This window comes from Saccharothrix sp. BKS2, assembly GCF_047689505.1.
Lineage (GTDB): Bacteria > Actinomycetota > Actinomycetes > Mycobacteriales > Pseudonocardiaceae > Actinosynnema > Actinosynnema lopnurensis.
Map to the genome: position 1 here is coordinate 57,273 of NZ_JAUQOL010000013.1, position 57,006 is coordinate 114,278.

General features: G+C 73.0%; 50 protein-coding genes and 4 pseudogenes (2 of these 54 running past the window's edge). 24 read left to right on the forward strand and 30 right to left on the reverse strand.

The genetic code is table 11. The features are described from left to right. The 5 genes from Q5530_RS26600 to Q5530_RS26620 form a co-directional block, all read right to left on the reverse strand. Window positions 1–657 carry the beginning of a glycoside hydrolase family 35 protein gene (locus Q5530_RS26600; RefSeq protein ID WP_415365502.1) on the reverse strand. Its footprint begins 1,173 nt before the window's first position, so 657 of the gene's 1,830 nt are visible here — the first part of the coding sequence; it begins with the start codon at window positions 655–657; its stop codon lies beyond the left edge, outside the window. A 71-nt stretch (window positions 658–728) separates the two neighbouring features. Continuing rightward, window positions 729–2,072: an ABC transporter substrate-binding protein gene (locus Q5530_RS26605; RefSeq protein WP_415365503.1), complete on the reverse strand. Its 1,344-nt coding sequence runs from the start codon at window positions 2,070–2,072 to the stop codon at window positions 729–731. Between the two features lie 31 nt (window positions 2,073–2,103). Further along, window positions 2,104–2,913, reverse strand: coding sequence for a carbohydrate ABC transporter permease (locus Q5530_RS26610; RefSeq protein ID WP_415365726.1), 810 nt, complete (start codon window positions 2,911–2,913; stop codon window positions 2,104–2,106). 63 nt (window positions 2,914–2,976) lie between these two features. Beyond that, complete coding sequence (locus Q5530_RS26615) at window positions 2,977–3,903, reverse strand: carbohydrate ABC transporter permease (protein WP_415365504.1); 927 nt, start codon at window positions 3,901–3,903, stop codon at window positions 2,977–2,979. 135 nt (window positions 3,904–4,038) lie between these two features. Continuing rightward, window positions 4,039–4,878: a PhzF family phenazine biosynthesis protein gene (locus Q5530_RS26620; RefSeq protein WP_415365505.1), complete on the reverse strand. Its 840-nt coding sequence runs from the start codon at window positions 4,876–4,878 to the stop codon at window positions 4,039–4,041. A 60-nt stretch (window positions 4,879–4,938) separates the two neighbouring features. Here Q5530_RS26620 and Q5530_RS26625 point away from each other — a divergent pair, with 60 nt between their 5' ends. The 4 genes from Q5530_RS26625 to Q5530_RS26640 all read left to right on the forward strand — a co-directional run bounded on the left by Q5530_RS26625 (window position 4,939) and on the right by Q5530_RS26640 (window position 9,318). After that, complete coding sequence (locus tag Q5530_RS26625) at window positions 4,939–5,484, forward strand: PadR family transcriptional regulator (protein ID WP_415365506.1); 546 nt, start codon at window positions 4,939–4,941, stop codon at window positions 5,482–5,484. Beyond that, complete coding sequence (locus Q5530_RS26630; RefSeq protein WP_415365507.1) at window positions 5,481–7,487, forward strand: FAD-dependent oxidoreductase; 2,007 nt, start codon at window positions 5,481–5,483, stop codon at window positions 7,485–7,487. The genes Q5530_RS26625 and Q5530_RS26630 overlap by 4 nt, the downstream gene beginning before the upstream one ends. A gap of 174 nt (window positions 7,488–7,661) precedes the next feature. Beyond that, window positions 7,662–8,681, forward strand: a complete 1,020-nt coding sequence (locus tag Q5530_RS26635) for an NAD(P)/FAD-dependent oxidoreductase (RefSeq protein ID WP_415365509.1) — start codon at window positions 7,662–7,664, stop codon at window positions 8,679–8,681. Between the two features lie 40 nt (window positions 8,682–8,721). Beyond that, a complete protein-coding gene (locus Q5530_RS26640) occupies window positions 8,722–9,318 on the forward strand; it encodes an HD domain-containing protein (protein WP_415365510.1) in 597 nt (198 codons plus the stop codon). 22 nt (window positions 9,319–9,340) lie between these two features. Here Q5530_RS26640 and Q5530_RS26645 read toward each other — a convergent pair whose 3' ends face one another. Together Q5530_RS26645 and Q5530_RS26650 are read right to left on the reverse strand one after the other, a co-directional pair. After that, a complete protein-coding gene (locus Q5530_RS26645) occupies window positions 9,341–10,201 on the reverse strand; it encodes an alpha/beta fold hydrolase (RefSeq protein ID WP_415365511.1) in 861 nt (286 codons plus the stop codon). A gap of 366 nt (window positions 10,202–10,567) precedes the next feature. Next, on the reverse strand, window positions 10,568–10,939 hold the full coding sequence (locus Q5530_RS26650; protein WP_415365512.1) for a hypothetical protein: 372 nt from the start codon (window positions 10,937–10,939) through the stop codon (window positions 10,568–10,570). 595 nt (window positions 10,940–11,534) lie between these two features. On the opposite strand from Q5530_RS26650, the gene Q5530_RS26655 reads away from it, so the two are divergent. Then, window positions 11,535–14,066, forward strand: a complete 2,532-nt coding sequence (locus tag Q5530_RS26655; protein ID WP_415365513.1) for a tetratricopeptide repeat protein — start codon at window positions 11,535–11,537, stop codon at window positions 14,064–14,066. 103 nt (window positions 14,067–14,169) lie between these two features. On the opposite strand, the gene Q5530_RS26660 is transcribed toward Q5530_RS26655, so the two are convergent. Next, a complete protein-coding gene (locus Q5530_RS26660) occupies window positions 14,170–14,430 on the reverse strand; it encodes a hypothetical protein (protein WP_415365514.1) in 261 nt (86 codons plus the stop codon). Further along, window positions 14,411–14,590: a hypothetical protein gene (locus tag Q5530_RS26665; RefSeq protein WP_415365515.1), complete on the reverse strand. Its 180-nt coding sequence runs from the start codon at window positions 14,588–14,590 to the stop codon at window positions 14,411–14,413. The genes Q5530_RS26660 and Q5530_RS26665 overlap by 20 nt, the downstream gene beginning before the upstream one ends. A gap of 336 nt (window positions 14,591–14,926) precedes the next feature. On the opposite strand from Q5530_RS26665, the pseudogene Q5530_RS26670 reads away from it, so the two are divergent. Beyond that, a pseudogene (locus tag Q5530_RS26670) lies at window positions 14,927–15,632 on the forward strand (transposase). A 77-nt stretch (window positions 15,633–15,709) separates the two neighbouring features. On the opposite strand, the gene Q5530_RS26675 reads toward Q5530_RS26670, so the two are convergent. Beyond that, on the reverse strand, window positions 15,710–16,585 hold the full coding sequence (locus Q5530_RS26675) for an SDR family oxidoreductase (RefSeq protein ID WP_415365516.1): 876 nt from the start codon (window positions 16,583–16,585) through the stop codon (window positions 15,710–15,712). Window positions 16,586–16,788: 203 nt separating this feature from the next. On the opposite strand from Q5530_RS26675, the gene Q5530_RS26680 reads away from it, so the two are divergent. The 6 genes and pseudogenes from Q5530_RS26680 to Q5530_RS26705 form a co-directional block, all read left to right on the forward strand. Next, a complete protein-coding gene (locus tag Q5530_RS26680) occupies window positions 16,789–16,995 on the forward strand; it encodes a transposase (protein ID WP_415365517.1) in 207 nt (68 codons plus the stop codon). A gap of 82 nt (window positions 16,996–17,077) precedes the next feature. After that, window positions 17,078–17,323 (forward strand): annotated as a pseudogene (locus Q5530_RS26685) (transposase domain-containing protein); the annotation flags it as partial. 178 nt (window positions 17,324–17,501) lie between these two features. Beyond that, window positions 17,502–18,278, forward strand: a pseudogene (locus Q5530_RS26690) (transposase); the annotation flags it as partial. A 62-nt stretch (window positions 18,279–18,340) separates the two neighbouring features. Further along, window positions 18,341–18,742: a helix-turn-helix domain-containing protein gene (locus Q5530_RS26695; protein ID WP_415365518.1), complete on the forward strand. Its 402-nt coding sequence runs from the start codon at window positions 18,341–18,343 to the stop codon at window positions 18,740–18,742. Then, window positions 18,666–19,052, forward strand: coding sequence for a transposase (locus Q5530_RS26700; RefSeq protein ID WP_415365727.1), 387 nt, complete (start codon window positions 18,666–18,668; stop codon window positions 19,050–19,052). Before Q5530_RS26695 ends, Q5530_RS26700 begins: the two co-directional genes overlap by 77 nt. Window positions 19,053–19,139: 87 nt before the next feature. Beyond that, window positions 19,140–19,526: pseudogene (locus Q5530_RS26705) on the forward strand (glycoside hydrolase family 76 protein); the annotation flags it as partial. 210 nt (window positions 19,527–19,736) lie between these two features. On the opposite strand, the gene Q5530_RS26710 reads toward Q5530_RS26705, so the two are convergent. Then, the gene (locus Q5530_RS26710; protein ID WP_415365519.1) at window positions 19,737–19,898 is read right to left on the reverse strand and encodes a hypothetical protein; all 162 of its coding nucleotides are present in this window, start codon (window positions 19,896–19,898) and stop codon (window positions 19,737–19,739) included. Window positions 19,899–20,000: 102 nt separating this feature from the next. Between Q5530_RS26710 and Q5530_RS26715 the strand changes: the two genes are divergently transcribed. Both Q5530_RS26715 and Q5530_RS26720 read left to right on the forward strand, forming a co-directional pair. Further along, window positions 20,001–21,128: a hypothetical protein gene (locus Q5530_RS26715; RefSeq protein WP_415365520.1), complete on the forward strand. Its 1,128-nt coding sequence runs from the start codon at window positions 20,001–20,003 to the stop codon at window positions 21,126–21,128. Window positions 21,129–21,207: 79 nt separating this feature from the next. Continuing rightward, complete coding sequence (locus Q5530_RS26720; RefSeq protein WP_415365521.1) at window positions 21,208–21,987, forward strand: zf-HC2 domain-containing protein; 780 nt, start codon at window positions 21,208–21,210, stop codon at window positions 21,985–21,987. Window positions 21,988–21,997: 10 nt separating this feature from the next. On the opposite strand, the gene Q5530_RS26725 is transcribed toward Q5530_RS26720, so the two are convergent. From Q5530_RS26725 to kdpF, 6 genes are read right to left on the reverse strand one after another with little or no spacing between them, the layout of a single operon-like run. Next, the gene (locus tag Q5530_RS26725; RefSeq protein WP_415365522.1) at window positions 21,998–22,669 is read right to left on the reverse strand and encodes a response regulator; all 672 of its coding nucleotides are present in this window, start codon (window positions 22,667–22,669) and stop codon (window positions 21,998–22,000) included. Next, window positions 22,666–25,227 (reverse strand): DUF4118 domain-containing protein, encoded by a 2,562-nt coding sequence (locus tag Q5530_RS26730; RefSeq protein ID WP_415365524.1) that lies wholly within the window; start codon window positions 25,225–25,227, stop codon window positions 22,666–22,668. The genes Q5530_RS26725 and Q5530_RS26730 overlap by 4 nt, the downstream gene beginning before the upstream one ends. A gap of 4 nt (window positions 25,228–25,231) precedes the next feature. Then, window positions 25,232–25,762: a potassium-transporting ATPase subunit C gene (locus Q5530_RS26735; RefSeq protein WP_415365525.1), complete on the reverse strand. Its 531-nt coding sequence runs from the start codon at window positions 25,760–25,762 to the stop codon at window positions 25,232–25,234. Between the two features lie 4 nt (window positions 25,763–25,766). Continuing rightward, entirely contained in the window at window positions 25,767–27,722 is a 1,956-nt protein-coding gene (gene kdpB, locus Q5530_RS26740) for a potassium-transporting ATPase subunit KdpB (protein WP_415365526.1), read from the reverse strand. After that, window positions 27,719–29,335 (reverse strand): potassium-transporting ATPase subunit KdpA, encoded by a 1,617-nt coding sequence (gene kdpA / locus Q5530_RS26745; protein WP_415365527.1) that lies wholly within the window; start codon window positions 29,333–29,335, stop codon window positions 27,719–27,721. The genes kdpB and kdpA overlap by 4 nt, the downstream gene beginning before the upstream one ends. Continuing rightward, window positions 29,335–29,436: a K(+)-transporting ATPase subunit F gene (kdpF, locus tag Q5530_RS26750; protein ID WP_380631693.1), complete on the reverse strand. Its 102-nt coding sequence runs from the start codon at window positions 29,434–29,436 to the stop codon at window positions 29,335–29,337. Before kdpF ends, kdpA begins: the two co-directional genes overlap by 1 nt. 543 nt (window positions 29,437–29,979) lie before the next feature. Here kdpF and Q5530_RS26755 point away from each other — a divergent pair. Further along, entirely contained in the window at window positions 29,980–30,372 is a 393-nt protein-coding gene (locus tag Q5530_RS26755) for a hypothetical protein (protein ID WP_415365528.1), read from the forward strand. Between the two features lie 4 nt (window positions 30,373–30,376). On the opposite strand, the gene Q5530_RS26760 is transcribed toward Q5530_RS26755, so the two are convergent. Beyond that, the gene (locus Q5530_RS26760) at window positions 30,377–30,820 is read right to left on the reverse strand and encodes a hypothetical protein (protein WP_415365529.1); all 444 of its coding nucleotides are present in this window, start codon (window positions 30,818–30,820) and stop codon (window positions 30,377–30,379) included. A gap of 723 nt (window positions 30,821–31,543) precedes the next feature. Further along, window positions 31,544–32,377 carry an alpha/beta fold hydrolase gene (locus tag Q5530_RS26765; protein ID WP_415365530.1) on the reverse strand — a complete coding sequence of 278 codons (834 nt, stop codon included), beginning with the start codon at window positions 32,375–32,377 and terminating at the stop codon, window positions 31,544–31,546. A gap of 310 nt (window positions 32,378–32,687) precedes the next feature. Between Q5530_RS26765 and Q5530_RS26770 the strand changes: the two genes are divergently transcribed. After that, window positions 32,688–33,218, forward strand: a complete 531-nt coding sequence (locus tag Q5530_RS26770; RefSeq protein ID WP_415365531.1) for a hypothetical protein — start codon at window positions 32,688–32,690, stop codon at window positions 33,216–33,218. Between the two features lie 129 nt (window positions 33,219–33,347). Here the strand turns inward: Q5530_RS26770 and Q5530_RS26775 are convergent, their stop codons facing one another. Beyond that, window positions 33,348–33,683, reverse strand: a complete 336-nt coding sequence (locus Q5530_RS26775; RefSeq protein ID WP_415365532.1) for an STAS domain-containing protein — start codon at window positions 33,681–33,683, stop codon at window positions 33,348–33,350. Next, window positions 33,683–37,840, reverse strand: coding sequence for a SpoIIE family protein phosphatase (locus Q5530_RS26780; protein ID WP_415365533.1), 4,158 nt, complete (start codon window positions 37,838–37,840; stop codon window positions 33,683–33,685). Before Q5530_RS26780 ends, Q5530_RS26775 begins: the two co-directional genes overlap by 1 nt. 180 nt (window positions 37,841–38,020) lie before the next feature. Between Q5530_RS26780 and Q5530_RS26785 the strand changes: the two genes are divergently transcribed. Further along, window positions 38,021–38,377, forward strand: a complete 357-nt coding sequence (locus Q5530_RS26785; RefSeq protein ID WP_415365534.1) for an STAS domain-containing protein — start codon at window positions 38,021–38,023, stop codon at window positions 38,375–38,377. A gap of 213 nt (window positions 38,378–38,590) precedes the next feature. Further along, window positions 38,591–39,106 (forward strand): hypothetical protein, encoded by a 516-nt coding sequence (locus Q5530_RS26790; RefSeq protein ID WP_415365535.1) that lies wholly within the window; start codon window positions 38,591–38,593, stop codon window positions 39,104–39,106. 122 nt (window positions 39,107–39,228) lie between these two features. Here Q5530_RS26790 and Q5530_RS26795 read toward each other — a convergent pair whose 3' ends face one another. After that, complete coding sequence (locus Q5530_RS26795; RefSeq protein ID WP_415365536.1) at window positions 39,229–39,375, reverse strand: hypothetical protein; 147 nt, start codon at window positions 39,373–39,375, stop codon at window positions 39,229–39,231. Beyond that, entirely contained in the window at window positions 39,356–40,804 is a 1,449-nt protein-coding gene (locus Q5530_RS26800; protein WP_415365537.1) for a PepSY-associated TM helix domain-containing protein, read from the reverse strand. Before Q5530_RS26800 ends, Q5530_RS26795 begins: the two co-directional genes overlap by 20 nt. Before the next feature lie 325 nt (window positions 40,805–41,129). On the opposite strand from Q5530_RS26800, the gene Q5530_RS26805 reads away from it, so the two are divergent. Beyond that, window positions 41,130–42,143, forward strand: coding sequence for a nuclease-related domain-containing protein (locus Q5530_RS26805; protein WP_415365538.1), 1,014 nt, complete (start codon window positions 41,130–41,132; stop codon window positions 42,141–42,143). A gap of 100 nt (window positions 42,144–42,243) precedes the next feature. Beyond that, window positions 42,244–42,927, forward strand: coding sequence for a DUF998 domain-containing protein (locus Q5530_RS26810; RefSeq protein WP_415365539.1), 684 nt, complete (start codon window positions 42,244–42,246; stop codon window positions 42,925–42,927). A 160-nt stretch (window positions 42,928–43,087) separates the two neighbouring features. Here Q5530_RS26810 and Q5530_RS26815 read toward each other — a convergent pair whose 3' ends face one another. Beyond that, a complete protein-coding gene (locus Q5530_RS26815) occupies window positions 43,088–43,780 on the reverse strand; it encodes a hypothetical protein (RefSeq protein WP_415365541.1) in 693 nt (230 codons plus the stop codon). A 386-nt stretch (window positions 43,781–44,166) separates the two neighbouring features. Between Q5530_RS26815 and Q5530_RS26820 the strand changes: the two genes are divergently transcribed. Further along, window positions 44,167–45,189 carry a LacI family DNA-binding transcriptional regulator gene (locus Q5530_RS26820; RefSeq protein WP_415365542.1) on the forward strand — a complete coding sequence of 341 codons (1,023 nt, stop codon included), beginning with the start codon at window positions 44,167–44,169 and terminating at the stop codon, window positions 45,187–45,189. Window positions 45,190–45,306: 117 nt separating this feature from the next. Here Q5530_RS26820 and Q5530_RS26825 read toward each other — a convergent pair whose 3' ends face one another. The 5 genes from Q5530_RS26825 to Q5530_RS26845 all read right to left on the reverse strand — a co-directional run bounded on the left by Q5530_RS26825 (window position 45,307) and on the right by Q5530_RS26845 (window position 53,944). Next, window positions 45,307–47,310 (reverse strand): glycoside hydrolase family 127 protein, encoded by a 2,004-nt coding sequence (locus Q5530_RS26825; RefSeq protein WP_415365544.1) that lies wholly within the window; start codon window positions 47,308–47,310, stop codon window positions 45,307–45,309. Between the two features lie 3 nt (window positions 47,311–47,313). Continuing rightward, window positions 47,314–48,192, reverse strand: coding sequence for a carbohydrate ABC transporter permease (locus Q5530_RS26830; protein ID WP_415365545.1), 879 nt, complete (start codon window positions 48,190–48,192; stop codon window positions 47,314–47,316). Further along, window positions 48,192–49,142 carry a carbohydrate ABC transporter permease gene (locus tag Q5530_RS26835; protein ID WP_415365546.1) on the reverse strand — a complete coding sequence of 317 codons (951 nt, stop codon included), beginning with the start codon at window positions 49,140–49,142 and terminating at the stop codon, window positions 48,192–48,194. Before Q5530_RS26835 ends, Q5530_RS26830 begins: the two co-directional genes overlap by 1 nt. Before the next feature lie 78 nt (window positions 49,143–49,220). Further along, window positions 49,221–50,534, reverse strand: a complete 1,314-nt coding sequence (locus tag Q5530_RS26840; protein WP_415365548.1) for an ABC transporter substrate-binding protein — start codon at window positions 50,532–50,534, stop codon at window positions 49,221–49,223. 50 nt (window positions 50,535–50,584) lie between these two features. Then, entirely contained in the window at window positions 50,585–53,944 is a 3,360-nt protein-coding gene (locus tag Q5530_RS26845; RefSeq protein ID WP_415365549.1) for a beta-L-arabinofuranosidase domain-containing protein, read from the reverse strand. Between the two features lie 499 nt (window positions 53,945–54,443). On the opposite strand from Q5530_RS26845, the gene Q5530_RS26850 reads away from it, so the two are divergent. Continuing rightward, a complete protein-coding gene (locus Q5530_RS26850) occupies window positions 54,444–55,253 on the forward strand; it encodes an NAD(P)H-dependent oxidoreductase (protein WP_415365550.1) in 810 nt (269 codons plus the stop codon). A 31-nt stretch (window positions 55,254–55,284) separates the two neighbouring features. On the opposite strand, the gene Q5530_RS26855 is transcribed toward Q5530_RS26850, so the two are convergent. Next, a complete protein-coding gene (locus Q5530_RS26855; RefSeq protein WP_415365551.1) occupies window positions 55,285–55,764 on the reverse strand; it encodes a CGNR zinc finger domain-containing protein in 480 nt (159 codons plus the stop codon). 110 nt (window positions 55,765–55,874) lie between these two features. On the opposite strand from Q5530_RS26855, the gene Q5530_RS26860 reads away from it, so the two are divergent. Together Q5530_RS26860 and Q5530_RS26865 are read left to right on the forward strand one after the other, a co-directional pair. Continuing rightward, entirely contained in the window at window positions 55,875–56,732 is an 858-nt protein-coding gene (locus Q5530_RS26860) for an alpha/beta fold hydrolase (RefSeq protein ID WP_415365552.1), read from the forward strand. 155 nt (window positions 56,733–56,887) lie between these two features. Beyond that, window positions 56,888–57,006: the 5' portion of a hypothetical protein gene (locus tag Q5530_RS26865; RefSeq protein ID WP_415365553.1), read on the forward strand. The gene runs 55 nt beyond the window's last position; the window shows 119 of its 174 coding nt (coding positions 1–119); its start codon is at window positions 56,888–56,890; its stop codon lies beyond the right edge, outside the window.

Sequence of the window (57,006 nt, forward strand, 5' to 3'; positions counted from 1 at the left end):
GGCCAGCCGGTCGGCGGCGCGCGAGCCGAACGACGCCGTCCGGTGCAGCCCGTCCAGGCCGCCCGCCGCCAGCATCTCGTCGCTGGCCTGGTCGACGGTGGTCAGCGGGACGGTGATCCCGGCGGCGCGGGCGTGCTCGGCCAGGGTCGCCAGGTAGGTCCGGTCCGAGCCGAACGCGCCGTACTCGTTCTCGACCTGCACCAGGATCACCGGTCCGCCGTGGCGCACCTGGAGCGGGACGACCACCTCGTAGACGCGGTCGAGGTAGTCGGTGACGGCGGCCAGGTAGCGGGGCTCCGCCCGGCGCACGCCCGTGGCCGGGTCGCGGAACAGCCACGCCGGCAGCCCGCCGTTGTCCCACTCCGCGCAGATGTAGGGGCCGGGCCGCACGACGGCGTGCATCCCCGCGTCGGCCACCAGCCGCAGGAACCGACCCAGGTCCAACCCACCGGTCAGGTCGAAGACACCCGGCGCCGGGGCGTGCGCGTTCCAGGCGACGTAGGTCTCCACGGTGTTCAGCCCCATGCGCCGGGCCTTGTCGATGCGGTCGGCCCACTGGTCGGGGTGCACGCGGAAGTAGTGCAGCGCGCCGGACAGGACCCGGAACGGGCGGCCGTCGAGCAGGAAGTCGTGCTCGCCGATGCTGAACTCTGGCACGGGGACGGGAATTCCTTCCTGGGGTTCCTCCCGGGTGGCGGGGCGACCGGTCCGGCCGCCCCGCCGCCGGGTCAGCCGGTGGTGACGGTGAAGCCCTGCTGGGTGCCGTAGTCGGCCAGCGCCCGCTGCCACGCGGCCAGCCCGCCGTCCAGACCGGAGCGGTCGGTGTAGGACCTGCCCACGGTGTCGCCGAAGATGGTGTTGGCGTAGAGCTGGTAGGGCAGGTAGCTCCAGCCCGGCACGACCTGGCCGGCGGCCTCGGTGAGCACCTGGTTGACCTTCTGCCCGCCGAAGTAGGGCGATTCCGCGTCCTTGAACGCCGAGGACCCCAGGTCGGCGGTGGTGGCCGGGAACCCGCCGCTCTCCAGGAACGGCTTGATGCCGTTGCCGTTGTTGAGCCACCGGACGAACGCCGCCGCCAGCGCCGGGTTGGCGCTCTGCTCGAGCACCGACTGCGTGCTGCCGCCGTTCTCGGCGGTGACCGGCGTGCCGTCGTGGGTGGGCACCGGCGCGACGGCCCACTTGCCCGCGCCGGCGGGCACCGACGCCTCCAGCACGCCCGGCATCCACGCGCCGACGACCAGCGTCGCGATGGTGCCGTCGCCCAGTCCCCGGTACCAGTCGTCCGTCCAGCCCCGGATGCTCGACACCAGCTCCTGCTCGACCAGCTCGTCCCACACCGAGGTCCACTTCCTGGCGCCCTCGTCCTGGAGGTCGATCGTCACCGACTGGCCCTCGGTGCGGAACGGCTTCCCGCCCGCCTGCCAGATCATGCTGGTGGCGAAGCCCGCGTCACCGGAGTCGGCGGTGATGTACTTGGTCGGGTCGGCGGCGTGGAGCGCCTTGGCCGCCTCCACGTACTCGGCCCAGGTCTTGGGCACGGCGATGCCGTGGAGGTCGAAGACCTCCCTGTTGTAGAACAGGGCCATGGGGCCGGAGTCCTGGGGCAGGCCGAACAGCCCGCCGCCGACCTTCACCGAGTTCCACGTGGACGGCGTGTAGTCGGACTCGAAGTCGGCGAAGCCGTACTGGCCGAGGTCGACCAGCGAGCCGGTGAGCGCGAACTGCGGCAGCGCCTGGTACTCGACCTGGGCGACGTCCGGCGCGCCGGAGCCGGCCTTGACGGCGTTCTGGAGCCTGGTGTAGTGGTCGTTGCCGGTGCCCGCGTTGACGTACTCGACCTTGACGTTGGGGAACTCGCGCTGGAACGCCTCCACCTGGGCCTCTGCCGAGGGCGTCCAGCTCCAGTAGGTGATGGTGCCGCCCTCGCGCAGCGCCGCGTCGACCGCGTCCTGGGTGCCGGTGGCGCCGCCCGGCGCGGCGCCCTCGGGGCCCGACGAGCAGCCCGCCAGGGCGGTGACCAACGCGGCGGCCAGGGCGACGGCCGCCTTCCGGCGTCGTCCGGTGGGGAACATGGCACGGTCCTCTCGCGACGGTGGGTGGGGACTACTGCTTGACGCCGCCCGCGCTCAGGCCCGACTGCCAGAAGCGCTGGAGCAGCAGGAACGCCACGACGAGCGGGACGATGGTGATGACCGAACCGGTGATCACCAGGTGGTAGATCGGCTGGGCGCCCACGCCGAACGCCTGCGCGCTCCACTGGTTGAGCCCCACGGTCAGCGGGTACCAGTCCGGGTCGCTGAGCATGATCAGCGGCAGGAAGTAGTTGTTCCAGGTGGACACCACCGCGAACAGGGCGACCGTGACGATGCCGGGCGCCAGCAGCCGCAGCGCGACGGTGAGGAAGATCCGCACCTCCCCCGCGCCGTCGAGGCGGGCGGCCTCCAGCAGCTCGTCCGGCACCGCCTCGGCGGCGTAGACCCACACCAGGTACAGGCCGAACGGGCTGACCAGCGACGGGATGATGATCGCCCACGGCGTGTTGGTCAGCCCGAGGTCGCTGAACAGCAGGAAGGTGGGCACGGCCAGCGCGGTGCCCGGGATGGCGATCGCGCCGAGCACCACCGCGAACACCGCGTTGCGGCCCCGGAACCGGTACTTGGCCAGGCCGTAGCCCGCGGCGGTGGCCAGGGCCGTCGCGCCGCCCGCGCCGAGCACGACGTAGAGCAGCGTGTTGCCCAGCCAGCGCAGGAAGATGCCGTTGTCGTAGGTGAAGGTCTGGACGATGTTGTCGAGCAGCGCGAACGGGCCGCCGAAGGACAGCCCGGGGGTGGAGAGGAGCGCCTGCTGGGTCTTGGTCGCGCTGATCAGCAGCCAGGCCAGCGGGACCAGGGTGTAGGCCAGGTAGACCGCCATGACGGCGGTGAGCACCGGGGACTTGCGGGGGCGGAGCGGGGATCCGGTCGTGGCCACGGTGCCTCACGCACCCTTCCGCGTGCCGCGCAGCTGCACGACGTAGGCGATGAGCGCGGTGATGACGCCCATGACGATCGCGACGGTGGCCGAGTAGTTGTACTGCTGGCCGCCGAAGGACAGGTTGTAGGCGTACATGTTGGGCGTGTAGTAGGTGCTGATCGCGTTGGGCACCAGCGTCCGGAGGATGTTGGGCTCGTTGAACAGCTGGAAGCTGCCGATGATCGAGAAGATCGTGGCGATCACCAGCGCGCCCCGGATCGCGGGCAGCTTGATGCTCAGGACCGTCCGGAACGCGCCCGCGCCGTCGATGGCCGCCGCCTCGTACAGCTCGCCCGGCACCACCTTCAGCGCCGAGTAGAGGATCAGCATGTTGTAGCCGACGAACTCCCAGGTGACGATGTTGCCGATGGACAGCAGGACCCAGTCGCCCGACAGCGGCCGGACGGCGTCGCGCCCGAGCAGGCCGTTGAGGTCGGCGGCCAGGCCGAAGGTGTCGCCGTAGACGAAGCCCCACATCAGCGTCGCCACCACGGCGGGCACCGCGTACGGCAGGAAGATCACGATCCGGAAGAAGCCGGCCGCGTGCAGCCGGGCGCTGTCGATGGCCAGCGCGGCGACCAGGGCCAGCAGGAGCATCACCGGCACCTGGACCACCAGGAACAGCGCCACCCTGCCGAAGGACTCCCAGAACTTCGGGTCGGTGAGCGCCAAGCGGTAGTTGTCCAGGCCGACGAAGGTCGTGCCGCCGAAGAACACCTGCTCGCGGAACAGGCTCAGCCCGATGGCGTAGGCGACCGGCACCAGGAAGACCAGGGCGAACACGACCAGGAACGGTGCGACGAACAGCCAACCCCGGCGGTCGACGCGCCGGCGGCGCACGCGTGGCCGCCTCGGGGTCGGGGTCGCGACCGGGACGGGGGTGGACGTCATCGTCTCTCCCTGCTGGCGCTCGGTGAAGCCGATGTTTACGCAAACATCGGCGGGGACGCTAGCCCTTCGCCCACGACATGTCCAGGGTCGACCGGAGGGTGCTGCGGCACTGTCCCGCGCGGGTGGCGGCCGGGCTCAGAGCTCGACCGCGCCGGTGATCCCCTCCCGCACCGCGCCGCCCACCCACAGCCCCTCGTCGTCGAGGTCCACGTGCAGGCGGGCGGCCCGGCCGATCGCGGTCCCCTGGGCGGCCACGTAGGCGCGCGGCGCGACCCCGTCCTCGATCAGCCACCGCGCGAAGCCCGCGTTGAGGCTGCCCGTCGCCGGGTCCTCGACCAGCGACCCCTCGGTGCCGATGAGGGCCCGGACCTCGAAGTCGGCGTCCCCGCCGGCCGGGTGCGCCCCGATCACGCCCACGTCGAGCCCCGCCAGCCCGGCCGGGTCCGGGGTCAGCGCCAGCACCCGCGCCGCGTCGGCCAGCCGCACGCCGAGCCACTCCGGCCCGTTGACCAGCCACGAGCACCCGAGGACCTCCGCGCGCGCCACGCCCAGCGCCGCCGCGACCCGGGCCACCAGGGGCTCGGCCACCGGCTCGAACCGGGTCAGCGGCGGCGCGGCGAAGGCGAACCGGCCGTCGCGCGCGCGGACCCGCACGAGGCCGGCGCCGCACTCCTGCACGACCACGCCGTCCCGCGCGGGCTCGCCGCCCCCGGCCAGCCACGCGTGCGCGGACCCCAGCGTGGGGTGACCGGCGAACGGCAGCTCGACCCCCGGGGTGAAGATGCGCACCCGGTAGTCGGCGCCGGCGGTGGTGGGCCGGAGCAGGAACGTGGTCTCCGACAGGTTCGTCCAGCGCGCGAAGCGCCGCATGTCCTCGTCGCCCACGTCGTCGGCCGCCGCCACGACCGCGAGCGGGTTGCCGGCGTAGGCCGCCGAGCCGAAGACGTCGACCTGCCGGAACGGGTGCGGGACCATGCCCACACCGTACTGTGCAACTAGTTGCACTGCACCCGGTTGCACAGTACGGTCACCGCCATGGCGTTGGAGCACGCGATCCTGGTGTCGCTCGACGAGCGCGCGGGCACCGGCTACGAGCTGGCCCGCCGGTTCGACCGGTCCATCGGGTTCTTCTGGGCGGCCACCCACCAGCAGATCTACCGCACCCTCAAGCGGATGGTCGACCTCGGCTGGGTGACCTGCCACGAGGAGGCCGGGACCGGCCGACCTGACCGGAAGGTCTACGAACCGGCCGACGCGGGCCGCGCGGAGCTGACCCGGTGGCTGGCCGAACCCGGCGAGCCGGAGACGATCCGGCACGAGTTGGCCGTCAAGGTGCGCGGCGCCTCGCTGGGCGACGTGGCCGCGGTGGTCGCCGAGGTCGCCCGGCACCGCGGGCTGCACGCCGAACGGCTCGACGCGTACCGCGCCCTGGAGGCCAGGGACTTCCCCGACCCGTCCGGGCTCACCGGCCGGCGGCTGCACCAGCACCTCGTGCTGCGCGGCGGCGTGCGCGCCGAGCAGGCCCTGGTCGAGTGGTGCGACGAGGTGCTGGCCGCACTGCGGGAGGACACCCGGCGATGACCGCGTACCCGAACCTGTTCCAGCCCCTGGACCTGGGCTTCACCACCCTGCCCAACCGCGTCCTGATGGGCTCCATGCACACCGGTGACGAGGACCGCGCCGGGAACTTCGACCGGCTCGCCGCCTACTTCGCCGAACGCGCCCGCGGCGGGGTCGGGCTCATGGTCACCGGCGGCTTCTCCCCCAACCTCGTCGGGTCGCTCTACCCGTTCGCCTCCAAGCTCACCACGCGCCGCGAGGCGCGCGCGCACACCGGGATCACCCAGGCCGTGCACGACAACGGCGGCCGGATCGCCCTGCAACTGCTGCACGCCGGCCGCTACGCCCACCACCCGCTGAGCGTGTCCGCGTCCGGGCTCAAGGCCCCGATCGGCAGGTTCAGGCCGCGCGCGCTGTCCGACCGGGGCGTCCGGGCCCAGGTCGACGCCTTCGCCCGCGCCACCGCCCTGGCCCGGGAGGCCGGCTACGACGGCGTCGAGGTCATGGGCTCCGAGGGCTACCTCATCAACCAGTTCCTCGCGCCCCGCACCAACCGGCGCACCGACCGCTGGGGCGGCATCCCGGGAAACCGCCGCCGCCTGGCCACCGAGGTCGTCCGCCGCTGCCGCGAGGCCGCCGGGCCCGACTTCATCATCATCTACCGGCTCTCGCTGCTCGACCTGGTCGAGGACGGGCAGACCTGGGACGAGGTCGTGCGGCTGGGCCAGGAGGTCGAGCAGGCGGGCGCGACCATCCTCAACACCGGGATCGGCTGGCACGAGGCGCGCGTGCCCACGATCGCCACCTCGGTGCCGCGCGCGGCGTTCGCCGGGGTCACCGCGCGGCTGCGCCCGCACGTGGGCGTGCCGGTGGTCGCCTCCAACCGGATCAACATGCCGCAGGTCGCCGAGGAGGTGCTGGCCCGCGGCGACGCCGACCTGGTCTCCCTGGCGCGGCCGTTCCTGGCCGACCCGGACTGGGTGCTCAAGGCCCGGACCGGCCGCGCGGACGAGATCAACACCTGCATCGCGTGCAACCAGGCGTGCCTGGACCACACGTTCTCGCTGAAGAAGGCCACCTGCGTGGTCAACCCGCGCGCGGGCAACGAGACCACGCTGGTCCTGCTGCCCACCCGCCGCGCCAAGCGGGTCGCGGTGGTCGGCGCCGGTCCGGCGGGGCTCGCGGCGGCGACCGCGCTGGCCGAGCGCGGGCACGCGGTCGAGCTGTTCGAGGCCGAGGACGACATCGGCGGCCAGTTCGCCATCGCCCGACGCATCCCAGGCAAGGAGGAGTTCGCCGAGACGATCCGCTACTACCGGCGGCGGATCGAGGTGACCGGGGTGCGGCTGCACCTCGGCCGGCGGGCGGGCGTCGACGACCTGGCCGGGTTCGACGAGGTGGTCATCGCCACCGGCGTGGTCCCGCGCGTGCCCGCGATCCCCGGCGTCGAACGCGCGCTGTCCTACGTGGACGTCGTGCGGCACGGCGCGCGGGTGGGCGAGCGGGTGGCCGTGATCGGCGCGGGCGGCATCGGCGTCGACGTCAGCGAGTTCCTCACCCACCGGCCGCTCGACCTCGACGGGTGGCGCGCCGAGTGGGGCGTCACCGATCCCGCGCGGGTGCGCGGCGGCGTCACCGATCCCGCCCCGGCCGCGCCCGCGCGGCAGGTGTACCTGTTGCAGCGCAAGACCTCCCGCATCGGCCGCGAGCTGGGCAAGACCACCGGGTGGGTGCACCGGGCGGCGCTGAGGGCCAAGGGCGTCGAGCAGCTGACCGGGGTCAACTACGAGCGCATCGACGAGGCGGGCCTGCACATCACCTTCGGCCCCCGGCACGAGCACCCGCGCCTGCTGGAGGTCGACGCGGTCGTGGTGTGCGCGGGTCAGGAGCCGGTGCGGGACCTGGTGGACGCGCTCGCCGGGCGCGGCGTCGTCGCGCACGTCATCGGCGGCGCGGACGTGGCGGCGGAGCTGGACGCCAAGCGCGCGATCGACCAGGGCACGCGCCTGGCCGCCACGATCTGACCCCACGACCCACGACCCCGCCCCACAACCCCGCCCCACAACCCCGCCTCCACCGCCCGACCGCACGCCCCGCTGCCGGACCCGGGCGGCCGGCGGCCACCTTGTTGCCGAATCGGCAAAAGGCTTTGCCGCATCCGGGGACCCGGATGCAGGGTTGTCGTGGAGGTGGTCACGATGACCGAGAAGATGGACGACAGCTGCGACGTGGTCGTGGTCGGCGGTGGCGCCGCCGGGTTGAACGGGGCGCTCATGCTGGCCCGCTCACGTCGCTCCGTGGTGGTGGTCGACGCGGGTGAACCGCGCAACGCCCCCGCCGACGGTGTGCACGGGCTGCTGGCCCGCGAGGGCATCCCGCCGCGCGAGCTGCTGGAGCGCGGCCGGGCCGAGGTGCGCGGCTACGGCGGTCGCGTGGAGACCGGGGAGGTCACCGCCGTGCGCCGCGACGGCGACGGGTTCGCCGTGGCGCTCGCCGACGACCGGGTGATCCGCGCCCGCCGGGTGCTGGTCACCACCGGTCTGGTCGACCGGCTGCCGGACATCCCCGGGCTGCGCGAGCGGTGGGGCCGGGACGTGCTGCACTGCCCGTACTGCCACGGCTGGGAGGTGCGCGACCAGGCCATCGGCGTGCTGCTCACCGGCCCCATGTCGGTGCACCAGGCGCTGATGTTCCGGCAGCTCAGCCCCGATGTCGCACTGCTGACCCACACCGCGCCGCCACCGGTCGGCGAACAGGCCGAGCAGCTGGCCGCCCGCGGCATCCGCGTGGTGCCCGGCGAGGTGGCGGCGCTGGAGGTCGTCGACGACCGCCTGGTGGGGGTGCGGCTGGCCGACGGCTCGGTGTTCGCCCGCGAGGCGCTGGCGGTCGGGCCCAGGATGGTGGCGCGCGCCGGCTTCCTGTCGGCGCTCGGGCTGCGGGCCGTGGAGCACCCGATGGGGATCGGCGAGCACGTCCCCGCCGACCCGACTGGCCGCACCGAGGTGCCCGGCGTGTGGGTCGCGGGCAACGTCACCGACCCGGGCGCCCAGGTCGGCGCGGCCGCGGCGGCGGGTGCGACGGCCGGGGCCCGGATCAACGGCGACCTGGTCGAGGAGGAGACCCGCCTGGCCGTCGCCGCCCTGCGCGACCCGTTCTCGCACCGGTCCGAGGCGCGGCTGGCCGAACTGGTGACGGGCGACCGCCGCCACGGCCTGTGAAGCGGGTCCTCCGGCGGTGACCTGATCTACGCTGCGGGGCGTGGACCACTTCACCGCACCCGATTCCCGGGCGGCCGCCGCGGCCCTGGAGGTGTGCCAGGAGTACGCCGAACCGTGGCTGCTGAACCACTCGCTGCGCGCCCACTCGTGGGCGAAGGCGTACGCGGCGAAGGCGGACATCGCCCACGACGGCGAACTGCTCTACGTCGCGGCGCTGCTGCACGACCTGGCCCTGACCCCGCCGTTCGACAGCCACGAGCTGCCGTTCGAGGAGGCCGGCGGGCACCTGGCGCGGGTGTTCGCCGCGGGCGCCGGGTGGGGTCGGGCGCGGCGCGACCGGCTGTGCGACGTCATCGTGCTGCACATGCGCGCCGACGTGCCCGCCGACGAGGACCCGGAGAGTCACCTATTGCAGGTCGCGGTGAGCGCGGACGTGTCCGGGACCCGGCTGGCGGAGTTCCCGCCGGAGCTGCGGACCCGGGTGGTCGACCGCTACCCGAGGCTGGGGTTCGTCGACGCGTTCCTGGACAGGTTCGCCGACCAGGCCGAGCGCAAGCCCGGCTGCGCGGCGGCGGAGCTGGTGGGGTCGGACTGGCCGGAGCGCGTGCGCGCCAACCCGCTGGACCTGCCCGGCTGACGCGCCGGGCAGGTCCAGCCGGTCACCCTCCCCCAGCGCGGTGGGCGTTCTCCACGACCGCGTCGACGATCGTCGGCCACGCGCCGGGCGGGAGGTCGTGCCCCAGACCCGGGACGAGCAGGAGCCGCGCACCGCCGATCGCGGCCGCGGTCGCCTCGCCACCGGAGTGGTGGCACACGCGGTCCACGGTCCCGTGGACGACGACCGTCGGAGCCGTGATCCGCGCGAGCTCGTCGGTTCGGTCGCCCGCCGCGCGCACCGCCCGGTGCTGCCGGCGCCGACCCGCGCGGTGGTCGGGGTCGCGGCGGAACGACAGCGCGGTGACCCGCCTGATCTCGGCGACGTCCTGCTCGAAGCCGGGGGACCCGACGGCGCCGAACAGCCGCACGCGCCGCTCCACGGCCTGCTCCTCGGTGCGGGCGGGCCGGGCGACCAGGTGGCGGAGCAGCCACGGGGACGTGCGCCCCCTGCCGCGTCGGCCGGTGGTGGACATGAGCGAGGCCAGGCTCAACACCCGCGACGGGTGGAGCGCGGCCATGACCTGGGCGATCATCCCGCCCATCGACGCTCCGACCACGTGGGCGCGACCGACACCGAGCGCGTCGAGGAGCCCGACGGCGTCGGCCGCCATGTCCGTCAACGCGTAGTCGGTCCCGGGCAGGTGCGTCGAGCGGCCGGCGTCGCGGTTGTCGAACCGGACGACGAAGAAGCCGCGCCCCGCGAGCCGCCGGCAGAACTCGTCGGGCCAGTGCACGAGCTGGAAGCCCAGGCCCATGATCAGCAGCAGTGCGGGCCGGTCCGGGTCGCCGAAGGTGTCGCAGCAGAGCTGGATGCCGTTGGCCGCGACGATCCGCTCCGCGGTGCCGGTCGGGTGGTCTCGCACGGGTCTCTCCGCCGTTTCGGGTGGGCGCGACAGCGGTGCCGGACAGCCGTCGACGAACCCGCCGGAGGTTATCCGGCCCGCTCCGGCCGGACCACCGCATTTCTCCCCGCGCGAGCGGGGGTGGTCCAAGGCCATGACGACCACCGCGCTCAGGCTGCACCCGTGGTGAACCTCCCGCGAGCATCGAGCACGACGACAACGGAACTCCTGGCAGAGCAGCGCTTCGACAGCCCCGATCCACCAGGAGTTCCCTCGTCCGCGCCAACGGTGCCTCTACTCGCTCAAGCCCGGAACGGCCGCTCGAGCAACGAACGGAGAGACCCGATCGTCAGGCGGCCGGTTGGCCACCTCTGGAGCTCCCGCGTTTCAGCAGCGCGCGTTGTTGGAACCGCTCGTGCTCCTCACGTTGCCGCTCCACACCCAACCGACGGTGTTGGAGGACGAGTCCCGCACGTAGTACCAGAGGTGGCCGTACGCGTTCACCTTCTGACACCAGATGTAGGCGAGACCACTGTGGCTGCCGACGCTGGCGCATTCCCCGGCAGGCCCACGCCGGTAGGGGGCGGCGCCGTCGGTGGTGAGGGTGCCCGGGTTCTTGTTGGTGCCGTACTGAGTGCAGTCGATCGCTTGCGCCGATGGCACCGTCGCCCCTGCCGAGGAAACACCGGCGCCCACAGCCGATGAAACCACCATGGCACCCACGGCCACCACTCGCGCAACAAGGATTCGTTTCGACATCTATTTCTCCCTTGACATCTAAGATATCGCTCTGAATTGGAGCCGCAGTGATCCGGGCAGCGGCCTGGGTGACCGTTCCCGGGTTTGCGCGGGCGGAGTCACGCCATCGCCGCTACGTCCGCGGCCACGAACGCCCGCATCACCACCACGAGGCCAGTCCTGCGCAGTACCGGCCACCCACGGCGCGGGTCTGCGACAACGAGGTCGACCCGGTGAAGTCGATCGGTGACGTACCAGCTTCCCGCCGGACGTGCCGCGGGCGATCGACCTCGACGCCGACGACGGTGCACTGCTGATCGCATTACCGGTCAACCAGGGGAAGAAGCTGCTCTGCACCCCGGTCACACCGTCCACCGCACCGCCTGCACCTATCGCGGGGACGACAGGAGCGATACCGAGGACACGTTCGCCACCGCCGACAAGACGCCTTCACCGCTCGACAATTCCATTGGGATTCCTTCCGTCGCCCGGTCGTGCGCAGGACGTCCATGCTGGCCGACCGGGTGGGGGCCGGACGGGTTTCCGATCAAAGTCGAACAACGACGGCCGGCCTACAATGAGGCGCCCGCTGGGTCGCGATGTCCGGAGGAGTCAGGTGAACGGTTCGGGGAACACCGGTTCGGAACTGCCCGACCCGCTGGATGCGCGGACCTTGGACGAGTTCGGCGATCGGTTGCACGCGCTGCGGGTGTGGAGCGGGATGACCTACCGCGAGCTGCACCGGCGCGTGGTCCGCAGCCGGCGCCGGCGCGGGCTGACCGACCTGCCGTCGTTCAACACGGTGTACCGGTGCCTCCAGCCCGGTCGCACCCGGCTCGACGCCGACCTGGTCGCGGACATCGTCCAGGAACTGCACCCCGAGCCGGGGGCCGCTCGCCGCTGGCGGGAGGCGTGCCAGGTCGTGGTCGGTCTCGCGGCGCAGGCAGCGGTCGTCGAGATCCGCACCGGGTTGCCCGCCGACGAGCCGCGCTTCGTCGGCAGGACCGGCACGATCGCCACCATGCTGGCCGCCGCCGCCGCGCCGGGCCCGACAGTGATCACCGTGGACGGTATGCCGGGTGTCGGCAAGACCGCCCTGGTGACCCGGGTCGCGCACCTGCTTCGGCAGCGGTACGGGCCTGCGGACCCCGTCCTGACCCTGGACCTGCGGGGCTTCGACATCCAGCGGGCACCGGTCGATCCGTCCGCAGCGCTGGACGGCCTGCTGCGGTTGCTCGGTTCACCCACCCGGCACGGCTCCGCCGACGAGATGGGCCGCCGGTACCACCGGCTGCTCTCGGGCCGGCGGGTGCTGCTGATCCTGGACGACGCGGCCGGCTCCGAACAGGTGCGGCCGTTGCTGCCGGGAACCGAGGGCTCGGTGGCGCTGGTGACCAGCCGGCAGCGATTACCCGACCTGCCCGGTGTGCGGATCGGGCTCGACGTGCTGGACACCGACGAGGCGGTGCAGCTCATCGCAGGTGCCGGCCGAGCGGACGGGGACGCTGCGGCAGGCACCGCCAGGGCGATCGCGGAGCTCGCCGGGCGCCTGCCGCTCGCGCTGGCGCTGATCGCCAGCCGGATGCGCGGCCGGCCCGACTGGTCACTGCCGGACCACCTGGCACGGCTCGCCGAGAACCAGGCCAAGCTGCGGCTCGACGACGGCATCGAGTTCGCCCTGCGCAGCTCCTACGACAACCTGCCGGCGCAGCACCGCCGGCTGCTGCGGCTGCTGTCCCAGCCGACCGGGCCGGACCTCGACACCTACGGTGCCGCAGCGTTGGCCGGGTGCGACCTCGTCACGGCCAGTGCGCTGATCGGCGACCTGCACGCCGCGAGCCTGCTCCTGCGGCGCGCCCCCGACCGGTACCGGATGCACGACCTGATGCGCGTGTTCGCCGCCAACCGCGCCGTCGACGAGGACCCCGTACAGGCGAGGCGGGCCGCGCTGGACCGGCTCTACGGCTACTACGCGGCCGCGTCGGCCCGCGCGATGGACCGCTGTGCGCCGCACGAGCGGTACCGGCGGCCGCCGGCCAGGACCACCGGTGCCGAGCTGCCGCCGATGCCCGACGAGGGCGCGGCGACGGCGTGGCTGGACGCGGAGCGAGCCAACCTGGTCGCATCGGTGATGCCCACCTCGGCGTACCCGCAGCCCGACCACGCGCCGTACCTCTCCCAGACCCTGGCCCGCTACCTGGCGATCGGCTCGTGGGACCACGAGGCGGAGATCCTGCACGGCGCGGCGGCCCGGCTCGCCGCCGGCACCTCACGCGCCGGCGCGCTGATCAGTCTCGGCGGGGTGTCCTGGCGGCTCGGCCGGTACCAGGAGGCGCGGGAGCGGTTCCACGCGGCGCTGGAGACAGGCCGTGAGCTGGGCGACCCGGCACTGGTGTGCCGCGCCTACCAGAACCTCAGCCTGGTGCACGGCGTGCTGGGGCAGTACGAGCGGGCGTTGCGCGAGCAGGAGCACGCGTACCGGAGCTGCCTGGACACGGGCGAGCGGTCCGTCGAGGCCCAGGTGCTCAACGACCTCGGCTACCTCTGCGAGCGGCTGAGCCGGTACCGGCAGGCCCTGGAGTACTTCGAGCGCGCCGCCGCGTTGGCGGCCGCGGTGGGCGACCGGGACCTCGCCGATCAGGTGTCCGGCAACATCGGCTTCATCCGTTACCGGATGGGTGAGTACGAGCGGGCATTGCGCGACACCCAGGACCACCTCGCCGGCGCCCTGCGGTCGGGCCGGCGCAGCGGCGAGGTCGACGCCCGCAACCAGCTCGGGCTGATCTACTCCGCGCTCGGTGAGCACCGGCGTGCCCTGGCCGAGCACGCCGCCGCGCTGGACGTGCTCCGGCAGGTGGGGCGGCGGCGGAAGGAAGCCGAGGTGCTCAACGACTTCGGCTCGTCCCTGACCCGGTCCGGCGACCCCGGCACAGCGCTGGAACGCCACGCCGACGCGCTCACCATCGCCGAGGAGCTGGACGACCGCTACCAACAGGCACGTGCCCATCAGGGCATCGCCGCCGCGCACGAGGCCGGCGGCCGGCCGGACACCGCGCAGCCGCACCGGGCGCGCGCCGCGGCGCTGCACGACGCCATCGGCCTACCGATGCGCGACGAGCCGGTGGTGTCGTCCGCGTCGACCGGTTGACGGGACGGAGTCCTTCGTGGCGTCAGTGGACGGTTCGGTCGTCCTGCTGTCGCGCCGACGTCCTGCGGAAGGCGGCTTCGCTGTTCGGGTCCGAGCGCCGCCGTCAGTTCGGGTAGGGCGCGGTATGTCTCGAACAGCGGCTGACCATCGACGACATCGGCCGGAAGGTCGCCGGATCGAGCCGGGCACGGTGGCGGACCACCTCGTCGAACACCCGGCGCGACACCACCGATGCGACCACACCCGGCGACTCGGTGAGCGCGGTGCGCACCGGCGGCGCGTCCAGCAGCTGAAACGCCGTGGTCACCGCGGTCGAGGTGACGCCGTGGCGGTCGAAGACCACCTCACCGGCGTGCACCGCCACCCGCAGCCGAACGTGCCGGGCTGGTGTCGTTGTGGCCCCGCACCGCCTCCACCAACGCCCCGGGCAGCACCTCCACCAACGGCGCCTCGGCACAGTCCGGCGGAACCAGCACGAACAGGCCGTCGCCGCTGTCCTCGCGCTGGCGGTCCTCCAACAACACCCCGCCGCTTCCAGGGCCTCTGCGACCAGCCGGTACAACCCCGCCCGGGTGCCCAACTGGTGGGGCAGCATCCAGCGCCGGTCACCGAACCCCTACGTCCACCACCAGGATCGTGCGGTGCACGGCCTGGCCCGAACCCGCCGTCCCAGCCCCCACAGCAAGGCGCCGGACCTCTCGGCCAACCCGGTTCACCGCACGACCGGCCGCCGTCCTCTCCCGCCCGACCCGCACATCGCCCGATCGGCCGCACAGATTCACTCGCACGACTGAGAGGGCATCTGATCTTGGTTTGGGGCGGTCTGTCCGGTTTGCCGACCGCTCTAAAGTTGATCAACTGTGAGCTCTCGGCGTGCGTACCCCAGTGACCTGTCCGACGCCCGGTGGGCGTTGATCAAGCCGACGTTGACGGCGTGGCGTGCCGCTCGGCGCGGGCCAGGAACCGCGGCACGGGTGCACGACTTGCGGGAGATCGTCAACGCGATCCTGTACGTGTGCCGAACCGGGATCGCGTGGGCCTACCTGCCGCACGACTTCCCGCCGTACAAGACCGTCTACGACTACCATGCCAAGTGGGAGACCGACGGCACCGCCGAGGCGTTGCACGAGCTACTCCGAGAACGGGTCCGTCCTGCTGCTCGCGGTGATCGTGACCGCGGCCTCGGTCTCGGACTCGACCGCCGGTCGGCAGCTCCTGGACCACTTGGCCGTCACGCAACCGGACGTGTCGATCGCCTGGGCGGACGGCGGCTACAACGACGAGGTCGTCCGTCACGGCGCTCGAAGGGGAATCCGCGTCGAGGTCGTCAAACGTATTGCCGCACAAGGGTTCCACGTGCTGCCCAAGAGGTGGGTGGTCGAACGGACCCTGGGTTGGCTGATGCAGCATCGCCGACTCGTGCGCGACTACGAGACCCTGCCGCAACGCTCACGCACGATGACCCACTGGGCGATGGCTAACATGATGAGCCGCGTTCTGACCGGAGAATCCACCCGAACCTGGCGAAACGATCTGCGCAAAACAGACATACTCGTCCAAAAATAGATCAGACGCCCTCTTAAACGGCAAGCTGAGGATCCGGCGGAATGGCCGGACCGGCGATCTCGACGGCAGGTCGAGGGTCAGCGGAAGTCTTCCACGTGATCGCGCGCCCACTGCGCGTAGGTGCGACCGTCCTTGCCGGTGGCCTCCCCATAGCCCGGCAGCGGCTTCATCAGATCCGAGTAGTCCTGGTCGGAATAGCCGTTGTCACCGCCGCCCGCGCCGCCCTCGTAGTCGACGAACCCGAGCAGCAGGTCGGCGCTCTCGGCGGCAAAGCCCCCCATCGCCCTGAGGATGTCACGCGCTTCCTCGCGGGAGACCTCCTCGTAGCGCACCTCCTCACCGAGCGCATCGGCGATGGCCCCGACCTGCCGCCGCACGGAGAGCTGCTCGGGACCGCTCAGCGTGTACGCCTTGCCGATGTGCCTGTCCTCCAACAGTGCCACCACGGCGACGTCCGCGATGTCCGCTTCGTGGATCGGGGCGGCGCCGAGGTCGTCGCCGAACGGATAACGCACCATTCGCGACTCCTTGATCATCGGTCCCCAGATCGGCAGCACGTTCGTCATGAACTCGCCGGGCCGCACGTGCGTCCACTCAAGCCCGGCCTCCTCGACCGCACGCTCGACCCGGGCGTGGTAGGCGGTGTCGAAGCCGAGCGTCACGGCCGCGGCGGAGAGCACGACGACGCGCTGCACACCCGCCTGCCTGGCCAGGTCGACCACCTCGGTCGCGGTCTCCGGTTGCGGGAACAGCAACAGCTTCTCCACGCCCTCAAGCGCGGCCACGAGCGACGGGGGCTGGAGCAGGTCGCCCTTGAAGACCTCGACGTCCTCGGGAAATACGGCCTTCGCGGGCGTGCGAGTGAGCACCCGTACCGACGCGCCCGCCTGGAGGAGCCGGTCGACGACGTGCCGCCCGACCAGACCCGTCGCACCGGTTACCAAGATCGTCACGACTTCCACTCCTCGCCTTTTGTGCTGGTCAACCCAAGGTAAACCGAATCCAGGTCACTTCCTGACCGCTATTGCCATCGCATGGGAAGCAGTCGCGAGAGCCGCAGCCGGATCAAGGCGGGAAGTCGGCCGGCAGGGCCGGCGGGTCCGACTCGACCCGCTGCTGCCCGATCCGGCGTGCCTGGCCGGTCAGGTGGTGGTGGGTGGGGGCGGAGAGAGAGAAGCGCTGCCGCCGCGTGATCTTGTACGTGGTCGACAACGGCATCAAGTGGCGTTCCCTGCCGGCGGACTTCCCTCCCTGGCCCACGGTCTACAAGCGCTTCGCCGCGTGGGAGAAGACCGGTGCCGCGCAGCGGTTGCTCAACGCGTTGCGCGACCACGCCCGCCTAGGCGCAATGCCGGTCGGTTAGGTCGCGGCAAGGCCGATAACCTGCTGTTGTGGATCTTGAGACGCGTACGGGCAGCAACTTGGCGGACCAGGCCGCGGTCGGTGTGTTGACGCGGACATTCCCGGTGGAACTGGTCGATCGCGTGATCGACCAGTTCTGGTGCAGGGAACAACGAAGGCGCGCGTTACCCGCCCGGCTGATGCTTTATTCCACGCTGGTGTTGTGCCTGTTTTCGCAGGAGTCCTACCGGTCGGCGATGAAGATCGTGATGTCGGTGTTCGGTCGCGGCGGACGCGGTTGTCAAGTGCCGACGACAGGGTCGATCGGAGACGCCCGCCGTTTGGGATCGGGTCCGATGGAAACCGCGGTGCGCGCCGTGATGAAGCCCAAGGCGTCGCCGGGAACACGAGGCTCCTGGTATCGGGACTGGCTGTTGACGGCGGTCGACGGGACGACGTTCACCGTGCCCGACACCGAGGAGAACGAGCGCGAGTTCGGCCGCCCGGGATCGGGCCGCGGCGAGGGCAGGACGGCTTGTCCGCAGATTCAGGCAGCATGCCTGGTCGAAACTCGGCACACACGCGGTCTTCGACGCACGCATGGACGGCTACGCCGCCGCGGAAACGATGCTGATCGAGGAGATGTTTCCCGCGATGCGGCCGGGCATGCTGGCACTGGCCGACCGGCACGTCTACTCGTTCCGCCGCTGGAGCAAGGCCATGGACACCGGTGCGGACCTGCTGTGGAGGGTGACCGCGACTCTCACCCTGCATCCGGTGCAGCGCCTGGCCGACGGCTCCTGGATCGCCGAGATCACCCCACCGAAAAAGTCGGGCCACCCGCCGTTCCGGTTGCGCGTGATCGAATACACGCTGCCCTGGTCGGGCGAGATCTTTCGGCTCGTCACCACGATCCTGGACCCTCTACGGGCTCCCGCGAAGGAGTTGGCCGTCCTCTATCACGAACGCTGGGACATCGAGGGTTTCCTCAAGCAGATCAAGAGTGTCCAGCTCAACGCCGAGAAGATCTTCCGGTCGAAGTCGCCGGACGGTGTCCGGCAAGAGTTCTGGGCGCATCTGGCGGTGCACTACGCCACGGTGTGCGTTCAAGTCGACGCCGCCGATCATGTGCAGCTCGATCCCGATCGGATCTCCCATAAGAACACCGGTCGCATCATCCGGTCCCGCGTCTGGAACCCGGAATCTTTCCCCCTCACCCACAACGATGATCACTACATGGTGTTGCTGGACGAGGTCGGCCGCGAGATCAACCCAACCCGGAGAGAACGAAGCTGCAGAGGTTGAATTCGTGTTGGCGGTGGAACTGGCCCCGTGACGTTTCTTGATCGTCGCGGTATGCCGGGTGGATGAGGTATGCGCAGGGTGGTGGCCTGACGCCTCGCGAGCAGCGGGCGCGGGAACGGATACGACTGGAGGCCGGTGCCCGGTTCGCCCGGGGCGAGAGGACCGCCGTGGTCGCCGCGGGGCTGCGGGTGGGTGTGCGGCAGGTGGAGAAGTGGCGACGCGGTTGGCGTGAGGGCGGCCTGGACGCGTTGCGGTCGGCGGGGCCGATGTCGGTGGAACGCCTCTCCCCGGTCCAGTGGGAGCGGCTGGTGCGCGAGTTGGGTGTTCATCGCCGGGGTGCCGTGCTTCAAGCCCGGCGACCGGCCGCGTCTGCTCTACCGGCCGCGTCTGTGGCATGGCCGCAAGGGCGAGCGGCGCGGCTTCACCTGGGCCGACTACCGGGACCTGGTCGTGGCGGCCCATAACCGACTCCACTCTCCGATGGTGTGGATCTGGGACAACCTCAATGTCCACAAGACACACGAGCTGACCGACTTCATCACCGCCAACCGGGACTGGCTGCGGGTGGTGCACCTGCCGTCCTACGCGCCGGACCTGAACCCGACCGAAGGGGTGTGGTCGCTGCTCAAGCGGTCGTTGACGGACTTCGCCGCGGCCGACCTCGACCACCTGGTGCGGGTGGTGAAACGGAAACTCAAGGAGATCCAGTACCGGCCCGACGTGCTCGACGGCTGCCTCACCCAGACCGGACTGACCCTCACGACGACACCATGATCACGCCAACCGCCATCGCTCTTTTGACCTCTGTAAGGCGGGCGACCTCCGTTCTGAACCGCTCGAACGCGCGGACAACGAACGCCGTGGAGCTACAACCAGGGCGTGCCGCTGGCCGCGCTGACCGAGCTGCACCGCGCCACCGGCGACCAGGCGTACCTCGCGCGGGCGCGCACGCTGGCCAACGCCTCGACCACCAGTCCCGCGCTCAACCCGGGTGGGATCGTGTTCGACAACGGCGGCGGCGGTGACGTCCCGTCCTTCAAGGGCGCCTTCGTGCGCGGACTCGGCCAGCTGAACCGGGCGCTGCCGGACCGCCCGTACACCACCTACCTCACCCGGCAGGCGGACACGGCCCACGCGCGCGACCGGTCCAGCAGCGACTCCTACGACCAGCCGTGGGCCGGGCCGTTCCAGCGCAGCGACGCGGCGCGCCAGCACAGCGCGGTGGACCTGATGAACGCCGCCGGCTGACCGGTCCACCCTCGCCGGACGGACCACCGGCAGGCGCGGCCTCCCCCGCCGGCAGCGCCGGAGCAACCCCTGGCGCCACGACGACGAAGATCGTGCAGGCCAGGTGGTGCCGCCGGCGAGGCGGTGACCAGTCCCGCCGGCGCGGGGTGCTCGCGGATCGCACACGTCGGTGGTCGGCTCCAGGGCCGGCGGGGCCGTGCCGTCGTTGTGTCAGGTCAGCCGCCGCGTCCCCGTACCCGACGCGGTGAGGTCGGGTTCGATCTCCGCCCAAGTCACGACACCGCAGCAGGTGTTCGTCGTCGACCACGCCCCGGTGAGCCGGACGACCTCCGCCCCGGCCGCCAAGCGGTCCAGCACGTCCCGAACCGCCAACGCTCCTCCCCCTCGATTCCGCTGTCCGGACGACGCCGTCCCGGTCGAACCGGGACTAGCGTGCGAATCGGTTCAGATGGACATCTCGCAACGGAGCGAACCATGCCCAGATCCCTCCTGGTACCCCTCGCCCTGGCCGTCGTCCTGCCGCTGGTGACCGCGCCGGCCGCCGGGGCCGACGTGCTGATCACCGAGCTGCCGGGCCTGCCCGGCTACCCCACCCACCGCACGGTCGGCGTCAACGACCTCGGCCAGGTGATCGGCACCGCCTACGGCAACGGCCCGCCGCGCGGCGTGCACTGGACGCCCGGCGGCGCGGCCGTCGACGTCGGCGCCGGCAACCCGCGGGCGATCAACCAACGCGGCCAGGTGCTGATCGTCGAGGCCAAGAGCAGCACCGGCCCCTACGTCAACCAGCCGAGGATCTGGCAGGCGGGCGCGGTCGTCGACATCACCCCGCGCGGCGCGGGCTGGGTGGGCGCGGAGGTGATCAACGCCGCCGGCGAGGTGCCGATGACCTACTCCACCTCGTCCTCCGGCTACCACCAGGAGCGGGCCGCGGTGTGGCGCGGCGGGCGGCACGAGACCCTGCCGCTGTCGGAGCCGCACCTGTTCGTCGACGCGGTCAACGACGCGGGCGTGGTGGTCGGGTCGAAGTTGCCGATGTTCGCCGGCGACCGCTACGCGTTCCGCTGCGGGGGCACCACGTGCACGCGGCTGGCCACGACACCGGGCACGGACACGTACCAGCTGTCGGCGATCAACGAGGCCGGGGTGGTCGTGGGCAACAAGGACGGCCAGGCCCTGCGCTGGGAGGGCGACGCGGTGACCGTGCTGTCGCCCGACGGCCGGGTGGCGAACGGGCCGCAGGCGCTCAACGAGCGCGGTGACGTGGTCGGCGTGACGACGGACGCGAGCGGGGTGCGGCGGGCGACGCTGTGGCCGGGCGGCGGCAAGCCGGTCGTGCTGGACGTGCCCGGACCGGCCGAGGCGGTGGCCGTCAACGACCGGGGCGACGTGCTGGGCTGGTCGTCGGCGGACGACCCGGACGCGCCGCGCGCGTTCCTGTGGCGCGACGGCAAGCGCACCTGGCTCGGGTCGCTGGGCGGCGCGCACAGCCTGCCGGTGGCGCTGAACAACCGGGGGGTGGCGGTCGGTGAGAGCACCACGGCCGATGGCGTGCTCAAGGCCGTGAAGTGGACGGTGGCCGACGAGCGCCCCCTGCGCTGACGGGGTCCTGCGCTGACGGGGTCCTGCGCTGATCCGGTCCTGCGCTGACCGGGTCGTCCCCCGGGACCACCGGCGCCGGGTGGCCGACAATGTCGGGGTGGACTGCGACACCTGCCGCGAGGCCCTGTCCGCCCGCCTGGACGGCGAGGGGGAACCGGCGCCCGCCGCCGAGACCGACGCGCACCTGGCCGGGTGCGCGGCGTGCCGGGCCTGGGAAGGGGGCGCGGCGGCCGTGACCAGGTCGCTGCGGCTGCGCCCGGCGACGCCGACGCCGGACCTGGCGACCGCCGTGCTGGACGCCGCGCCGCCGCCCGTGCGCACCGAGGGCTGGTACGCGCGCGGCGGGCTGGCGGCCGTGGCGGTCGCGCAGCTGACCCTGGGGTTGTCCCAGCTGCTGGGGGCGGGGGCGGCCGCGGCGCGGGCGGCCGGGCACGGCGCCCACGGACCCGGCCCGGACCACCTGTTCAACGAGGGCACGGCGTGGAACCTGGCGCTGGGGGTGGGCCTGCTGTGGGCGGCGCTGAAGCCGCGGGCGGCGGGCGGGCTGCTGCCGGTGGTGGCGGCGTTCGTGGTGGTGCTGGGCGCGTTCTCGGCGTGGGACCTGGTGACCGGGCAGGCGACGGTGACGCGCGTGACCTCCCACGCGATCCTGGTGCTGGCCCTGGTGGCGCTGGTGGTGGTCCGGCGCGGTCACCGCGGTCCCGGGGGTGGTCTGCGGGCGGATACCGGGTCCGGGGCCGACCTCGACCCGGCCGACGATCCCGCCGACGAGCAGGCCGACGGCCCGGAGCAGGCCGACGGGACCCGCCCGGCGCGGCGCACGCGCCTGAGGCCGGTGAGCCGGCGCCGCGCGGCCTGACCGGCGCGGCTCACACCTGGAACCGGTAGCCCCGGCCGGGCCCGGTGAGCAGGTGGCGCGGCCGCGACGGTTCCGGTTCCAGCTTGCGCCGCAGCTGCGCCAGGTAGACGCGCAGGTAGTGGGTGGCCGAGGTGTAGGCGGGCCCCCAGACCCGCGCCATGAGGCTCTCCGGGTCGACCACCTCGCCGCCCGCCCGGACCAGGGTCTCCAGCAGGCCCCACTCGATCGGGGTCAGGCGCACCTCGCGGCCGTCGCGGACGATCTTCTTCGCGGTCAGGTCGACGGTGAACGACGCGGTGCGCACCGGCGGCTCCCCGGACGGCCGCCGGCCGGCGCGGCGCACCGCGGCCCGCAGCCTGGCCAGCAGCTCGTCCATGCCGAACGGCTTGGTGACGTAGTCGTCGGCGCCCGCGTCCAGCGCCCGCACCTTGTCCGCCGACCCCGGCCGCGCGGACAGCACGACGACCGGCACGGTGCTCGACCGGCGCAGCCGGGTGATCACCTCGACGCCGTCCACGTCGGGCAGCCCCAGGTCGAGCAGCACCAGGTCCACCCCCTCGGCCTCGCGCAGCGCCGAGGCCCCGTCGGTGGCGGTGCGCACCACGTAGCCGCGGGCGGTCAGGTTGATCCGCAGCACCCTCAGGACCTGCGGGTCGTCGTCCACCACCAGGACCGTGGTCACGCCACCACCGCCCGCGCGACCGGCAGGGAGATCACCACGGTCAGGCCGCCGCCCGGGGTGTCCTCGGCGGTGATCGTGCCGCCCATGGCGTCCACGAAGCCCTTGGCCACGCTCAGCCCGAGGCCGACGCCGGGGGTGGCGTCGCGGTCGCCGAGCCGCTGGAACGGCTCGAACACCGCCTCGGCCGTGTTCTTGGGCAGGCCCTGCCCGTGGTCGACCACGCGCAGCTCCACCCGGTCGCCGTAGGCGCTGGCCCGGACCGCGACCTCCGGTTCGTCCACCGCGATGGTGCCGTCGCCGTCCACGTCGACCACGCGGCGCGGGCTCAGCCTGCCGTGGCGCAGGGCGTTGTCCACCACGTTGGCCACCACGCGCTCCAGCAGGCCCACGTCGGCCAGCACGGGCGGCAGGTGCTCGGCCACGTCCAGCGACACCGCGGCGCGCTCGTCCACGCCCGCCAGCGCACGCGCCACGGCCTCGTCGTAGGTCACCGCCCGCAGCCGGGGCGCGACCGCCCCGGTGGCCAGCCGGGAGGAGTCCAGCAGGTTGTCGATGAGCCCGGTGAGCCGGTCGGCCGACACCTCCACGGTCTCCAGCAGGTCCGCGGTGTCCTGGGCGGACAGCCGCAGGTCGGGATCGCGCAGGCTGCCGATCGCGGCCTTGATGGACGTCAGCGGGGTGCGCAGGTCGTGGCCGACGGCCGAGAGCAGGGCGGTGCGCAGCTCGGTGGTCTCGGCCCGCCGCTGCGCCTGCGCGGTCTCGGCGGCCATCCGCTGCTGCCGCAGCGCCAGCAGCGCCTGCCCGGCCGCGGCCTCCAGGGCCCGCTGGTCGCTCGCGGGCAGCGCCCGCCCGCGCAGCGCCAGGTGCACGTCCGCGGTCACCGGCACGTCCACGTCGGCCTCGTCGGGTTCGTCGCACGGCCCCGGCCCCACGCACGCCACCCGCGCCCACGTCCCGCCGCGCCGCTCCAGCAGCGCCACCGACTCCAGCCCGAAGTTCTCCCGCACCTGCTCCAGCAGCCGCACCACCGGGAACGGGCTGGTCAGCACGGTGCGGGCGTAGGAGGCGAGCAGGGCGGCCTCGGTGCGGGCCCGCGCGCCCTGCTCGACCAGCCGGGCGGCCCGGTCCACCACCAGCGCGACCAGCACCGCGACCACCAGCATGGCCGCCAGCGTGACCAGGTTCTCCGTCGTGGCCACGGCCAGGCTGTGGTAGGGCGGGGTGAAGAAGAAGTTCAGCAGGCCCGCGCCGAACAGCGCCGCGACCACCGCCGGACCGAGCCCGCCGATCAGCGCGACCAGCACCGTGGCCAGGAAGAACCCGACCAGGTCGGTGGCGAAGGTCAGCGCGCGCCCGCCCAGCAGGCCCACGCCGGTCACCGCGAGCGGCAGCAGCACCGACAGCGCCCACCCCGCCAGCTGCCGGCGCCGGGACAGCGCCTTGCGGCCGGGCCGCCACCGCGGGCCGCGGCGCGCCTCCTCGTGGGTGACCATGTGCACGTCGATGGGCCCGGACTCCTGGATCACCGCCGAGCCGATGCCCTCCTCGAACACCCGCGCCAGCCGGGGCCGCCGGGACGTGCCCAGCACCAGCTGGGTCGCGTTGACGCCGCGCGCGAACTCCAGCAGGGCGGTCGGCACGTCGTCGCCGACCACGGTGTGGAAGGTCGCGCCCAGGTCCTCGGTGACCCGCCGGAACCCGGCCACCTGCCGCGGTGACGCGCCGGTCAGCCCGTCGCCGCGCAGGACGTGCACGACCAGCAGCTCCGCGCCGGCGCGCAGCGCGACGCGGCGGGCCCGGCGGATCAGCGTCTCGCTCTCCGGGCCGCCGCTGATCGCCGCCACGACCCGCTCGCGGGTCTCCCAGGTGTCGGTGATGCGCTGCTCCGAGCGGTACCGCTGGAGCGCCACGTCCACCTGGTCGGCCACCCACAGCAGGGCCAGCTCGCGCAGCGCGGTGAGGTTGGCCACCCGGAAGTAGTTGCCCAGCGCCGCGTCGATCCTGTGCGCGGCGTAGACGTTGCCGTGGGCGAGCCTGCGCCGCAGCGCCTCGGGGGTGAGGTCGACCAGCTCCACCTGCTCGGCGCGCCGCACCACCTCGTCGGGCACGGTCTCGCGCTGCGCCACGCCGGTGATGCGCTCGACCACGTCGTTGAGCGACTCCAGGTGCTGCACGTTGACCGTGGACAGCACGTCGATCCCGGCGTCGAGCAGCTCCTCGACGTCCTGCCAGCGCTTGGCGTTGCGCGAGCCCGGCGCGTTGGTGTGCGCGAGCTCGTCCACCACCGCGACCTCGGGCGCGCGGGCCAGCAGGGCGTCGAGGTCCAGCTCCGCCAGCTCCACGCCGCGGTGGCGCACGTGCGCGCGGGGCAGCTGCTCCAGGCCGTCGAGCAGCGCGGCGGTCCGCTCCCGGCCGTGCGTCTCGACCAGGCCGACGACCACGTCGGTGCCCCGGTCGCGGCGCCGGTGGGCCTCGCCGAGCACGGCGAAGGTCTTGCCCACACCGGGCGCCGCGCCGAGGTAGATCCGCAGCTCCCCGCGCTTGCGTTTGCCGTCCACCGGTTCAGTGTGCGCGTGCCCGGTCCACGGCGCGGTCGAGGGCCGGCACGTCCACCACGACCTCGGCGACCACCCCGCCCGCGGTGTGCTCGGCGACCAGGGCGCGCAGCCGGTCCTCGGCCAGGCCGGTCTCCCGGGCCACCCTCGGCACCTGGAGCTCGGCGTAGGCGGGGCTGATGTGCGGGTCCAGGCCGGAGGCCGACGCGGTGACCGCGTCCGGCGGCACCCGGTCCCCGGCCACGCCCTCCCGGGCGGCGACCTCGGCGCGGCGCGCGGCCACCACCGCGTCCTGCTCGGGGTTCAGCTCGCCCTTGTTCGAGCCGCCCGAGGCCGGGAGGGTCGCCGCGGACGGCCGGGTGCGGAACCAGCGGCCGCCCGTCCCGACCAGGGTGGTGTCGACGGCCTCGGCGTTGGCGCGCAGGCCGGGCACCCGGCTGACGCCCCACACCGCGGCCGGGTAGAGCACCCCGGCCAGCACCGTGAGCAGGAGCAGCACGCGCAGTCCCGCGAGCAGCTGTTTGACGAACGCGTGCACGAGGTCACCCGATCCCGGGGATGTGTCGGACGAGGAGGTCGATCAGCCAGATCCCGGCGAACGGCGTGACGACGCCGCCGAGGCCGTAGACCAGCAGGTTGCGGCGCAGCAGCGCGGCGGCGCCGGCCGGGCGGTAGCGCACGCCGCGCAGGGCGAGCGGCACCAGCGCCACGATCACCAGGGCGTTGAACACCACCGCCGACAGGATCGCCGACTGGGGCGAGGCCAGGCGCATGACGTTGAGCGCGTCGAGCTGGGGGTGGGCGGCGGCGAACATGGCGGGCAGCACGGCGAAGTACTTCGCCAGGTCGTTGGCCACGCTGAAGGTGGTCAGCGCGCCCCTGGTGATCAGCAGCTGCTTGCCGATCCCGACGATCTCGATCAGCTTGGTCGGGTCGGAGTCCAGGTCCACCAGGTTCCCGGCCTCCTTGGCCGCGGAGGTGCCGCTGTTCATCGCCACCCCGACGTCGGCCTGGGCCAGGGCGGGCGCGTCGTTGGTGCCGTCGCCGGTCATCGCGACCAGCCGACCGCCCTCCTGCTCCCGCCGGACCAGTGCCAGCTTGTCCTCGGGCGTGGCCTCGGCCAGGAAGTCGTCCACCCCGGCCTCGGTCGCGATGGCCCTCGCGGTCAGCGGGTTGTCGCCGGTCACCATGACCGTGCGGATGCCCATGGCGCGCAGCTCGGCGAACCGCTCCCCCATCCCCGGCTTGACCACGTCGGTCAGCCGGATCACGCCCAGCACCCGGTCGTCCTCGGCCACCACCAGCGGGGTGCCGCCCAGCGCGCTGATCTCGTCGACCACGGCGCGCGTGGGCCCGTCGACCGCGAACGCGCTCGCCGCGCCCTTGCGCAGCCGGTGGCCGCCGAGGTCGACGCCGCTGGTGCGGGTCCGCGCGGAGAACGGCACGGGCTCGCCCGCCCGCTCCCGCCCGGTCGGCTCCCCGGCCAGGCCGTAGCGCTCGGCGCACAGCTCGACGACGCTGCGGCCCTCGGGCGTGCCGTCCGCCAGGCTGGCCAGGCGCGCCACCCGGGCCAGCTCGGTCTCGGCGACGCCGGCCGCCGGGAGCAGGTCGGTGGCGCGCCGGTTGCCCGAGGTGATGGTGCCGGTCTTGTCCAGCAGCAGGGTGTCCACGTCCCCTGCCGCCTCGACCGCGCGCCCCGACGTGGCCAGCACGTTGCGCCGCACCAGCCGGTCCACGCCCGCGATGCCGATGGCCGACAGCAGCGCCCCGATCGTGGTCGGGATCAGGCACACCAGCAGCGCGGTCAGCACGACCACCGACTGCTCACCACCGGAGTGCACCGCGAACGGCTGCAACGCCACCACCGCGAGCAGGAACACCACCGTCAACGCCGACAGCAGGGTGGACAGCGCGATCTCGTTGGGCGTCTTCTGCCGCCGGGCACCCTCGACCAGCGCGATCACCCGGTCCACGAACGTGGCGCCGGGCTCGGTGGTGACGCGCACGACGATCCGGTCGGACAGCACGGTGGTGCCGCCGGTCACCGCCGACCGGTCGCCGCCGGACTCGCGCACCACCGGTGCGGACTCCCCGGTGATGGCCGACTCGTCGACCGAGGCGATGCCCTCGACCACGTCGCCGTCGCCGGGGACCACCTCGCCCGGCCCGACCACGACCAGGTCGCCGGGCCGCAGCTCGGAGCCGGGCACGGTGCGGCCGTCGAGCAGGCGCGCCACGGTGTCCCGGCGCGCCCTGCGCAGCGCCTCGGCCCGCGCCTTGCCGCGGCCCTCGGCCACCGCCTCCGCGCCGTTGGCGAACAGGACCGTGAGCCACAGCCACACCGCCACCGAGGCGGTGAACACGTCCGGATCGGCCACCGCGAACACCGTGACCAGCGCGGAGCCGACCCACACCACGAACATGACGGGGTTGCGCGCCTGCCGGCGCGGGTGGAGCTTGCGCACCGCGTCGGGCAGCGCGCTCGTGAGGGCGGTCATCGAAGGGCCTCCGCGACGGGACCGAGGGCGAGGGCGGGCACGAAGGTCAGCGCGGCGACCAGCACGACCGAGCCGCCGAGCAGGGTGGCGAACAGCGGGCCGGTGGTGGGCAGCGTGCCCGCCGTGACCGGGGCCCTGCGCTGCGCGGCCAGGGAGCCGGCCAGGGCCAGCACCGCGACGATCGGCGCGAACCGGCCCACCGCCATGCACACGCCCAGCGAAGCCTGGAACCAGTCGCCGGTCGCGGTGAGCCCGGCGAACGCGCTGCCGTTGTTGTTGGACGCCGAGGCGTAGGCGTAGAGGACCTCGGTCAGGCCGTGCTCGCCGGGGTTGCCCAACGCCGCCCTGGTCGAGGGCAGCACCGCGGCGACGCCCGCGCCGACCAGCAGCACCGAGGGCACCGCCAGCACCGACACCACCGCGGCGGTCACCTCCCGCCGGCCGAGCTTCTTGCCCAGGTACTCCGGCGTGCGGCCGACCATCAGGCCCGCCAGGAACAGGGCGATCACCGCCGTCACCAGGATGCCGTAGAGCCCGGTGCCCACCCCGCCCGGCGTCATCTCGCCGAACAGCACGTTGAGCAGCAGCGCGCCGCCGCCGAGCCCGGTGAAGCTGTCGTGCATGGCGTTGACCGCGCCGGTGGACGTGGCGGTGGTGGTGTTGGCGAACAGGGCGCTGCCCGGGATGCCGAACCGGAGTTCCTTGCCCTCCAGCGGGCGCAGGCCGTGCGCCTCCGCGACCCAGACCACGGCGAGCATCACCGTCCACAGCGCACCCATCACACCCAGCAGCACCCGGCCCTGCCGACGGTCACCGACCAGCGTGCCGAAGGTGCGGGTCAGGGAGACGGGGATGAGCAGGACCAGGAAGACCTGCACCAGGTTCGACACCCAGGTCGGGTTCTCGAACGGGTGGGCGGAGTTGGCGTTGAGCACCCCGCCCCCGTTGGTGCCCAACAACTTGATCGCCTCCTGGCTCGCGACCGGCGCGGTGGCCACGCCCTGACCGTCCACCACGACCCCGGCCCGGAAGCTCATCACCACGCCCGTGGCGACGAGCACGACCGCGAACACGGACGCCACCGGCAGCAGGACCCGCACCACGCCCCGGGTCAGGTCCACCCAGAAGTTGCCCAACCGGTCGGATCGGCTGCGGGTGAAGCCGCGCACCAGCGCGATCGCGACGGCCATCCCCGTCGCGGCGGACACGAAGTTCTGCACGGTCAGCCCGACCACCTGGACGGCGTGCCCCATGACCTGCTCCGGCACGTACGACTGCCAGTTGGTGTTGGTCACGAAGCTGATCGCGGTGTTGAACGCCGTGCCCGGCGGGACCGCGCCGCGGCCGAAGTTCCAGGGCAGGAGTTCCTGGGCGCGTTGCAGCACGTAGAGCAGGAGGGCGCCCGCGAAGGAGAACCCGAGCACGGACAGCGCGTAGGTGCCCCAGCGCTGCTCGGAGGCGGGGTCGACCCGGGCGAGCCGGTAGACCACCCGCTCCGCTCCCAGGTGCTCGTCGCTCGTGTAGACCCGGGCCAGGTAGTCGCCGAACGGCCGGTGGACCGCCGCCAGCGCCACGACGAGGACGGCGACCTGGATCAGCCCGGCGGTGGGCATCAGAACCTCTCCGGGCGGACGAGCGCGACGAACAGGTAGACCAGCAGCCCCAGCGCGAGCACGCCCGCCACGGCGTTCGCGACCACCCCGGTCCCGTTCACAGCCGCTCCAGCGCGCGCACGCCCAGCACCAGGAGCGCGAAGACCCCCACCAGCAACAGCACGTAGGCCAGGTCGGCCATCGACGTCCCTTTCCTCCCCGACCGCCCGGTTGGCGGTCGCGACGGGGAGGAGCGTGCACGGGGGCGAAGTGGACTTGAGGGTGCCTGACGGGTCCCTTACGTCCCCGAACGCGTCCTTTACGCGGTACTGATGCCGCGAGTGATCCCGCTGACGGCCCACCACCTCGGGCTCGTGCGGCCGGGGGGCCGTCGTCGCTCGCGCGGCGGTGAGGTGAGGCGCCGGGGGTCGGGGGGCGTGCCCCCGGCGCTGATCTTCTTATCGACGCACGCACCCGGCTTGAAACAAGCTCACGTCTCGTTCACCCGAACGAGTGAAGCCAGGCACGCGCACCCCGCTTACTTGCCCCTAAGGGAACTTACAGCTATCTTAGAGTTATCTACGGAATAGCTGGCACCAGGAGATGAGATGACCGTGAACTGGGTACCTTTCACTGCGACGGTGCCGGACTGGAGCGTCCCGATGATGGCGAAGCACGCGGCCCACTACGCGGCCCGAGCTACCGCCAAGCAGGCTGGGGAGCCCACGTCCCCCGAAGCCGTCATCGAGGCGTACAACGCGGGGAGCAGCGAGGACTGGCGGACGTTCCTGAAGGTGCTCGCCCACGAGTCGCTCGCCGCCAAGGGCGGCTGGGTGGGGTGGAAGCCGCTCTGCGACGCGATCGGCATCGACCGCCGGAAGGGCGCGGGCATGCTCGGCGCGGCGCAGAAGCGGCTCAACGGCCGGATGCCGTTCGAGCGCGAGCAGCTGGGCGACAACTACCGCTTCCGCATGTCCGGCGACGTGGCCGACACGATCATCGCGCTGGCGACCGGAAACAGCGGTGGCGGGTCGTCGGACAGCACCGAGCAGCCGTAGCCCCTCACTGCTGGTAGGGCAAATCCTCCAGCACGTTCCCTGCGACGTCGAACGTCACCACGCGTTCGGTCACCGGTACCCGTTCACGCGGCGCGAGGAGCCCGGGGTCGGCGATCACCACGCTGCCACCCGCGATCACGGCGGGCAGGTCGGGCGCGCCCTCCCGGCGCAGCACCACCGAGGCGACCTCTCGCCTCACCAGGCCGACCAGGGCCACCCGGTGGCTCCGGTTGTCGACGAACCCGTGGTACACCCTGGTCACCGCGACCGTCTCCCCCACCACGGCGAAGTCCCGCACCGGCCCGCGCCGGGGACCGAAGTCGATCACGAAGGGCTCCCGTCCGGTCAGGTGCCACAGCAGCAGGTCGCGGTAGTGGCCCAGCTGGACGGACTCGGTGTCGTTGAGCACGGCGTGCGCGCCGGGTGCCCAGCACTCCGGATCGACCACCGGACGCACGTCCACCCGAGCCAGCGCCGGCGCCAGACGACGCCCCGCCGGTGAATCCCGGTCCCCCGACACCCCGGGGCGGTCGACCACTCCTCCGGCACGGGCACGACCGCGTTCTCCCCGTCGACGCGCAGCAGCACGCCCCGCTCGTCGACGGCGAAGGCGTTGGGCACGATGAAGACCCCCGGCCAGGATCGCCCCCTCCCGGGCGTACCGGCCGGACAACCGCTCCACCGACACGGACGTCGTCTTCGGCGGCACCACCCCGGCCAGCGTTCCGGTCGCGGTGTGGAAGGCCGGCGCGGGCGCCTCGACGGCCACCGGTGGGGACACCGTCGTGGGCGTCAGCTCGGCGAACACCGGACCGCGAGGGGTGGCGAAGACGACTACTCGCACTCCCACGTGTTGCCCGGTGAGCACGGGCCGCCAGGTCCGCGCGGGCGGGTGCGCGGCGGTCGCGACGCGCACGCACCGCGCCACGTCGTCGTCCTCGGCCCACTCGCGCGGTTGTCGACGGTCAGCGCGCCCTCGTCGGGCTCGGCGGCGAGGCCGTCCAGGTGCCGGCGCAGTCGCGGCCGGCTGGGAAACCGTGGTGCCGGGCGACCGCCAGTCGGGCGGAGGCCGGGGTGAAGCCCTCGACGGGCGGACCCGGGGCGCTCCCCGGCACCCACCGGCCAAAGTGCACACCCGCCTCCCGGAATCCCCGTGGTCCTGACGCCCTCCTCACCCCGTCCGGTTCACGACGAGCCAATCCATCGCCTCCCCGCACGCGCGGAGCACGGAGACGTGCCCGTCGTCGGGCCGGGACCACAGCTCCGCCCGAGGCAGCCGCCGGTGCAGCCAGTCCGCGTGCGAGGGCGGCACGACCCGGTCCTGCCCGCCCTGCACGAGCAGCACGGGCGCGGCGACCGAGGCCGGCTCGAACCCCCAGGGCGAGGTGAACGCCACGTCGTCGTCGACCAGCCCGCCACTCCCGGCCTGACCGGCCCGCTGGGCGTCCGCGCCCAGGCTTTCCCACTCCCCGCCCAGCACACCCCAGTCGGCAGGGGTGAAAGCGGCCGGGTCGAACTCGTCGACCTCCGCGAACCGCTCCCTCGCCGCACGTCCGTCCAGCGCCGCCCTCAACCCGCCGGGCGACACCATCCCCGCGAACCAGTCGAACTCGTCGGTCAACGGCGCGATCCCGGCCAGGCAGACCACCGAGCCGACCCGCTCGGGCAACACCGCGGCGCAGGCGATGGCGTGCGGACCGCCCCCGGACGCACCCATCACCGCGAACCGCTCGACCCCGAACGCGTCGGCGACCCGCCCGACGTCCACCCCCGCCGACGCCACGTCCCGCCCGGGAACCCGATCGGAACCGCCGTAACCGGGCCGCCCGTAGGACAGCAACCGGATCCCCCGCTCGGCCGCCGCCACGAGCAACGGCTCCAGCAGCGCCCCGGTCTGCGGCGACCCGTGGTGCCAGACCACGGTCCCGACCGCGCCGCCGAGCCCGCTGTCGTAGGCCCGGAGCACCCGGCCGTCGCCCGAGGGCACGTCCTGGCAGGAGATCATCCGCTCACGCTACCGCCGCACACCGACAACCCGTGGCGGTCAGGTCGCCGCAACGCCTCCGCCGCGGCGCGCAGCCGGGTCCTCGGGGGTCGAGAGCAGATCGGCAGCCTCGTCCAGGCGTGTCACCGGCCGGTCCCCCTTCGGGTGAGGGTCACCCGTCCGAAGATTGAGCTTCCACCCCCGCACAGGGCTCCTGTGGGACCGTCATCACCTCTGGGAGTTCCGGGCAGCACGTACGCCCGCAGACCTTTGGAGGACGTCGATGCCCTGGACGTACGATCCGGAATGGATCCTTCGAAAAACGAAGGAGATGTTCAACCAACCTGTCCTGGCCTATTACTTCGGACAGGCGGCCGCCATGCGAGGGGGCGGTTACGAGAACTGGTCCGTCATGACCTACCTGCTCTACCTCCAGGGCATCAACGGCGACTTCTGGTACAAGCGCGAGTACCCGATGGCGAACCGCTACGTGGACCTGGCGATCAACGCCGGGGGGACCATCGACCCCAGCAAGGACTCGCCGCTCATCCTGACCGAGTGGAAGGTCAGCCGCGACTACGAGAAGCTGATGTACGGCTGCGCCGACGACATCGACAAGATCCAGGAACTGTCGCCGTACTTCGAGGAGTACCCGTGCCCGTACGTCTTCGGCATCGGGCCGGCCACAGCCGGTGATCCGCACTTCTACTTCGGGAAGTACGCGGTTCCCGGCACCGGTCTGGCGTTCTACTACTCGACCGGCTCGACCTGGGCGTCGAAGGGGATCTACAACTCGACCTGGTACCGGTACAAGTACGGCCCGATCCGGTCGACGGCTCCGCAGGAGGCCGGTTCGGCGTAGCCACCGCGTTCGGGCCGAGGCCAGGACCACCATCCCGGAGAAGGCCGACCGGATCGCCAACCGACTCCACCTCGGCCCGCCTTCCCGGCCGAGACCGCCTGAGCACCCGGACACGACCGGGTCGGAGGACTACGAGCGCGGCCCGCGCCCGACCGCGTCGCCCTCCAAACCACGAACCGTGGTCACGGCGGTGAGCCCCGAGAAGGTCATGACCGGCGCCAGCAACGGCGTGGCGACCAGTTCGATGCGGCCGGCGTGGGCGAACAGGACGTTGATGCCGGCGCTGTCGAGGTACTCGCACCCGGTGAGGTCGACCACGAGCCGTCCCGGGACGTCGTCCAGGGCGGCGGCGAGCGCGGCGGAGAAGGCGTCGGTGTTGCTCATGTCGATCTCGCCGACGGCCTTGAGGACCGCGGTGCCGTCGGGGCCCCGGCCGGGCGTGAGGGTGAGCGGGGTGGGGGTCATCAGGGGATCCTCAGGTGCATGTCGACGGTGGTGCCGACCGGGCCGGGGGTGATGGTGACCTGCTGCATCATCGCGCGCATCAGGGCGACCCCGCGCCCGCGGTGCGCGTTGAGCTCGGGCTGGGGTGTTTTCCAGTGTCCGGTGTCGATCACCGTCAGGTACAGGTCGCCGACCAGTGCTCGCGCCCGCAGCCGGACCACGTCGGGGACCGTGCCGCGGTACCCGTGCTCGATGGCGTTGGCGCAGGCTTCCCCGGCGGCCACCAGGACGCTCTGCATGGCCTGCGGGGGCAGCCCGCACTGCTCCAGCCAGCCGCGCAGGGTCTTGCGGACCGGGGCGAGCTGGGCCGACTCGGCGGGGAAGGTCAGCTCCAGCGGGGCGGGGTGGCGGTAGAGCAGCAGGGCCACGTCGTCGTCGTAGCCGCCCGTCGGGGCCAACCGGTCCATCACCCTGGTGGCGAGGTCGTCGAGGGCGGTGTCGCGGCCGTCCTGGACGGCTTCGCCCGCCTGGTCGATGCCCTCGGTCAGCGGGCGACGGCGGCGCTCGACGAGGCCGTCGGTGTACATCAGCAGCGTGGCGCGGGGCGGCAGGGTGCACTCCGCCTCGGGGCGCTGCGCGCCGGGCCGCACGGCGAGGGGGGTCGAGCCTGCCTGGTCGAGCAGGCGGGTGCTGCCGTCGGGGTGGGCCAGGATGGCGGGCGGGTGCCCGGCGCTGGAGTAGGTCAGGTGGCCGGTCTCCGGATCGAGGACGCCGCAGAACACGGTGGTGCACAGCGCGCCGGGGAGGCTCGCGGCGAAGTGGTCCAGGGCCATGAGGGCCCGAGCCGGACTCGTCTGCTGGAGGAGCAGGGCGCGGCAGGCGCTGCGCAGCTGCCCCATGACGGCGGCGGCCTTCAGGCCGCGGCCGACGCAGTCGCCGACGACGATGCCGATGCGGCCGTCGGGCAGGGCGACGGTGTCGTACCAGTCGCCGCCGATCTCCAGCGGTCGCGCCGCGGGTTCGTAGCGGACGGCGAAGCCGTCGGGCAGCCGGGAGGGGCCGAGGACGGCGCGCTGGAGCGCCAGGGCGGTCTCGCGCTGCTGGTCGATCTGGTGCGCGCGGGTCAGGCCCTGGGCGAGGTGCCCGGCCAACAGCGACAGCAGCAGCTCGTCCTGGTCGGTGAAGGGGCGGCGCTCGTCGAGGTCCAGCCAGAGCACCATGAGGCCCTCGGGGTGCTCCAGGGTGACGCCGGTGCCCGCGATGCCGTGGGCGGTCGGGCTCAGCGCGGGGCGCTCGCGCAGCGCGGTGAGGCCCTCGCGCTCCCGGTCGGACAGGTCTTCCCAGGACAGGGCGGGGTCGGTGGTGGTCAACACCGGTTTGTCCCGGTCGGCGAAGACGGCGGCCATGACGCACCGGGCGCGCCACAGGTCCTTGAGCTCCAGCAGGGCTCCGGACAGGGCCTCCGGCAGGCTGGACGCCGCGGACAGGCGCATGCTCAGCACCGCCAGGGCGGTGTCGCGCTGGATGGCGTAGTGCTCCGCGGTGACGTCGCGGAAGGTGCCCACGACCACGGTGCGCCCGGTGTCGGGGTCCTGCGCCGGGTTGAACATGACGCTGACCCACAGCAGGTGACCGTCCCGGTGGGTCACGGGGATGGTGTAGCCGCCCCGGGTGCGGTCGAGCAGGCCGGAGAAGGCGTCGGCGACCTGCCGGTGGCCCTCGGGGTCGGCCTCGGCGTCGGGCCACCAGGGGTGGACGGGCCGGTAGGGCAGGCCGTCGGGGCCGTAGCCGAGGATGTCGGTGAACGCGGAGTTGATCTCCACGACGGCGCCGTCCTCGTCGCAGACGAAGAACGCCTCCTGGAGGGAGTCGATCAGCGCGGTGCGCCAGCGGGCGTGGTGGTTGCGCAGCCGGGACAGCTCCACGTTCGCCCGCACCCTGGCCAGCAGCTCGGCCGCCGCGAAGGGCTTGACCAGGTAGTCGTCGGCGCCGGCCTGGAGGCCCTCGATGGACGCCTCCTGCCCGGCGCGGGCGGACAGCAGCAGCACCGGCACCGCCGCGGTGCGCGGGTCGGTGCGCAGGGCGGCCACCAGCGCCAGGCCGTCCAGGCGGGGCATCATCACGTCGCTGACGACCATGTCCGGGGTCAGGGCGCGGGCCGCTTCCAGGGCTTCCGCGCCGTCGGTGGCGGTGTGGACCTCGTAGCCGGCGCCCCTCAGCAGCCGGGCGAGGTACTCGCGCATGTCGGCGTTGTCGTCGGCGACCAGCACCGTCGCGGGCACCGCGGGGCCGGTCGCGGCGTCCGGGTCCGAGGACTTGACGTCCGTGACCGCCGCGCCACCCCGGTCGGCGGGCAGCCAGCGCAGGGCCTCCTGCACGTAGGGGTCGGCCGTGACCGACACCGCGGTGGCGTTCGCGGCGGGCGCGACGGCGTCGGCGGGCAGGTGGGCGGAGCCGAACGGCAGGCTGATGGTGAAGCGGGTGCCCGCGCCCTCGGTGCTGTCGGCGGTGATGGTGCCGCCGTGCAGGCCCACCAGTTCCCGCACCAGCGCGAGACCGATGCCGCTGCCCTCGTTGGAGCGGGAGCGGGCGTTGTCGATGCGGTGGAAGCGCTCGAACAGCCGCGGCATCTCCTCGGTCGGCACGCCGATGCCGGTGTCGGCGACGGTGACGACCGCCTCGCCGTCGCCGGCCAGCACGGAGACCCGGATCGAGCCCTCGAAGGTGAACTTCAGGGCGTTGCTGAGCAGGTTGAGGACGACCTTCTCCCACATGCCCCGGTCGAGGAACACCGGTTCGGGCAGTGGCGGGCAGTCGACCTCGAAGACCAGGCCCGCCTTGTCGATCGCCGAGCGGAACACGCTGGCCAGCTCGGCGGTGACGGCGGCCAGGTCGACGGGTGCGTAGCCGGCCCGCATCCGGCCGGCCTCGATGCGGGAGAAGTCCAGCAGGGTGTTGACCAGCTTGCCCAGCCGCAGCCCGTTGCGGTGCACGATCTCCAGTTCCCCGCTCGCACCCGGGTCGGTGCGCGCCAGCCGGTCCCGCAGCTCCGCCACCGGCCCCATGATGAGGGTGAGGGGGGTGCGGAACTCGTGGCTGATGTTGGAGAAGAACGCGGTCTTGGCGCGGTCCAGCTCGGCCAGCTCCTCGGCCCGCCGCTGCTGGGCCTGGTAGCTGCGCGCGCTCGCGATGCCCGCCGCGACGTGCCCGGCGGCCAGGTCGACGAACCCGCGGTAGCCCTCGTCCAGCGGCCGGTAGCGGTTCAGCCCGGCCACCACGAACCCGTAGGGCGCGCCGCCCTGCTGTTGCAGCGGCACCGCCAGCGCGCGGGTGGGCGCTTCCGCCCAGTCGCCGGTGGGCAGCCCCGCGAACGCGGGTCCGTCCAGCTCGACCAGCACGGACTCCCCGCAGGCCAGGGCCGCCACGGGCCACACGGCGCCCAGGTCTTCGGTGGACAGCGTCGCGGGGGCGGCCGGGGACGCCAGGTCGACGCCGGTCGCGCCCGCCAGCTCGGCGGAGCCGTCGTCGGCGAACAGGTAGGTCAGCGTGAAGGGCAGGTCGCGCCGGTTGCGGTCGAGCTGGCGGCGGGCGAAGGCGAGCGTCTCCTGCTCGGTGCGCACCACGCTGGGGTCCGAGCCGAGGTCGCGCAGCGTCGCCATCCGGCGCTCGCCGATGACCCGCTCGGTCTCCTCGCTGACCACGCACAGCATGCCGACCACCGTGCCGGCGTCGTCGCGCAGCGGGCTGTAGGAGAACGTGTGGTAGCTCTCCTCCGGGTAGCCGGAGCGCTCCAGGAACAGCAGCAGCGCCTCGTCCCAGGTCGCCCGCCCGGTGGCCAGCACCGTGTCGATGCGCGGGCCGATGTCGCCCCAGATCTCCGCCCAGACCTCACCGGCCGGGCGGCCCAGCGCCCACGGGTACTTGCGCCCCAGCGTGTCGCGCCGGTAGGCGTCGTTGCAGAAGAACGTCAGCTCCGGGCCCCACGCCATCCACATGGAGAACCGGGAGGACAGCAGGATGCTCACCGCCGTGCGCAGGCTCTGCGGCCAGCCCTCCGGGGGGCCCAGCGGGGTCCTCGTCCAGTCCACCGCGGCGAGGTCCGGCCCGACCTCGGCGTCGACGGCGAACACGTCGGCCACCGCCGTCGGCCCGTGCCGGGCGTCGTCGGAACGCGTCACCGCACACCCCTTCGTCCACGCCGACCACACCCGGAGCCGACGCCCTGGCACTCGTGGCCGCACAACTCCCACCACCGCAGCCCGGTGAGGTGGTCCGTAGGATAGGTCAGCCTCCCCTGGCCCGCGCACGCCCGTGCCGGACCGCGGGGCGCAGCCCGACCCCGCCGCACAGGAGCCCCGGTGACCGACCAGACCCTTACCGTCACCCTCGACCCCCGCTCGACGGCGCCCACCGTCCTGCGGATCGCCGGCGAACTCGACCACCACACCACCCCCCGGGTGCGCGAGGTGCTCGACACGGTCCCCCTCGGCCCCGACGCCGGTCTGGTCATCGACCTGACCGACCTCGCCTACTGCGACTCCACCGGCATCACCGTGCTCATCACCGCCTACCAGCGAGCCCAGGCCGCCGGCAGCCCCTTCGGCCTCGCCGGGCTCAGCCGCGAGCTGACGCGCGTCTTCCAGATCATCGGGTTGGACAAGGTCTTCCCGTTCCACCCCACCGTCGACGCGGCGATCGACGCCCAGCGGCCGTAACGCCCGCCCGGGGTGCCGAAGACGGGCACACCCGACCCCGTAGTCACTCACCGCTGCCGGGTTGCCGCGATCCGGTACTGTCGGTAACTGCCCTGTTCACCTCACGTGTTCCGCGCGGGCGGCGGGCGTGCGTCGCGCAGGCCCGGTGCCGCCCGCTCCCGGCGGAGCGTTCACCGAAGAGGATTCGAAGCGAGGACAAAGGAGTCCGCTCGAATGAAGTCACCCCTGTTACCCCGGCTCGGCCGGGCCGTCGCCGCGTCGTTCGCGGTCGCCGCGACCACCCTCACCCTCACCGGCGGCGCGAGCGCCGACCCCGCCGCGGCGTCGGTGGCCTTCAAGGCCGAGCACACCGGCCGCTGCCTCAGCAGCTACACCGCGGGCCAACTGGCCTGGCGCAACGCGGAGCCGGACCCGTCGCCCTCGCCGGTGACCGCGGTCAAGGTCACCGGCGAGGTGGCGCTGCGCAACACCACCCCGTGCGCCCCGCCCACCCGCACCGTCGCGGTGGCCGTGTTCACCGCCTACAACGGCCGCACCGCCGTCGACACCGAACGCCAGAGCACCACCGGCGCGACCAAGTTCGAGTTCGTGCTCTCCGTCCCGCTCGTCCCGACGCCGACCCCGGTGCCCATCGACCGCGTCACCGTCCAGGTCTGCCACACCGCCATCACCCCCGTCCCCGAACCAGGTCCCCTCACCTGCGGTGACATCTCCACCTACCTGATCTGAGCGGACCACCGGAACGGGCGTGCGGGAGCCGGTGGTCCTCCTCCGGTCACCCGCACGACCCGTTCCCCCGGTCGGCGTGCGCGGTCGCCGGCGTCCACCGGCCCGCCGAGCCCTCCCGGTGTTCACAGGCGGACCCGGATGGTCCGGGTGGCGCTGCCGGTCAGGTCGCCGAAGTCGACCGCGAGGGTCTGCCCGGTGCGGGTCGCGGTGACCGCGGGCGGGGTGGGCCCGCGCCGTTCGGCAGGGCCATCACGGCGTCGACCGGGCATCGACATCCCGGGTGTCCCCCGCCTCCGCGCGGCGACGGGCCAGGCCGATCAGCCCGTCGAGGACGAGGAACGCGAGCAGGCTCAGGCCCAGCAGCGGGATGGCCCAGCCGACGGCGATGAGCACGAGCGGGGCCGGGATGACGAACCACAGCGGGAGCTGCTGCCACGTGCCCCGTTTGGGCGCGGCACCCAGGCGGGCCCGGCGGTCGGCGCGCGTGGGGCGGCGCTGCCACCACATGCGGTAGCCCAGCACGACCAACGTCAGGATGCCCGCGGCGAGCAGGAACAGCGCGAGCTGGTTGACCAGGCCGAACAGCACGCCCATGTGCGCCTGGATGCCCAACGTCGACAGCTTCGCCAACAACGGCCGGTCGGCGAAGTCCGCGCGGGCGGTCACCGTCGCGGTCCGGGGGTCGACCGCGACCTTGTCCAGGCGGACCGGCCAGGTGTTGTCGGTCTGCGCGGCCGTCCACGCGGTGCCGGGCGCGGCCGGCACCGCCAGCTCCAGCGGCCCGTCCAGCCCCGCGCCGCGGGCGGCGACGAGCACCCGGTCGAACGTCGCCGGGTCCACCTCGGCTCGCGGTGACCCGGTCCGGTGCTCGCCGTGCCCGTCGGAGCTCGTCGCGCCCTCGCCGCCGCCCAGGCCGGTGTCCAGGGCGGGCGCTTCCGCGTTCAACGCCGTCAAGGCCGCGCCGAAGTTCGCGCCGGCGTGGTTGGACCAGGTCAGGCCGGTGACCGACAGGAACAGCGCGCCGAGCAGGACCCAGACCCCGGTGCTCGCGTGCCACGACCGGGTCTTGCGCACGCCCTTGGCGCCCTTCTCCGGCGCGACCAGCGCCCGGACGCGGCGACGGGCCGTGCGCTGCCGGACGAGCCACAGCACCAGGCCGCCGAGCGCGACCACCCACAGCCAGCTCGCCGCCAGCTCCGAGTACAGCGCGCCCGTCTCACCGAGGTGCAGGTTCGCGTGCAGGTTGTCCAGCCACGCCGTGACCGGGGTGGACCCGAACCAGGTGGTCAGCTGCCCGTTGACCTGCGCGGTGTACGGGTCGACGTACACCGTCCGGGCGTGGTCCACCGCCAGGCCCGGCGACGAGAGCACCACGCGCGTCGTGGCGTCCGGGTCGCCCGAGAGCTGCACGCTCGTCACCACGCCGTCCGGCAGGGCGGCCTGCGCCGCCGCGACCTGCTCGGCCAGCGGGCGCGGCGCACCCGGGGCCGACGACACCTCCAGCAGGTCGCCGTAGAAGACGCGGTCGAACTGCGGCGCGAACGCGTAGAGCATGCCGGAGAGCGCCGCCACCAGCAGGAACGGTCCCACCAGCACACCGGCGTAGAAGTGCAACCGGCGCAGCAGCGGCACCACGGACACCCGGACCGGACCGGGGGCCTCCTCGGTTCGGACGGCGTCGACAGGGGGAGCGGACACGAAGCACCTCTGGTGGGGACGAAGGGAACACCTCCCCAGCAGTCGTGCGCGAGGGCCGTTTGGTTCCCGGCGAACCCGCACGAGGGCGGATCCGGGGTGCGGGAGAACCGTTCGCTCATCGCGGGAACCGGCGCCGGGTCCGGGACGACCACCTGTGCACGGGCCTTCCACGTTGAGCCCACGGCAGGACGGCGGCGGGGACCGGGCACGAGGAACCCGGTCCCCGCCGCTCCGCCCGGCAGCACCTGATCGCCGAAGTCGTCCCCGCCTCGATGTCGTACCCCCCTCGTAAGGTGTCACTCATCGTGGGTTCCCGTCACGCAGCGTGGGAACCGGGGAGGGGACGAGGGTGCTGGTCCGGGTGCAGAACGAGGCCGGGTTATCGGGTGCGGAGCGCCGGCTGGTCGAGTGGCTGGGTTCGTGGGTGGACCGCTACGCCCTGCCCGGGGTGGCGATGGTCAACTGCAACGTGCCGGGTCCCAACGGCGCGGCGCGGCAGGTCGACGCGGTGATCTGGTCCCCGCACGGCTGCGTGGTGGTGGAGGTCAAGGGCTTCACCCGCCGCCAGGACGGCGTGCTGCGCGTCCCGCTCAACGGCGGGTGGACCGTCGACGGCCACCCGGCGGCCCTGCACACCTCGGGCGAGGCCAACCCGGTCGAGCAGCTGCGCACCAACCTCTACGCGGTCAAGAACGGCCTGGAGACCGCCGGGGTGGACCCCGGTTTCGTCTCCGGCCTGGTCGTGGTCCTGCCCGCCCGCGGCGCCCGCCTCGACCTGGCCGGCGCCGTGCTGCCCACCGGCATCGAGGTCGTCCTGGCGGATGGCCAGAAACCACTGCGCCGCTACTTCCACCAGCTGGCCAAGCACCGCGCGTTCTGGGCCGCCGACGACGTCGCCGCCGCGTTCACCGCCCTGGACCTGGGCGGGTTCCTGCCCGAGCGCGCCGAACTGCTCGCCCACGGCATCCCCGACCGGATCACCCGCGACCCGCAGCCCCGCACCGCGGCCCCGAACAACCCGGGTGGGAAGAGGTTCCGGCGAACCTCCCCGACGCCGGTCACCCCACCGCGGTCCGCGCCGACGAAGCCGCCGAAGACTCCGAAGCCGCCGAAGCTTTCTCGGAGCGCCACCGCGCGGCCCCGGTCCGGACGCGCGCGCCGCTCGCGCGCGACGCCGCCGCGTCACCAGGGCACTCCCGCGTGGTCCGTCCGGCTGAAGTCCGATGCCGCGCGCACAGCGCTGATCACGCTGCTGGCCCTGGTCGCGCTCGCCGGGGCCGTGTGGCTGCTGCTGACCGTCCGCGCTACCTTCCACCCCGGCGCCCTGAACGCCTGGTGACACGATCAGTGCCACCGAGCGAGGGAGTGGTCCACCGTGCGGACCGCCGAAACCCTCCCCGTGACGGCGCCGCGAGCGATCGACACGGGAGGGAACCGGAATGGCTCTTCCCGACGTGCCGCGACGGGACCCGCTGATCGCCGCCGCGGTGCTGTGGGCGCTGGGAGGCGCCTGGTACCTGATCTCGGAGGCGGTCGCGGCGTCCGCCTTCCCGGGTTACAGCTACGCGCACGACTACATCAGCGACCTCGGCGCGGTGGGGAACGAGCCACCCGGCTCGCCCCTGGCCGCCGTCATGAACCTGGGCTTCCTGCACCAGGGGCTGCTGTTCCTGCTCGGCTCGATCTTCGCGGTCCGGGCCCTGCCGGCGAGCCGGGGGCGGTCCGCCTTCCTCGCCCTGGCGGTCGGGTACGCGGTCGGCACCGGCCTGGTGGGCGTCTTCCACAGCGGTCAGCACGGCACCGCCGCCCTCCACGGCGTCGGAGCGGTCATGGCGATCCTCGGCGGCAACCTCGCCGTGGTCGCCGTGGGCCTCCGGTTCCGCGAGCACGCCACGACCCGCCCCACGGGGACCGCCGGCGTCGTGCTGGGGATCGCCGGTATCGCCTCGCTGCTCCTGCTCGGTCTCAACATCGTGCTCGGCACGCCGGTGCTGTTCGACGACGGCACCTGGGAACGCGGCTCGGTCTACACCATCACCGCCTGGCAGTTCGTCGCCGCGACCGCCTTGCTCCCCGCCCGGCGCTCCCCCACCGGGAACGAACCCGCTCGCGGGACCACCTGAACCGGCTCCCTCCCGACGACGAGCCGGCCGACCTCGCACGCCGACTCGGCGAACGCATGACTGCCTGACCGCCCTCACCCCTCGCGCACGGCCGCAGCCGCCTGTGCGCCGAGGACGGTTCCCGGCGCACAGGTGATCACCACCCGGTCGGCGTCGACGTTCAGTACAGGAAGCTGCCGTACGGGCCGTTGAGGAGCGCGTTCTTCTGGCTCTGGTTGAAGTGGGTGTTCGGGTAGCTGTAGAAGGACGCGGACATCGGGGTGCCGTCGGTGTAGGTGGAGTCCGGCAGGCCGAACGCGTGGCCGAGTTCGTGGACCATGCCGCCGTACCAGCGGTTCATCGGTCCGTTGACGCCTGCGGCGCCGTCGGCGTCGTGCCCGGACAGGATCACCCAGCCGCCACCGCCACCGCCGCCCGCACCGGGACCCTCCGCCCTGATCTCACCGACGTTGAGCCACCGCCGGTCGGGTGCGCCGAGCCCGAGCCTGCGCAGCAGTTCCTGCTGCATGTTGAACACCGTCCACCAGTACCGCTCCGGCCCGTTGGGCGTGTTCTCGTACCAGCTGCGGACGCGTTCGCCGGTGGTCACCTCGACTACCGGGTTGTTCAGCCTGAACGTCCTGCCGAGTTCCTGCCTGTAGTAGCGCTGCGCTTCGAGCACGACCCTGGTGATGCCGTCGACGTAGCGCTGGTCGTGCGGCACGTCGGCCGGGACCAGCAGGTGCACCCGGACGGTTCCGGTCGGCGGTGCCGCCGCACCGGCAGGCGTCGCCTGCGCGGCCGAGGGGCACGTCAACGAGCCTGCGAGCAGGGCCGCCACGAACGGGACCACCACTCTGGTGAAACGTGTCATCGAATCCTCACATCCTCACTCGAACTGATGACCCCCGGCGAGGGGGTGGTTCCCGGCGCAGGGCTGGCAGATCCGCACGACGTGCCCGACAGCGCAGGTCCGGTCACGCCGTGGATACGGCTGCCGACGTCCACCGGGGTCTCATGTCGGCCTCGGACCGCCACGGCTCCGGCGGTGGCGAAACACCGGGGCGCCCGGTGACGTCGGCGTCGTCCCGAGCCTCCTCGGGTGGGCCCGACCAGGACGGCCTCGACCACCCCCTCAGACCATGACAGTCGAAAACCTTTTCGGCAACGATGTGGACCGATCGAACGACGCACGTGCAGAGCAGCGTTGATCTGCTACTACAGTGGAACTCCGGTTCAAGGAGCTTCGAAAGGGTTTCGATGGGCAGGCAGCGGTCGACCTCGCCGACCCTCAACGACGTGGCCAAGCTGGCCGGTGTGTCGATCTCCACCGCCTCGAAGGCGCTCAACGGTCGCGACGAGGTGGCACCCGCCACGCGGGCCCGCGTCCTCAACGCCGCCACCCGGCTGTCGTTCCAGCCGAACGCCCTGGCGCGCGGCCTGATCTCGGGCCGCACCCGCACCATCGGCCTGCTGACCGACGAACTCGGCGGCCGGTTCTCCATCCCGGTCCTGCTCGGGGTGGAGAACGCGTTGGCCAACGAGCAGATGTCGGTGCTGCTGTGCGACGCGCGCGGTGACGCGATCCGCCGCCGCCACTACATCGGCACCCTGCTCTCCCGCCAGGTGGACGGGTTCATCGTGCTGGGCGACGACAACGACCTGCGCCCCTCGCTCACCCGGGACATCCCGGTGCCCGTGGTCTACGTCTACGGCGAGTCCGAGGCCCCCGAGGACCTGTCGGTGCTGGCCGACGACGAGGGCGGCGCCCGGCTGGCCGTGGAGCACCTGGTGTCGCTGGGCCGGCGGCACATCGGCCACATCACCGGCCCGCAGACCTACCGGGCCGCCCGCGACCGCGTCACCGGGACGCGCCGGGTGCTGACCGAGCACGACCTGACCATGGCCGGCGGCGGGCCGCTGCACGGGCAGTGGACGCAGCGGTGGGGCCGGCACGCCGCGCGCGTGCTGCTGGCCACCGCGCCCGAGGTCGACGCCGTCTTCTGCGGCAACGACCAGATCGCGGTGGGCGTCGCCGACGCGCTGCACGACCTGCGCAAGCGCGTCCCCGAGGACGTGGCGATCGTCGGCTACGACAACTGGGAGGAGTTCGCCACCGACTGCCGACCGCCGCTGACCACGGTGGACCTCGACCTGGAGGACCTGGGCGCCGCGGCGGCCCGCCTGCTGCTCGAAGCCCTGGACGGGCCGCAGCCGAGCGGTGTGGTCCGGCACCCGTGCCGGCTGGTGGTGCGCGAGTCCACCGCGCCGGCCACCACGTGACGGCGGTGGCGGGGCACCGGTCCACGCACCTCCGGCTCACCGATGGCCGATCAGCCCGACCGCGGGGACGCCGCCGCCGTCCGGGACGACGCTCGGCACCGGCTCCCCCGCGGCCGCTCAGACCGCGGGCAACCAGACCCGCATGGTCGACGGCCCCCGGTTCGCCCACGCGTGGTAGGGCACCAGCGGCACGTCCTCGAACCCGGGTGCCCCGGCCGGCGCCGGGTCGTGCCGGTACGGCCAGCCGGGCTCCGGGAGTGCCACCCGCGTGCAGCGCACGACGACCCGCCCGTCGACCTCCCTCGGCGGCACCGCCGGGTCGACGCGCAGGTGGTCGACGGCGTCGAGGCCGGGCACGTCCACCGACTCCACCGCGAGCACCAGCGGCCCCCGCTCCACCGCCACGCACCCGCGCACCGCGTCGATCCTCGGGTCCGGGTGGGTGAACCGGGGCGCCATCGGCAGGCGCAGCACCACCTCGTCGCCGCGCCGCCACGACCGCCGCTCGGCGACCACGCCGGGACCGACCGGCCTGGTCGTCCCGCCGACGGTCAGCGTCGCGCCGTCGCGCGCCCAGCCGGGCACCCGCAGCGACAGGGTCCAGGGGCGCTCGTCGTCGCCGTCGACGCGCACCCGGACCTCGCCGTCCGCGGGGTACCTCGTGGTCACGACCAGGCGGACGCCCCGGCCGCCGGGCAGTCCACCCTCGACGGTGCCCGCGGCGTACTGGTGCAGCTGGACGCCCTCGTCGTCCGACGTGGCCACGTAGGCGGCCAGCGAGGCCAGGGTGCGGGCGAGGTTGGTCGGGCAGCAGGACACCTCGAACCACGGGGCCCGCAGCGAGGACGAGGCCCTCGGGCTGGGCTCGTCCGCGGCGGGGACCGCGCCCAGCTCGCGGCGGTGCAGGGTGTTGGCGTAGAAGAACGCCCGACCGTCGGCGGACGGCGAGGTCGAGACCACGTTGAACAGCGTCCGCTCGATGAGGTCGGCGTAGGCCGGGTCGCCCTCGGCCAGCAGCAGCCGCCACGCGAGCATCACCGAGCCGACGCCCGCGCACGTCTCGGAGTAGGCGCGGTCCGGCGGCAGCGCGAAGTCCTCGGCGAACGCCTCGTCCTGGTGCCGCGCCCCCATGCCGCCGGTGAGGTACGTGCGCGCGGCCACCGTGTGCCGCCACTGCCGGGCGACCGCGGCGAGCAACACCTCGTCACCGGTCTCGGCGGCCAGGTCCACCTGACCCGCGGCCAGGTAGACCGCCCGCACGGCGTGCCCGCGGAACACGCGCGCCTCGCGGGCCGGGACGTCGTCCTGGAAGTACTCGCGGCCGAACTCGACCTCGTCGAGCACGTGGTGGCCGCGACGCTCGACGAAGAGCCTGGCCTGCTCTAGGTACCGCCGCTCGCCGGTGACCCGGTACAGCTCCACCAGCGCGGGCTCGATCTCCGGGTGCCCGTCGACGGTGGCCCGCCCGTCCGGCCCGAACACCGCGCACACCAGGTCGGCGGCCCGGCGCGCGACCCGCACCAGCAGGTCGTCGGGGTGGCCGGTGCGGGCCCGCGCGACCGCGGCCTGGACCAGGTGCCCGACGCAGTACAGCTCGTGGCCCATCTCCGGGTCCGACCACCGCGGCGCCTGGCCGGGCCTGCCGAACCTCGTGTTGAGGTAGCCGTCGGGTTCCTGGGCGGCGGCGACCCGGACCACGATCGCGTGGAACCGGTCCTCCAGCCCCTGGTCGGGCTCCCGGTCCAGCTCCCAGGCCATCGCCTCCAGGAGCTTGTAGACCTCGCTGTCGGAGAACTCGCGGCCGCGCCGGTCCGCGGGCAGCCGGCCCGTGCGGGCGGCGTCGAAGTTGCCCAGCCACCCGGTCCGCTCCACCCAGTGCTCGACGTGCGGCAGGACCGCCCGCCGGTTGCGCTCCTGGAACTCCCCCCAGTGCCCGCCGGTGAGCCGCACGTCCCGGGTGCCGAGCGGCCGCAGCCGCGCGCGGCTCGGGACCACCGGGCGACCCCCGGTCGGGGTGTCGTGCGCCTGGACCTCGCGTGCCGGGGTGCCGGGCGCCGAAGCCTCGTGCGTCGGGATGCCGGGCGTGTGCGCCTCGTCGAGGCCAACGGTTTCAGGAGTCATCATTCAGCCTTTGAGCGCGCCGGACATGAACCCGCGGACGTACTGCCGCTGGAGGACGAGGAAGAGGAAGACGCAGGGCACGGCCAGCACGACCACGCCGGCCTCGGTGGCGCCGTAGTCGATGACCCCCATGACCTGCTGGCGGAGGTTGGCGACCGCCAGCGGCAGCGGCACCTTGTCCGAGTCGCTGATCAGCACCAGCGGGGTGATGAAGTCGTTCCAAGCCGCCAGGAAGGCGAACAGCCCGACCGTCACCAGTCCCGGTCGGACGGCGGGCAGCAGCACGCGGCGCAGGGCCGCGAAGGTGCCGCAGCCGTCGACGAACGCGGCCTCCTCCAGCTCCTTGGGCAGCGCCTCGAACGAGATGCGCATCATGAACGTGGCGAACGGCAGCTGGAACATCGTCAGCACCAGCGCCAGTCCGACCAGCGAGTTCTGCAGGCCCAGCGCGTTGAGCAGCACGTAGAGCGGGATGAGCAGGGTCGCGTAGGGGACCATGAGGATCGCCAGCGTCACCAGGAACAGCAGGTCCTTGCCGGGGAAGTCGAACCGGGCGAACGCGAAGCCGCCCAGCAGCGCGATCGTGAGCGTGAAGACCACCGTGAGCCCGGAGACGACCGCGCTGTTGAGCAGGTACCGCCAGATCCCCGCCTGGTAGTCCACGAGCGTGCCGTAGTTGGCGAAGCCCCAGCCGTCGGCCTGCGCCGTGCCCGCCTGCGGGGAGACCGACGCGACCGCCGCCCACACCATCGGGAACAGGAACAGCAGCGCCAGGCCGCCGGTCAGCACGTAGTAGGGCGTGCGCACGACGAAACCCGGCAGCGAGGTGCCCCGGCCGTCGCGCGCGGGCCGGACGGGGCGGGTGTCGGGCGTGGTGCCCATCAGGCGTCCTTCCCGCGCAGCCAGCGGAACTGCCCGAGGTTGAGGACCAGCAGCGCCACCAGCACGATGATCGACAGGGCGGCGGCCAGGCCGAGGTCGTTGCCGCCCTGGAACGCGGCGTTGTAGATGAGCTGGACGATGGTCATCGTGCCGTTGTCCGGTCCGCCCTTGGTGAGGATGTAGAACTGGTCGAACGCCAGCAGCGACCCGGTGACGCAGAGGATCGCGCACATCGCCAGCGAGGACCGCAGCAGCGGCAGCGTGATCCTGGTGAACCGCTGCCACCGGTTGCAGCCGTCCAGCTCGGCGGCCTCGTAGACGTCGGCGGAGATGCCCTGGAGCGCCACGAGCAGCAGCAGCGTGTAGAAACCCGCGAAGCGCCAGACGATCAGGCCGACCGTCGACCACAGCGCGGCGTCGGGGGTGCCCAGGAACGACACCGGGCCGTCGGCCAGCCCGACGTCGCGCAGCACCTCGCCGAACGGACCGCTCTGCGGCGAGTAGAGCGCGTAGAACAGCAGCGACGCCGAGGCCAGGCCCAGCGCGCCGGGCACCAGCACGGCCGTGCGCAGGAACCCCGTCCACCGGGTGGACTCCTGCACCAGCAGCGCCAGGACCAGGGACAGGCCGATCAGGATGACGGTCGTGATCACCGTGTACTTCACGGTGAACCGGACCGCGGGCCAGAACAGCCGCAGGTCGACGGCGTCGGTGAAGTTGTCCGGGAAGTCGACCCCCCGGTTGCCCGCGAACAGGCCCCAGTCCGAGATCGACATCCGGCCGACGAGCAGCACGGGCACGGCGAAGAACAGGGTGACGAACAACGCGGTCGGCGCGGCGTAGGCCCAGCCGGTCAGGCTCCGGCGGGACCTGGCGGAACGGCGGCGCGGCGGCGCGGGGACGGTCTGCTCCGGTGGACGGGCGGGGGCGCGCTTGAGGGAGGTGGGCATGGCGTCCTCGACTCTGGAGACGGCCTCTGGGGGACGGCGGGGAGGGGCGCCTGCCGGGTCGGGCGCCACGGGCGCGGCCTACGGGCTCAGGGCCTCCGAGACCGCGGCGTTGTCCTCCGCCAGGCTGTCCCCGCCCCCGAACACCTGGTTGCGCAGCAGCGTCACCCAGGGGCTCCCGGCGGCGTTGAACGCCTGCTGGAAGTTCACCGCCACCGGCGTCCGGCTGTCCGGGGCCGCGGCGACCTCGTTGATCACCCGCAGGCGGGGGTCGTCGCGGACGTGCTCGTTGTCCGCGAGGTCGGCGCGGGCGACCGAGCTGTTGTTGGCCGCCAGGACGCCGACCTGCGCCTCCTCCGACATCAGCCAGGCCAGGAAGTTCCACGCCTGCGCGGCCTTCTCCGAGTCCTTCGAGATGCCGATCCCGTCACCGCCGACGAAGGTCGAGCCGCCGCCGTCGACGCCGGGAATCGGGGCCACGCCCACGTCGACCGTCTTGTCCGCCGTGGCCAGCAGGGTCGCCGGGTACGGCATGACGCCGATCTTGCCCCGCTGGAACGCCGCCACCCAGCTGGCGCCCGTCTCGTCCCGGCTGGCCGGGTCGACCGCGCCCGAGGTCCACAGGTCGCGCCAGGTGCCGTAGAGCTGCTTGGCCGAGGGGCTGTCCAGGCCGCTCTCGGCGCCGCCGGCGGGCAGCGGGTCGTCACCGGAGGCCCACATCGTGGGGAACCAGGTGAAGACGTTGCAGCCGCCGCAGTTGCCGCCGAAGGAGGTGCCGTGGACGCCCTCCTGGTCCAACCCCTGCACGGCCTTGGCGTGCTCGGCGAACTCCGCGAGCGTCGAGGGGCCCTTCTCCGGGTCGAGCCCGGCCTCCCGGTAGAGCGCCTTGTTCCAGAACATCACCGACAGGTCGAGCACGAACGGCAGGACGTGCCGCCGGTCCGCGCGGGTGCCCGCGTCGAGGTGCCCCCGGTTGATCTCGTCGGCGTGCGGCAGCCGCTCGACCTGCTCGCTGATGTCGGCGAACAGCCCGGCCTCCGTCCAGTTCGGGACGTAGACGATGTCGGCCGCGAACAGGTCGGGGAGGTCCCCGCTGCCCGCGGCGGCGCCGACCCGGGAGACGTAGTCGTCGTTGGGGGTGATGGTCAGCTGGACCTCGTTCTCGTGCGTCCTGTTGTACGCCTCGACCAGCATGTTGGCCTGGAACTCCAGCGGGGCCCGGGTCCACAGGGTCAGCGTGGTGCCGTCGTCGACCCCCTCGGCGCCGCCCGCCGCGACGTCGGTGGAGGAGCCGCCGCCCGAACCGCCGCAGGCGGTGAGCGCGGCCGTGGTGACGACGGCCGCCGCGACGGCGACGAGACGCCGGTGCCGGCCGCGCGTTCGCGTTCTGGTCATGGGTTGTTCTCCCGGTGTGTGGACTGTCCTCGGTGCTTCCGAAAGCGCTCTCACCCGACGGGGTCCCGGCCGTAGGCCGCCGCGTGCTCCTCCGTCACCGCCTGGCCGTCGACGACGCCCGTGGCGGTGACGGTGGCGGTGCCCGCGGCGACGGACCCGGCCCGGGTGTCGAAGGACTGGTGCGCCGACGTGCCCGGGGCGACGTCCGCGACCGTCCGCGACCCGTGCGCCGTGGTGATCTCGACGGTGAGGGGCACGTCGCCGGTGTTGACCGCGGTGACGGAGACGTGCGCGGTGGCGCCGACGCGCCGGGTGCCCGCCTCGACGCGGACGCCGAAGCGCGTGGTGGACAGCTCGCGGGCGGCGGCGGCCGCCTTGGTCACGACCTCGTCCCGCTCGGCCCGGGTGAACGCGCCCGCGGCCGCGAAGGCGTCGGCGAGCGCCGTGACCGCGGCGACGAACCGGGGGTGGTCGGCGAACGGCGCCCGGTCCCAGAGCAGGTCCAGGAACGTCGGGCCGTCGGTGCCCGGCGAGGGGACGCCCTCGACCGGGACGTCGTAGCGCGGCAGGCCGTCGTCGCGCTTGCGGTTGGGCACGCCGGTGTCGACGGAGCCGAAGACGACCGTCGGTTCGACCCGGCGGAAGTACGACGACGCGGCCCGGCCGTCGCCGATGTGGTACGGGCGCAGGGTGAGCCCGCCCGCCCGGAACGTCGGGTCGCCGGCCGCGGTGACCGCGTCGGCCGTGATCGCGGCGCGGGCGTAGTCGCCGTCCCGCTTGAGGTGGCGGTACAGCGACAGCTCCGGGAACGCCCCGCCGCCCGGGTCGCCCAGGACCTGGAGCAGCAGCGGTCCCCAGAAGACCGCCTGGGTGTCGGGCCGGTCCACGGCCCGCTCGACCCGGAGGCTGAACGGCATCCGGATCTCGACCACGTCGCCGCGGCGCCAGTCGCGGCTCAGCGTCACGTACGTGCCCGGCCGCGCGTCGAGCTCCCGCGCCCGACCGTTGACGGTGACGAAGAACCCGCGTCGCGCCCAGGCGGGCACCCGGAGCACGAGGTCCAGCCCGCCCGTGCCGTCGACGGTGAGCTTCGTGCTGTCCCGGCGCGGGAAGGCGGTCTCCTGGGTGACGGTGAAGCCCCTCTCGGCCCAGGTGAGCGTGGCGGGGACGTAGAGGTTGACCCACAGCGCGCTGTCGTCCGCCGAGCGGAAGAAGACGGTTTCCTGGTACTTCGTGTGGTTCTCCAGGCCGGTGCCGCCGCAGCACGTCCCGGTGTTGCCGAAGCCGCGCGCGGTGCCCGGCCCCACGGGCTGGAAGTAGGTCACCTGCGGGTCGGCGGTGCTCGTCGTGTCGGCCCGCGACCCGGCGATCATGTTGAACAGGCCGCGCTCGTAGTAGTCCACGTACGCCGGGTCGTGCTCGTGCAGGAACAGGTTGCGGGCCAGCTTGAGCAGGTTGTACGTCGTGCAGGTCTCCGCGCCGCTGGTGGCGGCGGCGTTGGCGACGTTGCCGCGGTTCTGGAACAGCTCCAGGTTGTTGTTGGAACCCGGGTAGTTGCCGCCCACGCCGCCGTGGGCGAACGCGCGGTGCGGGACGACCATGCCGAAGAAGTTCCTCGCCGCGGTGAGGTACTCCGGCCCGCCGCCCCGCTCGTAGACGCTGAGGTACCCGACGAACTGCGGCACGTGCGTGTTGGCGTGCAGCCGTTCGGGGCGGCGGCGGCCGGGGCGGTCCTGCGGCGTGACGACGAGGATGTCCCGGTTCTCCAGGCAGGCGCCGAACAGCGACTCGCGGTTGTCGAAGCACCTGGCGGTCACCAGGTGCCTCGGGTCGCCGGTGAGGTGGCCGATCTCCGGGAAGACCTCGTTCGCGCCGCCGAACTCGCCGCCGATGTAGAGGTCCCACATGCGGTTGAGGTCGTCGCGCGTCAGCGGGCCCGCGTAGTCGGGGTGGCCCTGGTCGCCGACGGTCAGCGCCAGGTGGGCCCAGTCCGCCATCCTCGTCACGACGTGGAGGGCCTGGGCGTTGCCGGTGTGGTAGTACGCGTCGAGCAGACCGCGCATGATCCTGTGCTGGGTGTACCAGGGCGCCCAGGTGTTGGTCTGGGCGTTGCCGCCGTAGACGGCCCAGCGCGGCGGGCCGAGGCGCAGCACCGCGTCCTCGGGGATCGCGCCGAGGTAACCGGGGAAGGTCGGGACCCAGTCCGCGGTGCCGCCGGAGGAGGCGACCACGACGCCCGCGTCCCGGTTGTTGGGCGAGGCGTCCTCCAGCGTCGTGCCCCCGGTCTCGTCGAACCGGTACCACGCGATGCCGCCGCCACCGGTGGTCCCGGCCGGGGAGTCCACCAGGGACCGCACCTCGGCCCCGGTCAGCGCCCGGTCGAAGACGTGGAACTCGTCGACCGCCGCGTCCAGGCAGGGGTCGCCGTACTGCGATCGCCCGATCCACCGGTTCCCGGGGTTGCCCAGGTGGGACGGGTTCAGCGTCATGGTCGCGTTGGACCCGACCGGCCTGCCGTCGACGTACAGGGTGCCGGTCGTGCCCGCCAGGGTCACCGCGAGGTGCGCCCACCGGCCGGTGGGCAGCGCCGAGGTGCCGTCGATCCGCTGCTCACCACCCGAGCCTCCGGTGGTGATGGCGAAGCGCGGCACGTTGCCGACCACGCCCGCTCGCGGGGTCAGGAACATGTTGGCGGTGGTGCCCTGGCCGAAGTCGAACAGCCTGCTCCAGTCGGTGGGGGAGGCGAGGTTGACCCAGGAGGCGATGGTGAAGTCGGTGAGCTGGTTGACCGCCTCCTGCGGCAGCGTGCAGAACTGCGCCCGGCTCGTCCCGTTGAGCTTGAGCGCGGTGCCGAACCGGCCCGGCACCCGGCCGATCAGGGGAGCGGGCTGTTCCCCGCCGCCACCCGGCGCGGAGTCGATGCGCGCGGTGATCGCCGCCTGGCACGCGGCCAACTCCGCCACCACCCAGTCCGATTTCTGCCGGTAGACCGCCTCTCCCCCGTCGGCGTGGGCCTGGGCGAGGGCGGTCAGGTAGTGGCCGGCCCAGTGACCGCTGAGCAACCCCCCGTCCTCCCAACCACCCGGCACGGCGACCCCGGACGGGTTCGGCCTGCCCGCCTGGTCGTTGAAGAGCACGAGGAAACGCCGCTCGTCGTAGGCCCGCAGGAACGCCTTGGTGCGGTCCCGCTTCTCGCTCAGCAGGCCGGTTCCCAGCCGCACGTCGCGCAGCGGGAACGGGCGCACGGGCGCCGTCCCGCCCGGACCGGCCTGGGGTGGCGCCGCCACCGGTGCGGCGACGGCCTCGGGGCGGGTGCCCGGCAGCACCCCACCGGCGACGGTGGCGGTGCCGACCACGGAGGCGTGGAGGAACAGGCGGCGGCTGAACGGAACCCCGGTGGGTTCGGCCATCGGAAGCGTCCCTTCTCGCGGAGCGGGTGGTCCTTGCCCTGCGGCCGACCGCGCTGCTCAGCCGGCGGCTGCGTCTGCGACACCGGCTGCGACCGGGGCTGCGACCGGGGCTGCGGCTACGGCCGCGACTACGGCTGCGACCGCCGTGCCGGCTCGGGCCTGACGCGGCGGTGGACTGCGGAGCACCCGGCTGGCCAAGCGGCACCGCCCTTCAGGCGGAAGGCGTTCGAAATCCTTTTCGGGATCGTGGCAACATGTTCCACCGATGTCAATGATCCATTTTCGCCGGTGGTGGGGCTGCGGGCGCACGTACGACCCCTCACCGGCACGCTCACCGGACCGAAAAGTTTTCGACCCGGACGCGCCCCGGCAGCACGACCCGCCTCCGTTCCCGGACGCGCAAGTATCGATATGAGGGCTTCGACCATTCCTCGTCTCGTCGTTCGTTGCTTGACTTCAGGCGTGGCCGCACCGACCACCAACCCGGAGAGGTGACCGCATGACCATCGCTCATCCGCCGAAGCCCGGCACCGCGCTGTGGGTGTACGCGCACCCGCGCCGCGAATCGCTGAACGGCCACCTGCTCCAGGCCGGGACCAAGGCGCTGTCCCAGCGCTACGAGGTGGCGGTCTCGGACCTCTACGGCCAGGGCTTCGACCCCGTGCTGTCGGAGCGCGACCTCGGGGAACCGCCGGGGCGCCCGGGGAACATCGCCGAGCTGGCCGGGGAAGCCCACGCCCGCGGGCAACTGCCCGCCGAGGTCCGGGAGGAGCAGGCCAGGCTCGCGGCGGCGGAACTGCTCGTCCTCCAGTTCCCGCTGTGGTGGTACGGGCCGCCGGCGATCCTCAAGGGGTGGTTCGACCGGGTGCTGACCAGCGGTTTCGCCTACGGCGACCTCGACCCCGAACTGGGCGTGCCCCGCCGGTACGGCGATGGCGGGCTGGTCGGGCGCAGGGCGCTGGTCGTGGTCACCGCCGGTGAGGACGAACGCTCCATCGGGCGGCGCGGGATCAGCGGCGACCTCGACTCCCTGCTGTTCCCGCTCACCCACGGCGTCCTGTGGTACGTCGGGACCGAGGTGCTGGACCTGCACGTGGTCCACGACGCCGACGCGCTCGACCCCGAGGCCGTCGAACAGCAGGTCGAGCGCCTGGTCACCAGGATCGACGGCCTCGCGACCGAACCCGCCCGGCGGTTCCGGCGCCTGCGCGACGGCGACTACCGGGGCACGCGCGCGCTGCGGGAGGACCTGATGCCGGGCCGCACCGACCTGGGGATCCACCTGGCCGAGGACGACCGACCCAGGTGAGCCCGCCCCGTCCGCGACGGTGCTCCACGGGTCAGCGGGTGCGTTCGTAGTGGCGGCGTGCTTTTTCGCGGTTGCCGCAGACCGCCATCGAGCACCAGCGGGCGCGGTTGGCGCGGCTGCGGTCGAGCAGGAACAGCCGGCACTCGTCGTTGGCGCAGGCGCGCAACCGGCCGGGGAACCGCTCCTCGGCGGCGGCCCAGGCGAGGACCGCCTCGACGGCCAGTCGGGCGTGCGGCGGGGTTTCGAGCGTCCACCGAAGACCACCCGACGTGAACCCCGGCACCCGGCGGACCCCTTCGAGCAGGGGCCCCAGCGCCGCGGGCGGGCTTCCCCCGCGCACCACGTCCCCCAGGACGTCGCGCGCCCGGCGCAGCAGCGCCAGTTCCTCGGGGCTGCCGTCGCCACCGCGCTCCCGCGCCCAGCGCCCGCCCCCGGCCGGGTCACCGAGCGCGTCCCGCTCCTCGCCGTCGACCAGCGGCCTGCTGTTGAGCAGGTCCAGCAGCAGGTCCATCGGCCCCCCCCTCTAACCGGTTCGCCCCCTTTGACAGGTTAGCCCACCCCGTGCTTGCATGGCGACGGACTAACCGGATCAAGTGTTCAAAGGGGTTAGAAACGAACCCGGTGCACCACCGGACCGCGACCATCGACGGCCACGAGATCTTCTACCGCGAAGCCGGCCCCGCCGACGCCCCCGCGATCGTCCTGCTGCACGGCTACCCGACCAGCTCGTTCATGTTCCGCCACCTCATCCCGCTGCTGGCCGGCGATCACCACGTCATCGCGCCGGACCACCTCGGCTTCGGCCACTCCGCCGCTCCCCCCGCCGAGGAGTTCGCCTACACCTTCGACGCCCTCGCCCGCCTCGTCTCCGGGTTGCTCGACCACCTGGGCCTGGACCGCTACGCCCTCTACGTCCAGGACTACGGCGCCCCCGTCGGGTGGCGCCTCGCCCTCGACCACCCCGAGCGGATCTCCGCCGTCGTCACCCAGAACGGCAACGGCTACGAGGACGGCTTCGTCGAGTCGTTCTGGACCGACCTCTGGGCGTACGGGGCGAACCCCGGTCCCGACACCGAACCCGCTGTGCGCGCCGCGCTGGGCCTCGACGCCATCCGTTGGCAGTACCTGCACGGCGTGCCCGACCCGAGCCTGGTCAGCCCGGACACCTGGGAGCACGACTTCGCCCTCGTCTCGCGCGAGGGCAACGACGAGGTCCAGCTCGCGCTGTTCCGCGACTACCGGAACAACCGCCCGCTCTACCCGCGGCTGCACGAGTTCCTGCGCACCGGCGACGTCCCGGTGCTCGCCGTGTGGGGCCGCAACGACGAGATCTTCGGCCCGGCGGGCGCGCGGGCCTTCGCCCGCGACGCCGAGGACGCGGAGGTCCACCTGGTCGACGGCGGCCACTTCCTGCTGGAGAGCCACCTGGACGTCGTCGCGGGTCACCTGCGCGGATTTTTGGGGCGGGTGTCCGGGTAGGTCGTGTGGCGCGCAGTGATGCCTCTCCGGTGCGCGCCACTCACAAGTGGACAGTCGTTGTGCCGACAGGTGAACGCGGTCGCGGGTCGGTTGTCCCGCTCGTGCGGCTGTGCTGTGTTGGGAGGTGTTCGCCCGTCGAGCAGCGGGAGGTTTCGGTGATCGAGGCACCGGTCCGCGATCCGATCACGCGCCTGCTCACCCCGGAGGCGTTGCGGCACCCGGCCCTGGCGTGGGAGCCGTTCCACCGCCGCGAGGGCCTGTGGTGGAGCGACGT

What these genes read in the sequence shown, in the direction of transcription:
- Q5530_RS26605 (WP_415365503.1), bottom strand. Translation starts at nt 2,072, where the DNA reads ATGTTCCCCACCGGACGACGCCGGAAGGCGGCCGTCGCCCTGGCCGCC.
- Q5530_RS26610 (WP_415365726.1), bottom strand. Translation starts at nt 2,913, where the DNA reads ATGGCGGTCTACCTGGCCTACACCCTGGTCCCGCTGGCCTGGCTGCTG.
- Q5530_RS26615 (WP_415365504.1), bottom strand. Translation starts at nt 3,903, where the DNA reads ATGACGTCCACCCCCGTCCCGGTCGCGACCCCGACCCCGAGGCGGCCA.
- Q5530_RS26620 (WP_415365505.1), bottom strand. Translation starts at nt 4,878, where the DNA reads ATGGTCCCGCACCCGTTCCGGCAGGTCGACGTCTTCGGCTCGGCGGCC.
- Q5530_RS26625 (WP_415365506.1), top strand. Translation starts at nt 4,939, where the DNA reads ATGGCGTTGGAGCACGCGATCCTGGTGTCGCTCGACGAGCGCGCGGGC.
- Q5530_RS26630 (WP_415365507.1), top strand. Translation starts at nt 5,481, where the DNA reads ATGACCGCGTACCCGAACCTGTTCCAGCCCCTGGACCTGGGCTTCACC.
- Q5530_RS26635 (WP_415365509.1), top strand. Translation starts at nt 7,662, where the DNA reads ATGACCGAGAAGATGGACGACAGCTGCGACGTGGTCGTGGTCGGCGGT.
- Q5530_RS26650 (WP_415365512.1), bottom strand. Translation starts at nt 10,939, where the DNA reads ATGTCGAAACGAATCCTTGTTGCGCGAGTGGTGGCCGTGGGTGCCATG.
- Q5530_RS26695 (WP_415365518.1), top strand. Translation starts at nt 18,341, where the DNA reads ATGAGGTATGCGCAGGGTGGTGGCCTGACGCCTCGCGAGCAGCGGGCG.
- Q5530_RS26715 (WP_415365520.1), top strand. Translation starts at nt 20,001, where the DNA reads ATGCCCAGATCCCTCCTGGTACCCCTCGCCCTGGCCGTCGTCCTGCCG.
- kdpB (WP_415365526.1), bottom strand. Translation starts at nt 27,722, where the DNA reads ATGACCGCCCTCACGAGCGCGCTGCCCGACGCGGTGCGCAAGCTCCAC.
- kdpA (WP_415365527.1), bottom strand. Translation starts at nt 29,335, where the DNA reads ATGCCCACCGCCGGGCTGATCCAGGTCGCCGTCCTCGTCGTGGCGCTG.
- Q5530_RS26755 (WP_415365528.1), top strand. Translation starts at nt 29,980, where the DNA reads ATGGCGAAGCACGCGGCCCACTACGCGGCCCGAGCTACCGCCAAGCAG.
- Q5530_RS26765 (WP_415365530.1), bottom strand. Translation starts at nt 32,377, where the DNA reads ATGATCTCCTGCCAGGACGTGCCCTCGGGCGACGGCCGGGTGCTCCGG.
- Q5530_RS26770 (WP_415365531.1), top strand. Translation starts at nt 32,688, where the DNA reads ATGTTCAACCAACCTGTCCTGGCCTATTACTTCGGACAGGCGGCCGCC.
- Q5530_RS26775 (WP_415365532.1), bottom strand. Translation starts at nt 33,683, where the DNA reads ATGACCCCCACCCCGCTCACCCTCACGCCCGGCCGGGGCCCCGACGGC.
- Q5530_RS26790 (WP_415365535.1), top strand. Translation starts at nt 38,591, where the DNA reads ATGAAGTCACCCCTGTTACCCCGGCTCGGCCGGGCCGTCGCCGCGTCG.
- Q5530_RS26795 (WP_415365536.1), bottom strand. Translation starts at nt 39,375, where the DNA reads ATGCCCGGTCGACGCCGTGATGGCCCTGCCGAACGGCGCGGGCCCACC.
- Q5530_RS26810 (WP_415365539.1), top strand. Translation starts at nt 42,244, where the DNA reads ATGGCTCTTCCCGACGTGCCGCGACGGGACCCGCTGATCGCCGCCGCG.
- Q5530_RS26815 (WP_415365541.1), bottom strand. Translation starts at nt 43,780, where the DNA reads ATGACACGTTTCACCAGAGTGGTGGTCCCGTTCGTGGCGGCCCTGCTC.
- Q5530_RS26820 (WP_415365542.1), top strand. Translation starts at nt 44,167, where the DNA reads ATGGGCAGGCAGCGGTCGACCTCGCCGACCCTCAACGACGTGGCCAAG.
- Q5530_RS26825 (WP_415365544.1), bottom strand. Translation starts at nt 47,310, where the DNA reads ATGACTCCTGAAACCGTTGGCCTCGACGAGGCGCACACGCCCGGCATC.
- Q5530_RS26830 (WP_415365545.1), bottom strand. Translation starts at nt 48,192, where the DNA reads ATGGGCACCACGCCCGACACCCGCCCCGTCCGGCCCGCGCGCGACGGC.
- Q5530_RS26835 (WP_415365546.1), bottom strand. Translation starts at nt 49,142, where the DNA reads ATGCCCACCTCCCTCAAGCGCGCCCCCGCCCGTCCACCGGAGCAGACC.
- Q5530_RS26840 (WP_415365548.1), bottom strand. Translation starts at nt 50,534, where the DNA reads ATGACCAGAACGCGAACGCGCGGCCGGCACCGGCGTCTCGTCGCCGTC.
- Q5530_RS26845 (WP_415365549.1), bottom strand. Translation starts at nt 53,944, where the DNA reads ATGGCCGAACCCACCGGGGTTCCGTTCAGCCGCCGCCTGTTCCTCCAC.
- Q5530_RS26850 (WP_415365550.1), top strand. Translation starts at nt 54,444, where the DNA reads ATGACCATCGCTCATCCGCCGAAGCCCGGCACCGCGCTGTGGGTGTAC.
- Q5530_RS26855 (WP_415365551.1), bottom strand. Translation starts at nt 55,764, where the DNA reads ATGGACCTGCTGCTGGACCTGCTCAACAGCAGGCCGCTGGTCGACGGC.